The organism is Mesorhizobium sp. M0019, from assembly GCF_040323975.1.
In the GTDB taxonomy this organism is placed as follows: domain Bacteria; phylum Pseudomonadota; class Alphaproteobacteria; order Rhizobiales; family Rhizobiaceae; genus Mesorhizobium.
In genome coordinates this window covers 1-56,627 of the sequence record NZ_JAMYVK010000002.1, presented here as the reverse complement: position 1 = coordinate 56,627, position 56,627 = coordinate 1, and the positions used below count along the sequence as shown (strand labels likewise).

Here is a 56,627-nt window from a genome sequence, read left to right as displayed (position 1 = left end):
CGCCGAGATAGGCCAGCCAGCGCGCATTATGGACGACGGTGTCGAACTGGTCGCCATGGATGACAAGAAGGCGTTTGCCATCGGCCGTCTCGTGGATGGCGCGATCGGCGACGACAATGCCGCCGAAATGCACGCCCTGGAACTGGCGCGCGAACTCGTCGTGATTGCCGGCGATGTAGGTGATGCTGGCGCCCTTGCGCGCCTTGCGCAGCAATTTCTGGACGACGTCATTGTGGCTCTGCGGCCAATGCCAGCTTCGTCTCAAGCGCCAGCCGTCGACGATGTCGCCGACGAGATAGATGATATCGGCATCGTGATGGCGCAGGAAATCGATCAGGAACTCGGCCTTCGCCGCCTTCGATCCGAGATGGACGTCGGAGATGAACATGCTGCGGAAAGTGCGGGGCTCTGCGCCGGACATCATTTGTCACCGTTGCTTTCGCGTGAGGCTATGCCCCGATTCATGCAACAACCGTATGACGGTTGCGATTGGTCCAGCCATCCGGATAGGTTGCCGCGGCAATCGGAGGAGAAAATCACCATGGATCTCGGCATTCGCGGCAAGAAGGCCATCGTCTGCGCTTCCAGCAAAGGCTTGGGACGCGGCTGCGCCATGGCACTGGCAGAGGCAGGTTGCGATCTGGTGGTCAATGGCCGCAACGCCGACGTGCTGGCCAAAACTGCCGCTGAACTGCGCGAGAAATTCGGCGTCAAGGTGACCGAAATCGTCGGCGACGTATCCAAGCCCGATGTCCAGAAGGCGCTGCTTGCCGCCTGCCCCGATCCCGACATCCTCGTCAACAACAATGGCGGTCCGCCGTTTCGCGATTTCCGCGCGCTCGACCGCGAAAAGATCCTCGAAGGCGTCACCCAGAACATGGTGACCCCTGTCGAACTGGTTCAGGCCGTGATCGACGGCATGGCGGCGCGCGGCTTCGGCCGCATCGTCAACATCACCTCGCTGTCGGTCTACGTGCCTATCCCCGGCCTCGACCTGTCGTCCGGCGCCCGTGCCGGCCTCACTTCGTTCCTGGCCGGCGTCGCACGGACAGTGATCGACCGCAACGTGACTATCAATAACATGCTGCCGGGCAAACTCGACACCGATCGGCTGCGCGGCCCGCACGAGGCCGGCACGCCCGAAGATCCGGCCGCCGCCGCCGCGCGCAAGGCGCAAGCAGCGGCCAGTGTTCCGGCCAAGCGACTCGGCACGCCGGAGGAATTCGGCCAGATCTGCGCCTTCCTGTGCTCGGTCCATGCCGGCTACCTGACCGGGCAGAACATACCGGTGGACGGCGGCCTCTATGTCAGCGCGTTCTAGTGGCAGGATCCAACGTTTGGCACCCGCTGGGAACGGGGGAAACGACCCTAAGCGAAAGCTCGTTCGCCCTCAGTCGAATTCACGCCTATGACCCAAAGCGGACATCCCGCGCAGCCGCGCCGGACTTTGAAAGCTCGGCGACATCGGTCTATTGATGAGGTTTTCGCAAACCTTTGCAGCGCGGTGCGACTAGCCCGTCGCGGGAGTGGATCATGTTGAAAGCTACCGAAGAGGAAATCGAGGAAGTCCAGGAATACTTTGAATGGCGGGCCCCCGACCTCGAAGTGACTTTCATGCAGAAGGTCTACTCGGAGGCCGTTCTCAACACCCGCAACGCCGTGTGGGACATCCACACCAATAAGGATCGCTGGTGGGTCATCACGGGCGGCACAAACCTCTACTCTCAGGAGCAATTCCCTAATTTGGACCTTGCTCTTACCTTCCATATTGGCCTGATGCTCCGCATCCCGCGTACGGAAAAACAACGGGAAGGCGATCTGCGCGTCCTTCCGTTCGGTCCTGTCTTCGAGAAGATGGAGGAAGCTGGCACCGCCGTGACACAGGCGCAAAACCTCTCGGACTATCAGGCCGTCGGCGTTCGCTGCCGCGAAGCGCTACTCGAGCTGATCGGCGTCGCGCAGGACGCGGCAATGTGGACAAACACACCGCCACAGCGTGCGAACTTCCGCGCGTGGACGGAGATCATCTGCAACGATCTTCTGCCGGGCGACACCAACAAAGAGCGTCGCGGGGCCCTCAAGGGTGCGCTTGAGTCCGCATGGACGTTTTCAACTGGCTGACGCATTCAAAGTCGGCCACATGGATTGATGCCGAGATGGCGCAATCGTTGATCCAACACGCCATCGGCATGGCGACATCATTGATCATTCGCGAGTTGCGCGGGGTACCTCGCGAGTGCCCGGACTGCGGCTCGCCGCATCTCCAACCCGAACATAGCGAAAATACTGACGTACCCGGTGTACTCTGGGAACGACCGCGCTGCGCCGACTGCGGATGGGCCGGCAGGCCCGTTCCAATCCTCGACCTCGAGGATGGACAGTCCATCATCACACGCAAAGGCGAAGAAACCGACGAGTGCAGCATAATGACAGTACCGCTACGCACGATCCTGAAGCCGGGAAATCCCACGATCGAGCCGCTGGAGAACGCAGAAACCGGGCCCCCGGAGCACGTCGTCTATTTTGCCTATGGGTCCAATATGTCGACCGCCCGGCTGCGCGAACGCATGCCGAGCTGCAAACCACGCGGCATCGCTACCTTGCCGGGTCATGCGCTCCGTTTTCATAAGCGTAGCACGGACAAATCCGGGAAGTGCAACGCATTTGCCAGTGACAACGATAGTAGCGTGATCGGGGTCCTTTTCAGCTTCGATCCTGCCGAGCGTGCCAAGCTGGATAGGGCCGAAGGCGTCGGCAGCGGCTACGAGCACGCGACGGTCACGGTCATTAACAACAAAGGTCGCAGACGAAAGGTTCTTACCTATCTCGCCACTCCCGACTACATCGACGACGGCCTCAAACCCTATGGCTGGTACAAGGACTTTGTGCTTGCAGGTGGCAGGGAACACGGCCTGCCGCCGGAGTATATTGCCGAATACATTCAGTCGGTTGAGGCGATCGACGATCCCAACAGGACACGGGACAAGAAGCAGCGCTCCACGCTCGGAAGTCCCGGGCAATGAGGCCACGTTGTCGGTGCGAGTTGCCGGTCCAGGCTACGGACCCGATGTCCGCTGTCGGCGCCATTTTCTCGTTCCCAATCAACGGGACGAATGACAGCATTCCACAGGCTGCACCCGTTGCAGACATTCAAACTGGGCGGCCGTAACTCGCCACAGCACCTCGCCTGTCGTCCCAACATTTCAATGGAAGACCGCACTAGGCAGGGCGGCGATGCGAAGCCGTAAGCTCGCGCTTGCGACATATCAGCTCTCGAAAAGCCTCGGCTGCATGCTAAGAGACTCAAAACACCAAACGGACTGAACTGAGGAGGCGGCCGTCATGACAGGCGAAAGCAAGAAGGCGGCCCGATCCGACCTCGACGAAGCAGCGCTCTACTTCCACAAGCACCCCCGTCCCGGAAAACTTGAAATCCAGGCGACGAAGCCGCTCGGCAACCAGCGCGACCTGGCGCTTGCCTATTCGCCGGGTGTCGCCGCCCCCTGCCTTGAAATCCGCGACGATCCGGCAACCGCTGCCGACTATACAGCCCGCGCCAATCTTGTTGGCGTCGTCACTAACGGTTCGGCGGTGCTCGGCCTCGGCAATATCGGTCCGCTCGCCTCCAAGCCGGTGATGGAGGGCAAAGCGGTGCTGTTCAAGAAATTCGCCGGCATCGATGTCTTCGACATCGAGATCGATGCACCGGGCATCGAGCGCATGGTCGAGACGATCTCGGCGCTGGAACCAACCTTCGGCGGCATCAACCTGGAAGACATCAAGGCGCCCGAATGCTTCGAAGTCGAGGAACAGTTGAAAGCCCGCATGGGCATACCGGTCTTCCATGACGACCAGCACGGCACCGCCATCATCGTCGCCGCCGCTGTGCTCAATGGGCTGGAATTCGCCGGCAAGTCCATCGCCGACATCAAGATCGTCACGTCGGGCGCAGGTGCTGCGGCGCTTGCGTGCCTCAACCTTCTGGTCTCGCTCGGCGCGCGGGTCGAAAACATCTGGGTCACCGACCGGTTCGGGGTCGCCCATAAGGGCCGCGTCGAGGAGATGGACCGCTGGAAAGACCCCTATGTGAAGGACACCGAGGCGCGCACGCTGGCCGACGTTCTGCCCGGCGCCGACGTGTTTCTCGGCCTGTCTGCCGCCGGCGTGCTGAAGCCGGAATTGCTCCACCACATGGCGCCCAAGCCGCTGATCCTGGCGCTGGCCAATCCCAATCCCGAGATCATGCCGGAAGCGGCGCGGGCAGCGCGGCCCGACGCGATGATCTGCACGGGCCGCTCCGATTTCCCCAACCAAGTCAACAACGTACTCTGTTTTCCTTACATCTTCCGTGGCGCGCTGGATTGCGGCGCAAGCGCCATCAACGAAGAGATGAAAATGGCTGCCGTGCGAGCGATTGCAGCGCTTGCCCGCGAAGAGCCGTCCGACGTTGCCGCGCGTGCCTATTCCAGCGAGACGCCGATCTTTGGTCCGGAGTTCCTGATCCCCTCGCCTTTCGATCCGCGGCTGATCCTGCGCATTGCCCCTGCCGTCGCTAAGGCAGCCTGCGAGACCGGCGTCGCGACCCGGCCGATCACCGATTTCGCCGCCTATATCGACAAGCTGAACCGCTTCGTCTTCCGCTCCGGCCTGGTCATGAAGCCGGTATTCTCGATGGCCAAGACGTCGAGCTCCAAGCGCGTCATTTATGCCGACGGCGAGGACGAGCGCGTGCTTCGCGCCGCGCAGGTCGTGCTCGAGGAAGGCATTGCCGAACCGATCCTGATTGGCCGCCCGCATGTCATCGAGGTGCGGCTGAAGCGCTACGGGCTGCGCATCAAGCCGGGCGTCGATTTCGGCCTGATCAACCCGGAAGACGATCCGCGTTACCGCCACTATGTCGACCTTTTGATCGAGCTTGCCGGCCGGCGTGGGGTGACGACGGAAGCCGCGCGCACTATGGTGCGCACCGACAATACGGTGATCGCCGCCCTTGCCCTGAAGCGCGGCGACGCCGACGCCATGGTCTGCGGGCTCGAAGGCCGTTTCGAGCGCCATTTGCGCAACGTCACGCTGATCATCGGGCCACGCGCCGGCATTAGGGATCGCGACCTGTCGACGCTTTCCATGCTGATCTCGCAGCGCGGCATCATTTTCCTCACCGATACCCATGTCTCCGTCGACCCGACCGCCGAAGAAATTGCGGAAATGACCGTTTTGGCGGCCGAGGAAATTCAGCGTTTCGGCATCGAGCCCAAGGCAGCGCTACTGTCGCATTCTGATTTCGGCTCCCGCGATTCGCCAAGCGCCATGAAGATGCGGCAGGCAGCGGCAATCCTGGCGCGCATCGCGCCCGACCTGCAATGCGACGGCGAGATGCATGCCGACTCGGCACTATCGGAGCAGCTGCGCCAACGCGTCTATCCGCATTCGCGGCTGAAGGGCGAAGCCAATCTGCTGGTGTTTCCCAATCTCGATTCGGCGAACATCACGCTGACGGCACTGCGCACGATGATGGACGCGCTGCATGTCGGCCCGATCCTGCTCGGCACCGACAGCCCGGCGCACATATTGACGCCGTCGGTCACCTCGCGCGGCGTCGTCAACATGACGGCACTGGCAGTGGTCGAAGCCGCGCATAAGGCGCAAGCCATCGTCGATCTGGGGTAGCCGCGGGCTTTCTCAGATTGGCCTGAACCGGAAATGCCCTGTCTGCCTGAAGGCAAACAAAGTGTCCTCTTCCCTGGCGCCGCCGCCGATATTGTGAATGACCAGTCTTCTTGTCGGTACCAAAGTGGAGCGATTGGACGACACGATGGCAATATGCGACAGATTGCCGGGCAGCATCTGGGCGATGAGATCCCCTGGCCGATAGTCGGCCGGATCTTGGCTGACGGGCAAGGCAGCACCGCGCCGCTCGAAATAGACCGCAAGGTTGGGCACACGGCGGTGGTCGATGTTGCGGTCGGGCGCCTTCAAGCCCCAAGCCTTCGGATAGGCGGCAAAATTGGCCCGCATATCCTCATGCACCAATTCTTGCAGGTCGAGATCGAAGGCGCGGCGATAGGCACGGATCACGACATCCGTGCACACACCCCGCTCGGGCTCAACGTCCCCCCGGATAGGCCAGGCGTGTATAGGTCGGATCGTAGAGTATGGTGACGCCGATCTGCTCACGGGCAGCTTCGACCAATTTGGTACCCCAATCCGGCGTGATGGGCTTTTCCTGCGCCATGGCATCCGGCATCGCCAGGCACAAAAGACCAAACTGCACTGCGGCTCGACGGGTAATCGCGGTCATGCCAAGCCTCCGGGCATTCTGGATCCGGGCATTCTTCTGGGCGAATACGCCTTTTTCGTGCATCGCCAGGATGTCTCGGTCGTGGCTCTGTCCGAGTATGTCGTGCGGCGTGGTCGATATGACAGCGCTGGTCGTGGTCGAAGCCGCGCACCGGCGCAAGCCATCCGATTTGGGATGAAGCCGGAATCGGCGGTATGCTAAACAAACGGTTAACCGCAAGCGCGGTAGCTTTCTGAACGACAGGCAGGCGGAGTTTCGGAGGGATGACGGGCGCATGTTGGAAGCTGACGCGTGCCGCCGCGCTGCTCGGTGCCCTGCTACTGTGCGACATTGCCGTCACTCAGGCGCAGGCCGCTCCGCGCCTCTGCCGCCAGCTTGAAGCCGATCTTGCCGCCGCTTCTCGCGGTGGCGGCGGCAAACCGGCCTTGCTCAGGAAATATGACGACGCAATCGTCCGGCAGCGCCAGCAGATTTCAAAGGCCGTCAGCCAGGCCAGCAGCGCCGGCTGCGGCTTTTCGCTGTCTCGCCGCAACGCCAACGCATGCGCGGCACTCGACGCCACCATCGATCGCATGGCAGCCAATCTCGACGCCCTGCAGGCCAAGCGCGCCGACCTTGCCGGCGGTGGTTCGCGACGCGATCGCGCGCGCATATTGACGTTGCTTGACGCCAATGGCTGCCGCGATGATGCGGCAGCGCGGACGCCCGCGCCGGTCCGCGAAGCCAGCCGTGAAAACGGCAAGCGAAACCTGCTCGACCAGCTTTTGGGCAGTGACGCAACTGAACCCGGTGCGCCCGACCAGCCTGAAGGGCCCAGCCAGGCCGAAGAGCTAAGCCAGCCGGGCAACATCCGCACCATGCTCAACAACGCCGACATGGGCCAGCCCCAAGGCGAATTCCGCACCATGTGCGTGCGGACCTGCGACGGTTATTTCTTTCCGATGTCGAATGCCGCCTCACTGGGCGATTTCGAGCGCGACCAGAAGAATTGCGAATCGAGCTGCCCCGGCACAGAAATGCAGGTTTTCTACACGCGCGGCATGAATGGCGATTCGGCGTCCATGACGTCTTCGGTGACCGGCAGGCCTTATATCGAACTGCCGACGGCCTACCTCTACAAGCAGTCCGACATGCCGCGGCCGCCGACCTGCGGCTGCAATGCCGCGCAGAATTTCGAGATCATCGCCGGCAACCCGCCAACCCGGGCACAATCTGAGGCGAATGTAGAGAGTACCCCGTTCATTCCGCTGCCGGTTGCTAGGCCTGATCCGGGCGCCGACCCGGAGTCCTTGGCCAATGCGCAAGACGGTCTCGACCGTGAGGCGATCAGACGCCTTGCCGTCAAGCCCGTGCCTTCGCCGACGTCCCTGCCCCCGCCAGAACAGCGCAAGGTCAGGGTCGTCGGGCCAACGTTCCTTCCCGACCCAGCAGCGGCAACAGATCTGCAAGCTCCGGACCCGAAGGCTGTCCCGTAAGCGCCAGCCTGAGCGGCATGAACAGCGCCTTGCCCTTACGGCCGCTCGCCTCTCGGATCTTGCCGGTCCAGTCTTTCCAGACGGTGCCGTTCCAAGGCTCCTCCGGCAGCAGTTCGAACGCCTGGCGAAGAAAGTCGCGGTCATCGTCGGAAAACTCCGCCGGCTCCTCTGGACCGTCTCGAAGCGTACGCCACCAGATCGCCGCATCGGCCAGCCTGTCGAGATTGCCGCGCACGGCCAGCCAGAAAGGCTCGGCCTGTTCGCCGGAGATGCCGAGCACGATCAGCCGGTCGCGCGCCTCGGAAAACGGCATGTGATGCAGCAGCGTGCGGTTGAGCACGAAGAGCTCGTCCGGGTCGAATTTGGCGGCGGATTTCGATGTTGCAGCCGGATCGAAGCGCTCGGCTAGCTCGGCCATCGTTGGCACCGCCACGACGTTTTCCGACGTGCCGACGAGCACCGCCAGCGAAGCGATCGCCATCGGCTCGATGCCGCTCTCACGCAGGCTCTGGATGGACAGCGCGCCGGTGCGCTTCGAAAGTCCCTCGCCTGATGCCGTTGTCAGGAGATTGTGGTGGCCGAACACCGGCGGCTCCGCGCCAAGTGCTCGGAACAGGGCTATCTGGACGCCGGTATTGGTGACGTGGTCGTCGCCGCGGATGACATGGCTGACGCCCATGTCGATGTCGTCGACAACCGAAGGCAATGTATAGAGGTAGGTGCCGTCCTCACGCCGCAGAACCGGGTCTGAAAGCGAGGCGAGGTCGACGGTCTCTTCGCCGCGCACCAGGTCGTTCCAGTGGATTTCGGTGCGCTCCGGCTGCAGCGGATCGCTGCTGAAGTTGGGCAGCAGAAAGCGCCAGTGCGGCCGCCGGCCATCGGCCTCATATTCCGCCACCTGCTCGGGTGCCAGCGTCAGCGCCTCGCGGCCATAGACTGGCGGCAGGCCACGCGTGCGGCGCACCTTGCGCCTCAGGTCGAGCTCTTCAGGCGTCTCATAGCAGGCATAGACGAGGCGCGCCTCCTTCAGCTTCTGCAGTGCGGCATCATAGATTTCGACCCGCCGCGACTGATACTCCGTGGCGTCGGGGAAGATGCCTAGCCAATGCAGGTCATAAAGGATGGCGTCGGAAAATTCCTGCGTCGAACGGGCAACGTCGGTGTCGTCGAAGCGCTGGATGAAGCGGCCCTTGTTCTTGATGGCGAACAGCCAGTTGAACAGAGCGGTGCGCGCATTGCCGATATGGATGCGGCCGGTCGGTGACGGGGCGAAACGGACGGTAACTGTCATGAGCGGGGCGTACCGGATGGTTTTGCTGTTGACAAGACGCGCCCCCGCGCTCGGCGGCAGACATAGAACATGACGAAGGCGAAGAAAAGACTGCAGCGCCACGCGTCCATCAGGACGCGCGGCGCCGCAACCGTCAGATCACCATGCCTTTGGTCAGTTCAAGCGCCTGGCGTTCGAACAGCCGGCGGTAGATGCCGCCTTGCAGCCGGATCAGTTGGTCATGCGAGCCCTCTTCGACGATGCGGCCGCGATCGAACACCAAAAGCCTGTCCAGCGCCCGCACCGTCGACAGCCGGTGGGCAATGACCAGCGTCGTGCGGCCGACCATCAACCGCTCCATCGCCTGCTGGATCAGCACCTCCGATTCCGAATCGAGGCTCGACGTTGCCTCGTCCAGGATGAGAATGCGCGCATCGGCAAGAAAGGCGCGTGCGATTGCAACGCGCTGACGCTCACCACCCGATAGCTTTACGCCACGCTCGCCGACCAGCGTGCCATAGCCTTTCGGCAAATTGGCGATGAAGTCATGCGCGCTGGCCAATCGCGCCGCGTGCTCGATCTCGGCCCGCGTGGCGGCCGGCCGGGCATAGGCGATGTTTTCGGCCAGCGACCGGTGAAACAGGATCGGCTCCTGCTGGACAATCGCGATCTGTGCGCGCAGCGACGCCTGCGCGACACCGGCAATGTCCTGGCCGTCGATCAGGATATTTCCCGCGGTCACGTCATAGAGGCGCTGGATCAGCTTGACGAATGTCGTTTTGCCGGAGCCCGAATGGCCAACCAGCCCAACCCGTTCGCCCGGCGCGATGTCCACCGAAAAGTCGCGATAGAGCGGCAGGCGGTGGCTGCCATAATGGAACGTGACATTGTCGAAGGTGATACGGCCATCGGTGATCCGGATCGGTTTGGCGCCGGGCCGATCCTCGATGCCGAGTGGTTCGGACTGGAAGTCGACCAGTTCCTCCATGTCGTTGATCGAGCGCTGCAGATTGCGGATATGCGTGCCGATGTCGCGCAAATAGCCTTGCAGCACGAAGAATGAGGTCAGCACGAAGGCGACGTCGCCGGCGCTCGCCTGCCCCCACGACCACAACAGCAGGGAGAACCCGATGACCGCTGCCCTCAAAAGCAGCAGCATCGTCCCTTGCGTGGTGCCGTTGACAGTGCCGCGCATCCAGGTGCGGCGCGTGCGGCCGCGCCATTTGGCGACGACCTCGGCAAGCCGCGTCTCCTCGCGTTCCTCGGCGCCAAAACCCTTGACCACGGCGTTGCAGCTCACCGCGTCGGCCAGCGAGCCGCCGAGCCGTGTATCCCACGCATTGGCAAGCCTTGCCGCGGGCGCGACATAGCCAAGCGACAGCATCGTCGTCACCGCGATGAACAGAACCGAACCGGTGGCGACGACAGCACCCATCAGCGGCCAGAACCAGCCAAGCAGCAGCGTCGAGCCGACGAGCATGACGACCGATGGCAGCAGCGCGATCAGGATCGTGTCGTTGAGCAGGTCGAGCGCCCACATGCCGCGCGTTATCTTGCGCACCGTCGATCCGGCGAAGCTGTTGGCGTGCCAGTCGGTGGAGAAGCGCTGGACGCGGTGGAAGGCGTCGGCGGCGATATCCGCCATCATCTTCAACGTCAGCTCGACAATGGCCATGAAGGCGAGATTGCGCAGCACGACACCGGTGAGCGCCAGGGCCACCAGCATCGAAAAGGCCGCTGTCGCCGCGTTCCACGCAACATCGTCGGCCGCAGCACTGCTGGCGACGGCATCCACCAGCCGGCCGGAATAGAGCGGCGTCAGCACGTCGGCCAGGGTCGAGAGCAGGAACGTGCCCATAATGCCGGCAAGCCGCCACGGCTGACGCCGCCAATGGCTGAGCGTGAAGCCAAGAACGCTGCGAAAGGCGCCCGCGCGCAAATCTATTCGAAAACGAGTCATGATGTCATTCGGGCGCAAACGAGCCCGATCCCACGAAAGTAGAAATTGAAATACCGCGTCGGCGCCGTCAGGCGCCCGGAGATGCGGAGGTTTGGCGTATTTGGCGGCCCTGTAGAGGGGCGGCGACCGGCAGCGGCGAAATACCTGCCTCGGTTCAGCCTTGCCGCGAGGCTATCTCGCGGCGCACTGAAGACCTAGGCTTCGCGGCCTCGCATAACGATGTCAAATCCTGGCATTCGGTTCCTCCTGAAGGGGAATCGCGGAGAGGTGTTTATAGAGACGCCTCAACGCCGCGCCAAGTCACTAGATAGCCCAAAGCGCATCTGGTCCAAGCAGTGAGACGATTTTGCAACAATCGCGGGTTGTGCGCCCTCATCGGTCGAAGCGCATATAGCGGCCGTCGGTGGAAGGCCTGAAGCCGAGCTTCTCGTAAACCGCATGGGCGTCGTTGGTCGACAGGCTCCAATGCGTGACCGTCTTGACGTCCGGGTGGTCGATAAGCGCCTGGACAAGCCGGGTTCCTATGCCTTGTCCGCGATACCCCGGCCAGACAATTATGTCGGCGAGATAGGCAAATACCGTACGGTCGGTGATCGCCCGGCCGAAGCCGACCTGATTGCCGCCGACATAGGCGCCGACGCACAGTGAGTTGGCGAAGGCGCGGTGGTGCTGCTCGTCGCTGCGGCCACTGCCCCAATAGCTCTCCTTCAAAATGTCGGACGTCGCCCGGAAATCGATCCGCGACAGGTCGAAGCTGATTTCAAGGTTGGCCATGGCTAAACCGTTATGCAGCCAATCGCCTACCCGCCATCCCTGAACCGGTTGGTAATGGGATAGCGGCGGTCGCGGCCAAAGTTCTTCCTGGTGATCTTCACGCCGGGCGCCGCCTGCCGGCGCTTGTATTCGGCGACGTAAAGCAGGTGCTCGACGCGCGTCACCGTCGCCCGGTCATGGCCGCGCGCGACGATGTCGTCGACACCCATCTCGTTTTCGATCAGGCACTCCAATATGTCGTCGAGCACCGGATAGGGCGGCAGCGAATCCTGGTCCGTCTGGTTCTCTCGCAGTTCCGCCGAGGGCGCCTTGTCGATGATGTTGGTCGGGATCACCTCGCCGGACGGACCGAGCGCACCCGGCGGCACATGCGCGTTGCGCCAGCGCGACAGCGCATAGACCTGCATCTTGTAGAGGTCCTTGATCGGATTGAAGCCGCCATTCATGTCGCCATAGAGCGTCGCGTAGCCGACCGACATCTCGCTTTTGTTGCCGGTGGTGACCACCATCGAGCCGAACTTGTTGGAAATCGCCATCAGGATGGTGCCGCGGGCCCGGCTCTGCAGGTTTTCCTCGGTGATGCCTTCCTTCGTGCCCTCGAAAAGCTGTGTCAACGTGTGCAGGAAACCCTCGACCGGCTCGAAGATCGGCACGATGTCGTAGCGGCAGCCGAGCGCGCGGGCGCAGTCCTCGGCATCCTTGAGCGAGTCCTTCGAAGTGTAGCGGTAAGGCATCATCACGGCGCGCAGCCGTTCCTCGCCGAGCGCATCGACGGCAAGTGCCGCGCAGATCGCCGAATCGATGCCGCCGGAGAGGCCGAGCACGACATTCTTGAAGCCGTTCTTGTTGACGTAATCGCGCAGGCCCAACATGCAGGCGCGGTAGTCGGCCTCCTCCTTCTCCGGGATTTTCGACATCGGTCCGTCAGAGCAGACCCAGATGTCATTCTTTCGCTTCCAGGTGGTGACGTTGACCGTCTCCTCGAACTGGCTCATCTGGAAGGCCAGCGTCTTGTCAGAACCTATGGCAAACGATGCGCCATCGAAAACCAGCTCGTCCTGGCCGCCAAGCTGGTTGGCATAGATAATCGGCAGTCCGCATTCGATGACCTGGCGGATGACGATCTGGTGGCGGACGTCGACCTTGCCGCGGTAATAGGGCGAGCCGTTCGGGACCAGCAGGATTTCCGCGCCGCTTTCGGCCAGCGTCTCGCAGACGGCAACCTCGCCCCAGATATCTTCGCAGATCGGCACTCCCACGCGCACGCCGCGGAAATTGACCGGCCCCTGGATCTCGGGGCCGGCCTGGAAGACGCGCTTCTCGTCGAACTCACCGTAATTCGGCAGATCAAGCTTGTAGCGTTCGGCAAGGATCTTGCCGCCATCGGCAAAGATGATCGAATTGTGCGTGCCGGTCTTGCGCTTCAACGGCGTGCCGATGACGAAACCCGGGCCGCCGTCGGCGGTATCGCCGGCGAAATCCTCCGCCGCCCGCTCGCAGGCCTTCAGGAAGGCGGGCTTCAGCACCAGATCCTCAGGCGGATAGCCGGCAAGGAAAAGCTCGGTAAACAGCACGAGGTCGGCGCCTTGGCGGGCGGCATCCGCCCTCGCCTCGCGTGCCTTGGCAAGATTGCCGGCGACGTCGCCGACCGTCGGATTGAGCTGGGCGACGGCGATGCGCAATATGTCTGGAGCGGTCTTTTCTGTCATGCCCGTGGGTTTAGCGCGGCAAAATTCGTCGAGCAATGGCGTTCGTTTGGACCAAACAGGCGATCCTATTCGCCCATATATTCGCGCAAGGCTTCCGGCGGATGGTTCTCGCCGATCGACATTGCCAGAATGCGCGAAATGTGCCGGCGCGGCAGCCCGGTTTCCGCCGCCCAGGCGTTTATCTGCACTTGGATCTTGCCCAAATCCTTCTTCGATGTCGGGCTCTGCGCGAGGTCGAGCCCGGCGTCGCGCAGCGCTGCCGCCATGTCGGCCGAGACGATGAAGGCGTCCCACTCCAGCCAGCGCAGAAAATACTGGCCGGTATTGCCGCCGAGCCGGCTGCCATGCTTGCCGAGATAGGCCATCAATCCGACCTGGTCATCCGCCGGCCAATTGCCCAGGAACTTGCCGAAGCTGCCATGCTCCTTCGACACGCGCTCGACGAAGGCTGCGTTGTCACGTACGGATTTGATCTTCTGCGGATTGCGGACGATGCGCTTGTCGGCTGTGAGATCGTGCCAGAAATCGTCAGGCTGGAACAGCAGCCGCTTCGGCTCGAAGCCAAGAAATGCTTCCTCGAAACCCGGCCATTTCTGCTCGATGACGCGCCAGACAAAGCCGGCGGCAAAAACCCGCTCGGCCATGGTCGACAGGATCCGGTCGTCCGCAATCTTTGCCACCGCGGCATTGTCGGGCATAGGACCCAGCAGCGACGTCAGCGCTGCCTCACCGCCTTTGCGCTTCGCTGCACGGGCGCGAATTTTCTGAAAATCCACCATTGTTTCCTGACCCCATCGCGTCAATCTACCACTTCCCGTATGAACCGGCAGCTTCTACCTCATCGCTGACGACGGAGGCGACGATGAACAAAACGATCGAGGACCTGGCAAGCCGCTGGCTGAAGCGAAAGCCGGACGGCCTCAGCGCGCTCGAAAGCCGGGTACTGCAATCTACGCTCGAGCGCACCACGATCTCCAAGGACACCAACAAGGCCGTCGCCTTTCACCAGACGTTTGGAGATCGCCTGGCCGACACCATCGCCCGGATCGGCGGCTCGTGGTCCTTCATCCTGGCATTCATTGGCTTCCTGATCCTGTGGACGGCAGGCAATGTCTGGCTCTTGTCGCGCGCCGCCTTCGATCCCTATCCCTTCATCTTCCTCAATCTCGTGCTTTCCATGGTTGCCGCCCTGCAGGCGCCAGTGATCATGATGGCGCAGAACCGCCAGACGGAGCGCGATCGAATCGACGCCGCCCACGACTATGAGGTTAATCTCAAGGCCGAGATCGAGATCATGGCGTTACACGAAAAGCTCGACGAACTGCGCCACAGCCAGATCATCGGCATGCGAGACGAGATCGCCCGGCTGGCCGAGCAGGTGAAGCGCATCGACGACATTCTGTCGAAGCAGCGAACGTCTTCATGACGGAAGTCATCCATCGTCTCATTGAGCAATATGGATTGGTCGCGGTTTTTCTGGGCTGCGTCGCCGAGGGCGAAAGCGCCGCAATTCTTGGCGGTTTTTTTGCGCATCAGCATGTCTTCGTCCCGTGGCAGGCGTTTCTCGCAGCCGCGCTCGGCGCCTTCGGTGGCGACACGTTGTTCTTCATCTTGGGACGGAGCTTCGCCGACCATAAATTCGTGATCAGGCTCCGAGCCCGGCCGGGCTTCAGCCACGCCTACCGCCTTGTCACCTCTCATCCCAACATTTTCGTGCTGTCGAACCGTTACATCTATGGCCTGCGACTGGTCGGCGGAATCGCGGCCGGGCTGTCGGGCATCGCCGCGGCGCGCTTCATCATCCTCAACGCCATCTCGTCGGTAGTCTGGGCGGCACTGTTCTGCACTGTCGGTTATGTCTTCGGGCTGGGCGCGGAGCACATCGTCGGCCAGGCGCTGGCCCGCCACGAGCGGTTGCTGATCGCTCTGGCAATCGGCCTCGTTGTGGCTATCCTCGGCTGGCTGGCGTCGCACTTCCTCGCCAAGAAGGAGCTTCGCAAGGGAAGCTGATCGTCAATCTATGCCGAGCGCACGGTCACCCTTTTCCAGGATCAGCGGGATGATCAGGTCTTCCTCGTCGGCAAGATGCCTGGTCAGCATGGCGATCAGCCGGCTGTTCTCGTCGGCATAGGCATCGGCGGCGAAACGCTGTTTGTCTTCGCTCTCCTGAAGCGTGCGGATGAAGGCATTTGCCGCCTCGGCATTGCGCTCCAGTCCCTCATGGATTGTGTGGTGATCGGCATCGAGAATCTCGAAGCCGCGCTTCAGACGGGTCTCGGCCCTGGCGAAGACCGGGAAATAATGATGGTCCTCGACATTGTGATGGCCGTCGAGATTGCCGAGGAAATGGTTGAGGCGCGGCGCGAACCAGCGCGCGAATTCCGGCGCGTTCAGCCTACCTTCTCGATAATCGCCGATACCATTGGTGAGCATGCCGCCAAGCTCGCGGAACATATCGTGCCGCTGCAGCCACATATTGGCCACGCCGTGGATGTTGGCATGCGCCTGCCAGATCTCGCGCGGATATTTTTCGGCCAGCCAGCGCAGATCGTCCGGCAGGCCCTCACGTTCGAGCAGCAGAAATCCGGCGGTATCGGTCATGTCGGTTCCCTCAATTGACCGGCATGTAGTGTTTGAAACGTCAGATCGGTACCCCGAGGATCCGCTCGACGATGGCGACGCCCCAGACGCCTGCAGCGATTACCACCGAAATAAGCACCGCCAGCGAACCGCAATCCTTGGCCAGTTGGATATCGATGTTGAATTCGCGGCTGAACGCGTCGCATGCCGCCTCGATGCCGGTGTTCAACACCTCGATCATGATCATGAGCAGCACCGCGCCGATCAGCAACGCATAGCCGCGCCACGATTCCGAAAGGAACCAGCCGAGCGGCAAGGCAAGCACGAGCAGTGTCAGCTCCAGCTGGAAGGCCTCCTCGCTGGCCGCCAGTTTGCGAAACGCCCGCACCGAATTGTAAAAAGCGTCGATCAGCCGCTGCATGCCAAAACCCTTCGGAATCACCGGCAGGGGATTAGCGCAATGGCTGGACCAAGGGAATAAGGCGACCCCTTCAAAAATCAGTCGCCTGCCACCTTGATCGACGGTGTCGACTTCTCGAACTGCGGCAGCCCATCATCGATGGCGTAATAATCGCCCTTGTCGCCGACGAAGATATGGCATTCTCCTTGAAGCCCGGTTGGCGCGTCGAACAGCCCTGCCATGACCGAAACATAGCCGTCATCGCTCGGCTTCCAGAACAGCAGAGAGCCGCATGTCTTGCAGAAGCCGCGCCTGGCGAACGAAGAGGCCTCGTACCAGGTGATGCTCTCCGCGCCGGTGATTGTGATGTCGCGGTCGGCAACGTTGGCCGCCGCATAAAAATGCCCGCTCTGCTTCCGGCACTGCGAGCAATGGCAGTAGACGACACCGCGTAGCGGTCCTCGTGTCTGGAACCGCACTGCCCCGCACAAGCATGATCCGCTGTGACTATCAGCCATGTCGGCCTCCCGATGCAATTGCCATCGCCTGGCAGGATTCCAGTTTTGCGCGCGTTAGGCACGAGCAAACGCGACACCGGCGGGATTGAATAGAAAAAGCGCCGGTTTTCGCCCGGCGCTTCTTCAATGACATCACAGTTCAGATCGTATCAGCCATTGACGGCCTGCTTGTGCTGCACCGGATGGGTCTTCTTGAGCAGATCGGAGACCAGGAACGCCAACTCGATCGCCTGGTCGGCGTTGAGGCGCGGATCGCAATGGGTGTGGTAGCGATCCTGCAGCTCTTCGGCGGTGATGGCGCGGGCGCCACCGGTGCATTCCGTGACGTTCTTGCCGGTCATCTCGACATGGATGCCGCCCGGATGCGTGCCTTCGGCGCGATGCACCTCGAAGAAGGTCTGCACCTCCTTCAGGATGCGGTCGAACGGCCGTGTCTTGTAGCCGGCGGCCTCGATGGTGTTGCCATGCATCGGGTCGGACGACCACACCACGCTGCGGCCTTCCTTCTGCACCGCGCGCACCAGCTTCGGCAGGTGGTCAGCAACCTTGTCGGAACCGAAGCGCGCGATCAGCGTCAGCCGTCCCGGCTCGTTCTCCGGATTGAGCAGGTCGATGAGCTGCAAGAGGCCATCCGGCGTCAGCGACGGACCGCATTTCAGCCCCAGCGGGTTCTTGATGCCGCGGCAATATTCGACATGCGCATGGTCGGGTTGGCGCGTGCGATCACCGATCCAGATCATGTGGCCAGAGGTGGCGTACCAGTCGCCCGAAGTCGAATCGACGCGAGTCAGCGCCTCTTCATAACCGAGCAGCAGCGCCTCATGACTGGTATAGAAGTCGGTCTCGCGCAGCGCGTAATTAGTCTCCGAGGTGATGCCGACGGCCTTCATGAAGTCCATCGTCTCGGTGATGCGGTTGGCGAGCGACTCGTATTTCTCGCCCTGCGGGCTGTCGGAGACGAAGCCGAGCATCCATTGATGCACGTTCTCCAGGCTGGCGTAGCCGCCTTGGGCGAAGGCACGCAACAGGTTGAGCGTGGCCGCCGACTGGCGGTACGCCATCTCCTGCCGCGCAGGATCGGGAATGCGCGACTTGGCGTCGAACTCGATGCCGTTAATGATGTCGCCGCGATAGCTCGGCAGCGTCACGCCGCCCTTCGTCTCATTGTCGGACGAGCGCGGCTTGGCGAACTGGCCGGCGACACGGCCGACCTTCACCACCGGCTGGGCGCCGGCGAAGGTCAGCACCACCGACATCTGCAAGAAGACGCGGAAGAAGTCGCGGATATTGTCGGCGCCATGCTCGGCGAAGCTCTCGGCGCAATCGCCGCCCTGCAGAAGGAATGCGTCACCGGCAGCGACGGCTGCAAGCTGCTTCTTCAGCTTGCGTGCCTCACCTGCAAAAACCAGCGGCGGAAACGTGGCAAGCTGGGCTTCCGTGTTCCTCAGCGCGGCAAGATCCGGATAGGCAGGAACCTGCTGGATCGGCTTAGCTCTCCACGAATTCGGCGACCATTTCGTCATCGAAGCACCTAACGCTCTTTCACACGGACGCCATCGCCCGCCAATCCGCCCCATATGGGGTCGCGGCTCCATACACGAAGCCGATTTCCTATTCTAGACCGGAAGTGGTCGCGTGGCGAATGAGCACGGCACTGCGAAAGTGCCGGTGCGGTTGTGCCCAGAGCACCACCGACGCGCTGCTACGCCGCCTTCTCCACCAGCCGCGCCAGCTGCGTCATGACAACCGCTGAGCCAGCCAGCCGCTTCTCGGGCGTCGCCCAGTCACGGCTGAAGACGACGCTCTGGTCGGGTCGGATCTTGGCCAGCGAGCCTTGTTCGCCGATGAGCTTGACCAGCCCGACCGGATTGGGGAATTCCCGCTTGCGGAAATGGATGACGACGCCTTTCGGCCCGGCGTCGAGCTTCTCCACGTTGGCCTTGCGGCAAAGCGCCTTGATGAAGACGATCTTCAACAGATGCTTTACCTCTTCCGGCAGCGGCCCGAACCGGTCGATCAGCTCGGCGCCGAAAGCATCGATCTCTTCCGTATTTTCGAGATCGCCAAGACGGCGATAGAGCGCCAGCCTGAGCTGCAGATCCGGGACGTAGCTTTCCGGGATCATCACCGCCGTGCCGACGGCGATCTGCGGCGACCAGCCGCCGTCCTGCACCTCGCCGGAATCCTTCACTTCGGCCACCGCCTCCTCCAGCATCTGCTGGTAGAGCTCGAAACCGACCTCCTTGATGTGGCCCGACTGCTCTTCGCCAAGCAGATTGCCGGCGCCGCGGATGTCGAGGTCGTGGCTGGCCAGCTGGAAACCGGCGCCTAGCGTATCGAGCGACTGCAGCACTTTCAGCCGACGCTCGGCTGTATCGGTTAGCTTGCGGTTGGCGGGCAGCGTGAACAGCGCATAGGCGCGCACCTTCGAACGGCCGACGCGGCCACGCAACTGATAGAGCTGCGACAGGCCGAACATGTCGGCGCGATGCACGATCAGCGTGTTGGCGGTCGGTATATCGAGGCCGGATTCGACGATTGTGGTCGACAAAAGCACGTCGTACTGGCCGTCATAAAAGGCATTCATGATATCGTCGAGCTCGCGGGGCGGCATCTGGCCATGGGCCACCGCCACTTTCAGCTCAGGTACAGATTCGCGCAGAAAATCATGGATTTCCGCGAGATCGCTGATGCGCGGTACGACGTAGAAGGAATGGCCGCCGCGGTAGCGTTCTCTGAGCAGCGTCTCGCGGATGACCAGCGGATCGAAGGGCGAGATGAAGGTGCGCACCGCCAGGCGGTCGACCGGCGGCGTAGCGATCAGCGACAACTCGCGCACGCCGGTCAAGGCAAGCTGCAGCGTGCGTGGGATCGGCGTCGCCGACAAAGTCAGAACGTGGACGTCGGTCTTGAGATCCTTCAGCCGCTCCTTGTGCTTGACGCCGAAATGCTGCTCCTCATCGATGATCAGCAGACCAAGATTCTTGAACGAGATCGAGGAGCCGAGCAGTGCATGCGTGCCGACGACGATATCGATCTGGCCTTCGGCGATGCCCTTCTTGGTCTCCGCCAATTCCTTGGCGCCGACCAGCCGCGAGGCCTGGGCGACGCGGATCGGCAGGCCGGAGAAGCGCTGCGAGAAGGTCTTGAAATGCTGGCGCGACAACAATGTCGTCGGCACCACTATGGCCACCTGAAAGCCTTCCATCGCCCCAATGAAGGCGGCGCGAAGTGCAACTTCGGTCTTGCCGAAGCCGACATCGCCGCAGATCAGCCGGTCCATCGGCTTTCCGGCGCCTAGATCATCCATGACCGAATCGATCGCCGTCTGCTGGTCATCGGTCTCCTCATAGGGAAAACGCGCTGCAAACTCGCCATAGAGGCCTTCCGCCGGCACCAACGCCGGCGCGGCCCGCATCTGTCGCTCGGCCGCGATGCGGATCAGTTGCCCGGCCATGTCGAGCAGGCGCTTCTTCAGCCGCGCCTTGCGCGATTGCCAGGCGCCGCCGCCAAGCTTGTCGAGCGTCGCCTCGGCCGAATCCGAGCCATAGCGCGACAGCAGCTCGATGTTTTCCACCGGCAAGAATAGCCGATCGTCGCCGGCATAGTGGATTTCGAGGCAATCGTGCGGCGCACCGACCGCCTCGATGGTGCGCAGCCCGATGAAGCGGCCAATGCCATGGTCGGCATGGACGACGATATCGCCTGAAGACAATGCCGAAGCCTCGGCGATGAAGTCGGACGCGCGCTTCTTGCGCTTCGAGCGCCGGATCAGCCGGTCGCCGAGAATGTCCTGCTCGGCGACGACGACCAGTTTCTCAGTCTCGAAGCCGGATTCGAGCGGCAGCACGGCCAGTCCCGCCTGCCCTGGCTCAAGCCTTTCGGCTTCGGCAAGCGTCGCCACCGGCTTCAGATTGCCAAGGTGATGCTCGACCAGGATCTGGCCGAGCCGGTCGAGCGAACCTTCAGTCCAGCCGGCGACGACGACACGGCGGCGTCCAGCGCGCTCGTCGGAAATGTGTTTTACGACGACGTCGAAAACGTTGGCGTTAGGATCGGCGCGTTCCTCGACGAAGCTGCGGCCGTGGCGCGAGCCGGCATGGAACACCTTTTTCGCGCCGGCATCGGGCGCGTCGAAGGCCGTGAAATCTATCGCCTCGCGCGGGCCAAGCGAGGCAATCAGGTTCTCGGGCGACAGATAGAGCAGATCCGGCGGCACCGGCTTGTAGGGCACCGCGTCCTTCAAGGCGCCGTCGGCCTGCTTCTTGCGCGCTTCGTAGTGGTCGAGGATCAGAGTGTGGCGCTCGGCCAGTGCCTCATGCGCCAGATGGTCGAAAACCACAGGCGCATCGGGCAGGTAGTCGAAGACGGTTTCCAGCCGCTCATAGAAGAACGGCAGCCAGTGCTCCATGCCGGCAAACCGCCTGCCCTCGCTGACCGCCGCATAGAGCCCATCGTCGCGGGAGGGCGCGCCAAAGGCTTCGATGTAGGCGCGGCGGAAGCGGCTGATGGTTTCCGGCGTCAGCGCCACCTCGCTCATCGCCTGCAGCGCCATCGATTTGCGTTGGCCGATGGTGCGCTGGGTTGCGGTGTCGAAGACGCGGATCGATTCCAGCGTATCGCCGAAGAAATCGAGGCGCAGTGCCTCCGTCCAGCCGGGCGCGAAGAGATCGAGAATGCCGCCGCGCACCGCAAATTCGCCGATGCCGCGCACTGTCGGCACTCGCTCGAAGCCGGAATTCTCCAGCCGCGACACCAGCACGTTCATGTCTATCTGGTTGCCGGGTTTGGCGTGGAAGGTCTGCGCCTCGACGAGTTCAGCCGGCGGAATGCGTTGCAACAGCGCATTCGCAGTGGTGAGGACGACGGCGCGGTGCGGCTTCTTCGCCAGCGCAATCATTGCGGCCAGTGCATCGAGCCGCCTTGCGGCGGCATCGGCGCCGGGCGAGACGCGGTCGTAAGGCAGGCAGTCCCAGGCCGGCAGTTCCAGCACCGGCAGGCCCGGCGCCGCAAAGGCAAGCGCCTCGACGATCGCCGGCAGACGCTGGCCGTCGCGCGCCACGAACAGCACCGGCTTGTCGGGGGCGATCTCGTGCGCAGCCTGCACCAGCGCAAAGGCTTCGTAGCCGTCGGCGACGCCATCGACGATGAACTGGCCGGCGCGGCCTTTCGGCAGACCGATCGTAGGGATAAGGCTCATGGCTACACGTTGTTCAGAAGGTCATCTCCCGGCGCGAAGCCAGGATTTTTTGCAGGACGGCACAGTCGATATCCGCCGGAACCGGGCGTTCGCCAGTGACGAGAGGCAGGAATTCGGTGTCGGGAATGTCGAGGAGCCTCTCATATTGGTCGATCTCGTCGTCGGTCAAGGCGCCGATCTCGGCGTCGGCGAAGCTGCCGAGTATAAGGTCCATCTCGCGCATGCCGCGGTGCCACGAACGAAACAGAAGCTTGCGGCGGCGGGCATCGAGCCCCTCGCTTGATCGTTTCGTTCCGGTCATCTTGCAACATCCTTGCCCAGGCGGCGCATATAGCGTGGATAGAAGGCGGTGTCAGCCTTGCGCTACAGTCGCCGCAACATAAGCTGACATCATGCGTCCCTCCCTCCTCGATCCGCTGTTTGTCCCGATCACCTCGCTTGCCGGGGTCGGGCCAAAAGTTGGCGCCCTGATCGAAAAAGTCGTAGCAGCCGACCTCGGCGACCGGGCCGCGCGCGCCGGGGATCTCTTGTTCGTGCTGCCGCATACCGTCATCGATCGCCGCAACCGGCCTGGCATCGCCGGCTCGGCGGAAGGCGCCATCGTTACGCTCGACGTCCGCATCGACCGCCACCAGCCGCCGCCGCGCGGCAACAGGTCGGTACCCTACCGGGTCTACGCCCATGACGACACCGGCGAAATCGCGCTGACCTTCTTCCATGCCCATGCCGCCTATCTCGAAAAGGCGATGCCCGTAGGCGAGCATGTCGTCGTCTCCGGCCGCATGGAATGGTTCAACGGCCGCCCGACCATGGTTCACCCCGACCATATCGCACTTGCCGGCGACGCGGAAAACCTGCCGCTGGTCGAGCCGGTCTATCCGCTGACCGCCGGGCTCTCGGGCAAGGTGCTGCGCCGGGCCATCGGCCAGGCGCTGGCCCGCCTGCCGGTGCTGCCCGAATGGCAGGACGGTGAGTTCCGGCGCCGCCATGCCTTTCCTGCTTTCAGCGATGCGCTCAACCGCATCCACAATCCTGCCGACCCGATCGACGTCTCTGTCGACGGCGCAGCGTGGCGGCGCCTTGCCTATGACGAGTTCTTGGCCGGCCAGGTATCGCTGGCGCTGGTGCGGGCCAAGGTCCGCCGATTATCTGGCCGGCCACTTGTCGGCGACGGCCGCATAGTCGAACAACTGCGCGTGGCACTCCCCTATTCGCTGACCATGTCGCAGGAAATGGCGCTTGCCGAAATCAACGCCGATCTCGGTGACCCCGAACGCATGCTGCGCCTTTTGCAGGGCGATGTCGGCTCAGGCAAGACGGTGGTCGCGCTGCTTGCCATGGCGCGTGCCGTCGAGGCCGGCGGCCAGGCGGCATTGATGGCGCCGACCGAAATCCTGGCGCGCCAGCATCTGGCAACGATTGCGCCGTTGGCGGAACGGGCCGGCCTGCGTGTCGCCGTCCTCACAGGTCGCGAAAAGGGCCGCGAGCGTGCCGACACGCTGACCGGGCTGGCCAATGGTGACATCGACATTGTCGTCGGCACCCATGCGCTGTTCCAGGAAACGGTGACGTTCCGTGACCTCGTGTTCGCCGTCGTCGACGAGCAGCACCGTTTCGGTGTCCACCAGCGCCTTGCGATCACCGCCAAGGGCGACGCGCCCGACATGCTGGTGATGACGGCAACGCCGATACCGCGGACGCTGGTGCTGACTGCATTCGGCGACATGGATGTGTCGAAGCTGACGGAAAAGCCGGCCGGCCGCCAGCCGATCCGCACCGTCACCTTGCCGCTTGAACGGCTCGACGAACTGATCGGACGCATGCTCGACGCCGTCGCCGATGGCCAGAAAATCTACTGGATCTGTCCGCTGGTCGAGGAATCCGAGGAGATCAAGCTGATGTCGGCCGAGGACCGTTTTGCCTCGCTGAAGCCGCTGTTCGGCGACCGCGTCGGCCTGGTGCATGGTCGCATGAAAGGCGCCGACAAGGACGAGGCGATGCGCGCCTTTAAGCAGGGCGACACCCGTATCCTGATCGCCACCACCGTCATCGAGGTCGGCGTCGATGTGGCGGACGCGACAATCATGGTCATCGAGCATGCCGAGCGTTTTGGCCTCGCCCAACTGCACCAATTGCGCGGCCGGGTCGGGCGTGGCGACAAGCCTTCATCGTGCGTGCTGCTCTACAAGGATCCGCTCGGCGAGACGGCAAAACGCCGTTTGTCGGTAATGCGCGAGACCGAGGACGGCTTCCGTATCGCCGAAGAGGATCTGAAGCTGCGCGGCGAAGGCGAGTTGCTCGGCACCCGCCAGTCCGGCACGCCGGGCTTCCAGGTGGCGCGCATCGAGGCGCATGCCGACCTGCTCGAGGCCGCTCGCGACGATGCGCGGCTGATCCTGTCGCGCGATCCGGAATTGCAGTCCGAACGCGGCACGGCGCTGCGCCTGTTGCTCTATCTGTTCGGCCGCGACGAGGCCGTGCGGCTCCTGCGTGCCGGCTGAGGCATCGTGTCGAGCGGAGGATTGGCAAGCGCGCCGTGGATCTGCTCGCCGTTCACCGTCACCATTTTGACCGCCGGCGCCACCAAGCCGGCCGACACGATCAGCTTGGCTCCGTCCTCGATTGTCATGTCGAGCAGCACAATGTCGGATTTCGGCACATACATCAGAAAGCCCGTCGTCGGGTTGGGCGTACATGGCATGAATACGGCAATCAGCGGATCGCCTTCCCGGTCGAGCTTCTGGTTGATCTCGGTTTCCTTCTCGCTGGCGACGAAGACCAGCGACCAGACCCCTTTGCGCGGATATTCGACCAACCCGACCTGGCGGAACATGTCGCCCTTGTTCGACAGCACGGTCTCGAAAATCTGCTTCAGCGAACGGTAGATGCCGCGCACCAGCGGCATGCGGCCAAGCAGGCGCTCGCCGAAGTTGACGATGGCGCGGCCAACGATATTGGCGGTCATAAAGCCGATGAAGGTGATGAGGATCAAGGCAACGATCAGCCCAAAACCCGGCACTGGAAACGGGAGGTACGTGTCCGGATTGTAGCGTACCGGAATGTAGGGTTTCACCCAGGAATCGACCCAGCCGATCAGCGACCAGGCAATGTAGGCAGTAATCGCCAGCGGCGCGCAAACGACGAAGCCGGTCAGGAAATAGTTTCTCAGCCGGGTCATGCCTGAGGTCTTGAGAGCATCCGACATGGTTCACCGCAGCGTGTGTTTGCAGCGCGACACTACTGAACCCCAAGGCGCTTTGGAATGGCGAAGTTTTTAAAAGATCAACTATGCCGCGGCTTCCAGCGGTTCGATCTTCTCGAGCTCCGGTGCGAGTTTCTTCGCCTCGGTTTCAAGTTCATAAGCCTGCTGAAAATTCATCCAGAATTCCGGCGTGGTGTTGAAGAACCTGGCGAGGCGAAGCGCGGTATCAGGAGTCAGGCCGATCTCTTCCTTGGCAATGCGTTCGATACGGGTACGAGGAAGATTGAGCTTCTTCGCCAGCGCACCGGCACTCATACCGAGCGGGACGAGATATTCCTCGCGCAGGAACTCTCCGGGGTGAATTGGACGAACGAACTTGAGCATGGTTCAGAGACCTCAAGGGTTTAGGGCAAGTGCCCGCTCAATGGTAGTCGACGATCTCCACCTCTTCGGCGCCAGCGTTGGTCCATTTGAAGCAGATACGCCATTGGTCGTTGATACGAATTGAATGCTGCCCAGCTCTGCTCCCTTTCAGGGCTTCAAGGCGATTTCCGGGTGGCGATCGAAGGTCGTTCAATTGTGCGGCGTTTTCGTTCGCTCGAAGACGACGTTCGCCGCGGGCAACCAGATCCGGTGGAAAACCTTTCGGTGCCTTCCCCTCGGCAACCGCTTCCACCGCTTTGCCTTTGAACGAAACGATCAACTTCTGCCCTCGTCTTGTATCATACATTGATACAAGACAGGGTGCAAGAAATATGTATCAATAACTGATACTAAATTGTCGTTGGACCCTATCGGTAGCCGTTTGGAACCGATCATTCCACCGTTACCGATTTCGCCAGGTTGCGAGGCTGGTCGACATCCGTGCCCATGAACACGGCGGTGAAATAGGCGAGCATCTGGATCGGCAGCGCGTAGATGATCGGCGAGATGATTTCCGGCACGTCCGGCAAAACGATCGTCTCCATCGTCTTCACCGTAGCGTGTGCGGCGCCCTTGCTGTCGGTGATCAGGATGATCTTGCCGCCGCGTGCCGCGACCTCCTGCATGTTCGACACGGTCTTTTCGAAGATGCGGTCATGCGGCGCGATGACGATGACGGGCATGTTCTCGTCGATCAGCGCGATCGGGCCGTGTTTCAACTCGCCGGCAGCATAGCCTTCGGCATGGATGTAGGAGATCTCCTTGAGCTTCAGCGCACCTTCCATGGCCAGCGGAAAATTGGTGTCGCGGCCGAGATAAAGCACATTCTTGTAGTGCGAGAGGTCGCGCGCGACCTTTTCGATCTGCCCGTCGAGCTTTAGCACCTGGTTCGCATAACGCGGCGCTTCCGACAGCTCGCGTATCAGCGTTTTCTCCTGCTCCTGCGAAATCGTTCCGCGCGCCACGCCCGCCCGCACCGCCAGCGAGGCCAGCACGGAAAGTTGGCAGGTGAACGCCTTGGTCGAAGCGACGCCGATCTCCGGGCCGGCCAACGTCGGCAGGATGACGTCGGATTCGCGCGCCATGGTCGATTCGCGCACATTGACGACCGCGCCGATCTTCATGCCGGCCTTGCGGCAGTAGCGCAGCGACGCCAGCGTGTCGGCGGTCTCACCCGATTGCGAGATGAAGAAAGCGGCATCGTTCTTCGACAGCGGCATCTCGCGATAGCGGAACTCCGAAGCGACATCGATGTCGACCGGCAGCCGCGCATAGCGCTCGAACCAGTATTTGCTGATCAGCCCGGCGAGATAGGCGGTGCCGCAGGCCGAGATCGCCAGCCGGTCGATCTTGGCGAAATCGAACGGCAGGTCGAGCGGCTTCGAGACGCCGCTGACGAAATCAACATAATGCGCCAGCGTGTGCGAGATCACTTCCGGCTGCTCATGGATTTCCTTTTCCATGAAATGGCGGCGGTTGCCTTTGTCGACCATGAAGCTCGTGCTGAGCGACTGTTGGCGTTTGCGGTCGACCTTGTTGCCGCCCATGTCGAAGATATCGACCTCGTTGCGGCGCACCACCGCCCAGTCGCCGTCTTCCAGATAGGTGATCGAATTGGTGAAAGGGGCAAGCGCAATGGCGTCGGAGCCAAGGAACATCTGGCCATCGCCATGACCGACGGCGAGCGGCGGGCCGTTGCGGGCGCCGACGATCAGATCCTCGTCGCCCTTGAACATGATGGCGAGCGCAAAGGCGCCTTCCAGCCGCTTCAGCGCCTTGTGCGCCGCCTCAACCGGCTTCAGCCCCTTGGCCAGTTCGCGCGCCACCAAATGAGCGACGACTTCGGTATCGGTCTGCGAGGCGAAACTGTAGCCGTCGCGCATCAGCTCGTCGCGCAATTCGGCGAAATTCTCGATGATGCCGTTATGGACGATGGCGACGCCGTCGGAAAAATGCGGATGCGCATTGCTCTCGTTCGGAACGCCATGTGTGGCCCAGCGCGTGTGGCCGATGCCGATCATGCCGTCGAGCGGTTCGTCCTTCAGCCGGCGCTCGAGATTGACCAGCTTGCCCTCGGCGCGGCGGCGGTCAAGCCTGCCGTGCTCGATCGTGGCGACGCCGGCCGAGTCATAGCCGCGATATTCGAGCCTTTTCAGCGCATCGACGATAAGCGGCGCGACCGGCGAGTTACCGACAATTCCAACGATACCGCACATGGCGCTTGCCCCCGATTCCGACCTCAAACCCGGCGCTATTTAGAGACTGCCGGGCTGTCGCGAAAAATCACATTCCATTTCGTCCGGTATCAGCCGGACTATCCTGCACAGATGCACCATGACAGCGCGCACTTGCAATCCGGTTACTGCAATTGCTCAGTTTCTCCGCTTATGTATCCTATCTCGGCTCAACGGCTCCAGAAATCAGTCAAAGACATGATGCGGCTATGAACGAACGAATTGACACGGTGACGCTTTGGCGTCCGGTTGGGCCCCGCGAACTGGAGTTGATCCAGAGGGCAGGGATGCGCGCCTTTCCTCCTCGACTTGCCGATCAGCCGATCTTCTATCCGGTCACCAGCGAGGCCTATGCCACCCAGATCGCCCGAGACTGGAATGTGCCCGCGAGCGGATCAGGTTTCGTGACGCGTTTCGAGGTGCGTCGCAGCTTTCTGGACCGTTACAGCGTCCAGCATGCCGGCAGCCGGGCGCATCTGGAATACTGGATCCCGGCCGAAGACCTGTCGGCCTTCAACGATGCAATCGTTGGCGAAATCCAGCTTGTCGCCGAGTTCCGCTAGTCTACCCTTTTTTACGGGCCACCGCGGCCTGAGAAAAACGCTCTCGCAACTCCTTGCCCTTGCCGGCTAGAGTCCGCTGGCGGGCGCGGCCGAAGGCCAGCGCATCGTCGGGTACGCTTTCGGTGATGACGCTGCCCGAGGCGATGTAGCCGCCCTTGCCGATCGACACCGGCGCCACCAGCGAGGAGTTCGAGCCTATGAAGGCGCCCTCGCCGATATCGGTGAAGAATTTCGAATAGCCGTCATAATTGCAGGTGATGGTGCCGGCGCCGATATTGGCACCGGCGCCGATGCGGGCATCGCCGATATAGGTCAGATGGTTGACCTTCGCGCCCTCCTCGACGATCGCCTGCTTGACCTCGCAGAAATTGCCGACCTTGGCCTTGTTTCTCAGATCGGCCCCGGGCCGCAGCCGCGCGAACGGCCCGACATCGCAATTCGACGCGATGGTGGCGCCTTCGATATGGCTGAAGGCATGGATCTTGGCGCCCGTCGCGATTTTCACGCCCGGTCCGAACCAGACATTGGGCTCCACGATCGTGTCGGCACCGATCTCGGTATCGTGCGAGAAGAACACGGTTTCGGGCGCGATCAGCGTAACGCCGGAACGCATCGCCTCGCGCCGGCGGCGCGCCTGCCAGATACCTTCCGCCTGGGCAAGCTCGGCACGGTTGTTGATGCCGAGCGCGTTCTCGAAACTTGCTTCGGTGGCGACCACATCAAAACCCTGCGCAGCGGCGATCTCGACGATGTCGGTGAGATAATACTCGCCCTTGGCGTTCTTGCTGCCGACTTCATCGAGCAGCTTCAGCGCGTGCCTGCCGGCGACCGCCATCAGCCCGCCATTGCAGAAGGTGATTTTCTTCTCCTCGTCCGAGCAGTCCTTCTCCTCGCGGATGGCCACGAGCTTGCCGGCCTTTTCGATAAGCCGGCCGTAGCCCGAAGGATTTTCCGTACGGAAGCCGACCACGACGACGGCCGCACCTTCCGCCAGCTTCAGCCGCGCCGCCGCGAGCGCTTCCGGATCGATCAACGGCGTGTCGCCAAACATCACCAAGATGTCGTCATAACCTTTTGATATTGCTGCGCGTGCGGCAAGCACGGCGTGCGCGGTGCCGAGACGTTTTTCCTGAACGAAAGCCTCGGCCTTCGGCGCAAACTTGAGTGCGGCCTTGCGCATCTCATCGGCGCCATGGCCGATCACCAGCGCCAACTCGCCGCTGCCCGCGGCCTCGGCCGCCTTCACAACATGGGCAACCATCGGCAGGCCGGCGATTGTGTGCAGCACTTTCGGCACTGCACTCTTCATGCGCGTGCCTTCGCCGGCGGCGAGGATGATGGACAGGCAGGATCTCTGGCTCATGGGGACAGCAACCGTTGAAAGGGGTCTGGAATCGAAGCGTTAGTAGCACCGGCGCCATGCTGCACCAATGCGGTTAAATTCCGGTGAGACGGTGGAACCTCCAACCCGCGACACGCTCAAGCCGATCGGCTCAGGCGGCTTCCGCCTCGTTGCGTGATGCGAAACTGGAGGCTCGGCCACGGCCGTATTGCCGTGGCGAACAGTTCATGACCCGCTTGAAGGCTGTGCTGAAGGCGCTTTCGGATTCGTAGCCGAGCGAAAGCGCTATGACGGCGACGGGATCGCTGGAATTCGTCAGCCGGTCGCCGGCCAGCAGCATTCGCCACCGCGTCAAATAGTCCATCGGCGACGCGCCAACCGTCTCCTTGAATCTGAGCGCAAAGGTCGATCGCGACATGCCGGCCCGTTCCGCCAGTTCCTGTAACGTCCAGCCATGCGCCGGATCGTCATGCATGGCGCTGATCGCCGCGCCGATCTGTTTGTCCGCGAGGGCAAAGAGCCAGCCGATGCCGCCTTTCAATCCTTCCGAAAGATGCAGCCGCAGCGCCTGAACCAGCATCATGTGGGCGAGGTGCTGGATCACCAGAAAGCCGCCCGGCTGTGACTCGCGCAGCTCCTGCATCATCCGCTCCACCGACCAGCGCAGCGCCGACTGGTCCGACTCTTTGCGGATATGCACAATGGCTGGCAGCATCCGCAACAGGATGCCGGCATGATTGCCGCCAAGCGCGAAGCGGCTGCTGACCAGAAAGAAATCACCGCCGCCATTGTGGGTCACGACACCGCCGGCCCGCGCTGGCGGAAAAATCTTGACGGCTTCAACAGGCGACAAGCTCATGTCGCTTGCAAGGCGGAAAGGCCGTCCACTCGGCAGCAGGAAGCAGTCGCCCGTCTCAAGGCGCACTGCGTCGGCAACGCCCTCCACTAATAGCCAGCACCGGCCGGAGATCACCGCTCCGGTCTTGATGCTTTGCTGCTGGTCGGGGAACTGGATCGACCATTCACCACCAGCATCGAAACCGGCCGACATATAGTTTCGCGGCTTCAGCAGCGAGAGCACATCTGAAAGGGGATCCACAGGTCATTCCGGACGATTGCGAAGATAATACCGACTTTACCGCATAGATCGTATTTTCTCAAGCGCCTATCACGACACAACTGTGCCGCGAAAATGGTCGTGGTCAGAAACGAACAAGAGAAGTCGTGATGCGTGTTTTCGTTACCGGAGCGACCGGATTCGTCGGTTCTGCCGTCGTTCAAGAACTCATCGGCGCCGGCCATCAGGTGCTCGGCCTCGCCCGCTCGGCGGCGTCGGCCAAGTCGCTTGCAGCCACCGGAGCCGAGGTGCATCGAGGTGACCTCGAAGACCTCGAAAGCCTCAGCAGGGGCGCAGCGGCAGCTGATGGAGTGATCCATACCGGCTTCAACCACGACTTCTCGAAATTCGCGCAAAATTGCGAGATGGACCGGCGCGCCATCGAGGCCTTGGGCGGTGCACTCGAAGGCTCCGAGCGGCCCCTGCTCGTCACCTCCGGAACCGCGCTCCAGGCGCGGGGCCGTATCGCGACCGAGGAAGATGCGCCTGTCCCCTCTTCCGCTTCGTATCCCCGCGCCTCCGAAGCGACAGCCGCCGCGCTGGCGGCACGCGGCGTGCGCGCGTCGGTTGTGCGCCTTCCTCCGTCGGTCCATGGCCAAGGCGACCACGCCTTCGTTCCTATTCTCATCGACCTCGCTCGCAAGAAGGGCGTGTCGGCCTATATCGGCGAAGGGCTCAATCGCTGGCCTGCCGTGCATCGGTTCGATGCCGCCCGCGTTTACCGGCTTGCGCTCGAGCATGGAGCCGATGGCGGGCGATATCACGCGATCGCCGAAGAAGGCGTGCCGTTCAAGGACATCGCCGGCGTGATCGGCCGGCGCCTGAACGTGCCGGTCGTCGCCAAGTCCGCGGAAGAAGCCGCCGATCATTTTGGCTGGTTCGCGATGTTCGCGGCGATGGATGTCCCGACCTCGAGCGAGCGGACTCGCGCGCTGCTGGGGTGGGCGCCGAGCGGACCCGGGCTCATCGCCGATATCGACCAGCCGGGCTATTTCGAAGGTGAATGGACCGCGTAGCTGCGGTGCCCTGCGCCGCAGCTACGGCCTCGCGCTTCGGCCGGGCGGCAAACCTATCCCAATTGCCCCAGCACCGGAAAATTCTCGAGCAACCAATAGGACACCGCCTGCACGCCGCCGGTCAGGAAAAACACGCCGGCGACCACCAGCAACGCGCCGATGGCCTTTTCGACGCGGCCGAGATGGACGCGGAATTTCCCGAGAAAGCGCATGAAGGCGCCTGAAAACAGCGCCGCAACGAGGAAGGGAATACCGAGGCCGAGCGAATAGGCGGCAAGCAGCAGCGCGCCCTCGCCCACCGTCTCGCGGCCGCCGGCAAGCGTCAGGATCGGCCCCAGCACCGGGCCGATACAGGGCGTCCAGCCAAAGGCGAAGGCCAGGCCCATTACGTAAGCGGCGATCAGGCTGGCCGGCTTGCCTTGTGACTGGAAGCGCGCCTCGCGTGAAAGCAAAGGGATGCGCAGTACGCCGAGGAAATTCAGCCCCATCAGGATGATCAGCACGCCGGCCGCCATTGCCAGCGGCTCCTGCCAGACCCGCAGCAGATGGCCGATGGTCGAGGCACCGGCGCCGAGCGCGACGAAGACGGTCGAGAAGCCGAGCACGAAGGCGATGGAGGAATTAACCAGCGCGCCTCGCGCACCGGCCTTTGCCGTAATGCCGGCCTCGCCGCGAAAATCGTCGACCGACACGCCGGCCATATAGCACAGGTAAGGCGGCACCAGCGGCAGCACGCAGGGGGACAGGAAGGAAATCGCTCCCGCCCCGATCGCACTGACATAGCCGACGTCCAATGCCATTTCCGTCTCCCGATGACTGCGCAGCCATATAGCCGCGACGGCGGTCGTCCGCCAATCACCATCGCGTGGCCCCATCACATTGGGTAGCAAGTCGACGCCCGCCCGGGAAGAAAGGGCAGCCAGGCAGCGTTGATCAAACGAAGCTGCGTTGTTCCGCGCGCTTTTCGAATGATCCAGGGAGAAGTCCATGAAAACGATCCCAATTGGCATGGCCGCGCTTTTGCTCGGCACTGCCGCATCCTTCGCCGCCGAGGCGTGGAAGGAAGCGGAGGTCGGCGGCACCAAGATCTACACCGACGCCAGCGGCATGACGCTCTACACCTACGACAAGGACGAGGCGGGCAAGTCGAACTGCTACGACAAATGCGCCGCCAATTGGCCGCCGCTGAAGGCTGACGCCAACGCCAAGGCCGAGGGCGAGTGGACGATCGTCGACCGCACCGACGGCACCAGGATGTGGGCCTACGAAGGTAAGCCGCTCTACACGTTCATCAAGGACAAGAAGACCGGCGACGTGACCGGCGAGGGTGTCGGCGGCGTCTGGCACATCGCCAAGGCCGACTAGGCCTTGAGCTTCTGATCGGCTGTAACAGGCGGTAACACGGTTGGTCGCTGGGAACTCGACCCAACCGCCCTGGCGGCCAGCTTTTCAGCACGGTACTTCCTTGCGACTGTCCGAGCAAAATGCCGGGCTACCGATTGCGCGCTTCACAGCATCTGTTCAAGCAGGGCTGGCGCGTGCTCGATGTTTCTCTTATATCCGCGGGAGAGTTTGTCCCGTTCTCCAGGATCAATTGCCGGGCTTGTCCAGTGATAGGCTGGCCATTTCCCTTATCCAGGATTGCGGAAAATCGCATGGCGCCGTTAGGTTGCACATTCGGTACAGGGCCGCATTTTGACTGCTTGGCCTTGACCGGATGCAAAAGCGCGGCCATGTGAGCGACACATTGAACGAGATTTCGTCGCGCGCAGCGGAATTCTTCTGCCGCATCACAACTGATATGAGACCGTATGGACGTCGTCGTCGTCGAATCGCCGGCCAAGGCGAAGACAATCAACAAATATCTCGGCAAGAACTACAAGGTTCTGGCCTCGTTCGGCCATGTCCGCGATCTGCCGGCCAAGGATGGCTCGGTGCGTCCGGATGAGGACTTTGCCATGTCCTGGGCCGTCGACACCGCGTCTGGAAAGCGTCTCGCCGATATTGCCAAGGCGGTCAAGGACGCCGACGGGCTGATCCTCGCCACCGATCCGGACCGCGAGGGCGAAGCGATCTCCTGGCATGTCCTGGAAGTGCTGAAGCAAAAGCGCGCGTTGAAGGACAAGCCGGTCAGCCGCGTCGTCTTCAACGCCATCACCAAGGCGTCCGTGCTGGAGGCGATGGCCAATCCGCGCCAGATCGACGCGCCGCTGGTCGATGCCTATCTCGCCCGCCGCGCGCTCGACTATCTGGTCGGCTTCACGCTGTCGCCCGTGCTGTGGCGCAAGCTGCCCGGCGCCCGCTCCGCCGGCCGCGTCCAGTCGGTGGCGCTGCGTCTGGTCTGCGACCGCGAATCCGAGATCGAGCGCTTCATCCGCGAGGAATACTGGCAGGTCGCCGCCATTCTCGGTACGCCGCGCAAGGAAAATTTCGAGGCGCGGCTGACCGCCTTCGAGCGCAAGAAGCTGCAAAAGCTCGACATTTCCAACAAGGCGCAGGCCGACGACATCAAAGCGATGCTCGAAGGCGCCAGCTTCAAGGCGGCGTCTGTCGAAGCGAAGCCGACCAAGCGCAATCCCGGGCCGCCCTTCACCACCTCGACGCTGCAGCAGGCAGCCTCATCGGGTCTCGGCTTTTCGGCCAATCGCACCATGCAGGTGGCGCAGCGGCTCTATGAGGGCATGGAGATCGGCGGTGAGACCACCGGCCTGATCACCTATATGCGGACCGATGGCGTGCAGATGGCACCGGAGGCGATCTCTGCCGCACGCGATGCGATTGCCAAGGAATTCGGCCCTAAATACCTGCCTGAAAAGCCGCGCTACTATTCCGCCAAGGCCAAGAATGCCCAGGAGGCGCACGAAGCGATCCGTCCGACCGATTTCATGCGCACGCCGGCTTCCGTCAAGCAGTATCTCGACGCCGACCAGGCGCGGCTTTACGAGATGATCTGGAAACGCGCCATCGCCAGCCAGATGCAGCCGGCCGAGATAGAGCGCACCACGGTCGAGATAGAGGCAGTCAACGGCCCGCGCACCGCCGAGCTTCGCGCTGTAGGCTCGGTTGTTCGCTTCGACGGCTTCCTTGCCGCTTACATCGAGCAGAAGGAAGAAGATTCGGAAGACGAGGAAAGCCGCCGCCTGCCCGAGATCCGTGCCGGCGAGCAGCTCACACGCGAGGCGATCAACGCCACCCAGCACACCACCGAGCCGCCGCCGCGTTATTCGGAAGCTTCGCTGATCAAGAAGCTGGAAGAGTTGGGCATCGGCCGGCCGTCGACTTATACGGCGATCCTGAAGACGCTCGAGGATCGTGACTATGTCACCATCGACAAGCGCAAGCTGGTGCCGCAGGCAAAGGGCCGGCTATTGTCGGCCTTCCTCGAAAGCTTCTTCGAGCGTTATGTCGAGTACGACTTCACCGCTTCGCTGGAGGAAAAGCTCGACGAGATTTCCGACGGCAAGCTCGCATGGAAGGACGTGCTGCGCGATTTCTGGAAGGATTTTTCCGGCGCCGTCGCCGACATCAAGGAGTTGCGCGTCACCGACGTCCTCGATGCATTGAACGAGGAACTGGCGCCGCTGGTCTTTCCCGCGCGCGAAGACGGTTCGAACCCGCGTATCTGTCCGAAATGCGGCACCGGCAACCTGTCGCTGAAGCTCGGCAAGTTCGGCGCCTTCGTCGGCTGTTCGAACTATCCCGAATGCTCCTTCACCCGCCAGCTCGGCGACGCCGCCAATCCCAATGGCGAGAACGGCGGTGGTGAAGACGGCACCAAAGTGCTCGGCAAGGACCCCTATACCGCCGAGGAGATCACGCTGCGCAATGGCCGGTTCGGCCCCTATATCCAGCGCGGCGACGGCAAGGATGCCAAGCGTTCCAGTCTGCCCAAGGGCTGGACGGTCGATTCGATCGATCACGAAAAGGCGCTCGCCTTGTTGTCGCTGCCGCGCGACGTCGGCAAGCATCCGGAATCCGGCAAGATGATTTCGGCCGGGCTGGGGCGCTACGGGCCGTTCGTGCTGCATGACGGCACCTACGCCAATCTCGACAGCATCGAGGACGTGTTCTCGATCGGCCTCAATCGCGCCGTCTCGGTGATCGCCGAGAAGCAATTGAAGGGCAAAGGCGGCCGCAATGGCGGCACAGCCGCTGCGCTCAAGGAACTGGGCGAGCATCCTGCCGGCGGCGGCAAGATAGTCGTGCGCGACGGCAAATACGGGCCTTATGTGAATTTCGGCAAGGTCAATGCGACGCTGCCGAAGGGCAAGGATCCGCAATCGGTGACGATCGAGGATGCGGTGGCGCTCATTGCGGAAAAGGAAGCCAAGGGCGGCAACGGCGCCAGGAAGCCCTTCCGCAAAGCGGCCGCGCCTGCGAAGAAACCGGCTGCGGCCAAAAAACCGGCGGCCAGGAAAAAGGGATAGGACGGATTGGCGCGCAAAGTCTCCGGAAGAAGCCACGGCGATCTGCGCACCGCCGATACCCGTGCCAAGGTCAGGGACAATTACCGGCCTTCACGCGACGAGATACTGCGTTACATCGCCGAAAATCCGGACCGCGCCGGAAAACGCGACATCGCCAAGGCGTTTGCGCTACGCGGCGAAGACCGTATCTGGCTGAAGGACGTCTTGCGCGACCTGCAGGATGAAGGCCTGCTGACCAAGGAGCGCAAGCGGCTTGCCCGTGTCGGCGCCCTGCCCCACGTCGCGGTGCTCGACATCTTCGGCCGTGACGCCGACGGTGTGCTGCTGGCGCACCCGACCGAAGCGATCGGCAATGGCGAACCTCCGGTCATAGCGATCCGCGTGTCGCGCGGCGGCAATGGCCCGACGCCGGGCATCGGCGACCGCGTGCTGGCCAAGACCTTTCCGACCGACGATCCGGCAGGCCCGGCCTATACCGGCCGGGTGATGAAGATATTCGAGAAGCGCACCGATGCGGTTCTCGGCGTTTTCCGTGTGCTGAAGGACGGCACGTTCCGCATCGAGCCGGTGGAAAGGCGTCAGCCGGAGCTGGTCGTCGACAAGGAATTCCAGAACGGCGCCAAGAACGGCGACCTGGTCGAGGTCGAGCCGGCGCGGGCCTCGCGCTACGGGCTGCCGCGAGCCAAGGTTCTGGCGGTGTTGGGGTCGCTGACCAGCGAAAAGGCGGTCTCGATGATCGCCATCCACGCACACGACATTCCGCATATTTTCCCCGCCGACGTTATCGCCGAGGCGGAGGCGGTCAAGCCGGCGACGCTTGCCGGCCGCGAGGATTGGCGCGAGCTGCCGCTGCTCACCATCGATCCGGCCGACGCCAAGGATCATGACGACGCGGTGTTCGCTATGCCCGACACCGACGAGAAGAACGCCGGCGGCGTGGTTGTCACCGTCGCCATTGCGGATGTCGCTGCATACGTGCGCTATGCCACGGCGCTCGATCGCGAAGCGCTGAAGCGCGGCAATTCGGTCTATTTCCCCGACCGCGTCGTGCCGATGCTGCCGGAGCGCATCTCGAACGACCTCTGTTCACTGCGCGAAGGCCAGGATCGTCCGGCGATAGCGGTGCGGATGACTTTCTCGGCCGATGGCCACAAACTCAGACACTCCTTCCATCGCGTCATGATGAAATCGGCGGCGAAACTCGCCTATCAGCAGGCGCAAGCGGCGATCGACGGCGCACCGGATGACACGACTGGCCCGATCCTCGATACGGTGCTGAAGCCGCTATGGGACGCCTACGCGATCCTGAAGCGCGGCCGCGACACGCGCCAGCCGCTTGAGCTCGATCTGCCCGAGCGCAAGATCCTGCTCAAGCAGGACGGCACCGTCGACAAGGTCGTCGTGCCGGAGCGGCTCGACGCGCACAAGCTGATCGAAGAGTTCATGATCCAGGCCAATGTCGCCGCCGCCGAGACACTCGAGGCGAAGCGCCAGGCGCTGGTCTACCGCATCCACGATGCGCCCTCGCTCGCCAAGCAGGAATCGTTGCGTGAATTCCTGCAGACGCTCGGCATGTCGCTGGCGCGCGGCGCGCAAATGCGGCCGAACCAGTTCAACGGCATCCTCGCTCGCGTGCGCGGCGCCGACAATGAGGGGCTGGTCAACGAAGTGGTGCTGCGCTCGCAGAGCCAGGCCGAATATTCGCCCGCCAATATCGGCCATTTCGGCCTCAACCTGAAGCGCTACGCGCATTTCACCTCGCCGATCCGCAGATATGCCGACCTGATCGTGCATCGCGGGCTGATTGCCGCACTCGGCCTTGGTCCGGGGGGCCTGACGCAGGACGAGGCGGAGCGGCTGGAAGAGGTCTCGGCGCTGATTTCGGCGACCGAGCGGCGCGCGATGGCCGCCGAGCGCGACACGGTCGACCGGCTGATCGCCGCCTATCTCGCCGAGCGCATCGACGACCGTTTCGACGCCCGCATCTCGGGCGTCACCAAATCGGGCCTGTTTGTCCAATTGCCGCAGTATGGCGCGGATGGCTTCATTCCGGTTTCAACCCTGGGCGGCGACTACTATATATACGACGAAACTGCTCGATCGCTTTTCGGAGAACGCACCGGCAAGGGCTATCAGCTTGCTGATCGCGTCGAGGTTCGCCTGATCGAGGTGGCGCCGATGGCCGGCGCGATGCGTTTCGAGATGCTGACCGAGCCAAAGCCGCTGCCCGGCTCCAAACGGTCGTTCCACAAGGCCAAAGGCCGCGCCCGGGCGTCGCAATCGCGTCCAGGCTCGCGCGGCAGGAGACGGTAATGCCAACAGAACTGCAGGTGGAAGAACGGATTTTCGGCGGCGAACATCACTCGGGCCGGACCGCCCGGCCGCTATGGACGGCAATGAAGCGCGGCATGCTCGGCCGCTGCCCGCATTGCGGCGAGGGCAAGCTGTTTCGCGCCTTCGTCAAGACCGTCGACAAATGCGATCATTGCGGCGAGGAACTTCACCACCATCGCGCCGACGACCTGCCGGCCTATCTTGTGGTGGTCATTGTCGGCCACATCGTGCTCGGCGCCTTCATGGGTGTCGAAGCGACCTCGACGCTGTCGACCTGGCAGCACATCGCCATCTGGGTGCCATTGACCATCATTCTCGCCGTCGTCCTGCTGCAGCCAGTCAAGGGCGCTGTCATCGGCCTGCAATGGGCATTTTATATGCACGGCTTTGGCGGTGAAGAAGATCTGATCGAGTCGCATCCCGAGGCTTGAAACCGAGGCTGGCGCAATCGGCATGGCTGGACGCCACTTCCGCATCGGAGAAGATTCCGCTAGGTCGAGCGCATGGACGTTATGACCAAGGCGGAAATCGACAAGGTTGAGCGGATCGCGCTCGATGCCAAGCCTATACGCCCGCGCGACGCCGCGACGCTGATCCTGCTCGACCGCAAGGGCGACGAATTCCTGGTGCTGATGGGCCGGCGCCACGCCCGTCATGCCTTCATGCCGGGAAAATTCGTGTTTCCCGGCGGCCGCACAGATCCGGCCGACAGCCGCATCCCGATAGCCACCGCACTTCATCCCGAGGAAGAAGCGAGATTGACCGCTGGCATCGGCCGCACCAGCCCGGCTCGCGCCCGCGCCATTGCCTTGTCGGCAATCCGCGAAGCCTATGAGGAGGCCGGCCTGCTGATCGGTCAAAAAGGCGTGTTCGCAACCGCCAGGCGCGACTGGCAGGGCTTTGTCGAACACGGCGTCATCCCATCACTGCAAGCGCTGCGCTTCGTCGCACGCGCCATCACCCCGCCCAACCGGGTGCGCCGCTTCGATACGCGCTTTCTCGCCGCATGGCGCGACGATGTCGCCGTGCAACTGCCGGATGGCGGTCCGACCGACGAGTTGGAAGACGTCGTTTGGCTGCCGCTGGCCAAGGCCCGGCAAGCCGATATTCCAGACATCACGCGCACGGTCCTGGAGGAGCTGGAAACCCGGCTCGCCCGGGATCCGCTGCTGAGCCCCGGCGGTCCCGTGCCGTTCTACCGGCTTGTCCGCAATCGCTTCGTCCGCGAAATTCTCTAGAGCAGCCAGGCATTCCATGACAGTCGATATCCAGCCGCAGGGCAAGGAACGCGTACACTGGCTGCCGATGGTCGCGGCGATCTCGTCGATCAGCGTCGTCGGCATTGCCATCGGCCTTGGCATGCCGCTGCTCAGCGTGATCCTGGAAACGCGTGGCCATTCCGCGTCGATGATCGGTCTCAACACCGCGGTCGCCGGCCTCGCCTCTATCGCCGGCGCGCCGCTCGCCACTCCGCTTGCCATGCGGTTCGGGGTCGCCTGGACGATGCTTGCCATGATTGCGGCCGGAGCGCTGGCCTTTGTCGGTTTCCATTTCGCGCCAGCTTTCTGGATGTGGTTTCCGCTGCGCGTGCTGCTGCATATCGCGCTGACGGTGCTGTTCATCCTGTCGGAATTCTGGATCAGCACCTCGGCGCCGCCACACCGGCGCGGACTGGTCCTCGGCATCTATGCCACCGTGCTGTCTCTCGGCTTTGCCGCCGGGCCTTGGCTGTTCGCCCATCTCGGCAGCAGTGGCTTCCTGCCCTTCGGCGTTACCATCGCCTTGGTTACGCTCGCTGCCATACCGGTCCTGGCGGCACGCAACGAGAGCCCGACGATCGTCTCGGACGGCGAAACCAGCAATTTCCTGCGTTACATCTGGCTGGTGCCGACGGCAACCGCCGCCGTGCTGGTGTTCGGCGCGGTCGAGACCGGCGGCTTTGCACTGTTCCCGGTCTACGGTAGCCGCATCGGCTACTCAGAGGCGGACGCCGCCCTTTTGCTCACCATGATCGGGCTTGGCAATGTGCTGTTGCAGATCCCGATCGGCATGATCAGCGACCGCGTCAGCGACCGCCGCTATCTGCTGATGGCCTGTGCCACTGTCGGGCTTGCCGGCACGGTCTTCATGCCGTTCTTCGCGCATAACTGGCATTTGATGGCAGCGCTTCTGTTCATCTGGGGCGGTGTGGTCGCCGCTATGTATACAATCGGTCTTGCTCACCTCGGCTCCCAGCTTTCCGGCCACGAACTGGCCTCCGCCAACGCCGCCTTCGTTCTCTGCTACGGCGTCGGCATGGTGCTTGGCCCGCAGGCAATCGGCATCGGCATGGACGCTTTCGGGCCGTCGGGCTTCGGTTGGGCGCTCGGCCTGTTCTTCGCCTGCTATATCGTGCTGGTCGGCACCAGGCTGCTCCGCAAAATCCTCTGAGTCGGCCCAGCTGCCGACATCGCTCCCACTGCTGACCAACTCCTGACACAACCATGTCAGGAGGGCTCGAGTATATGCTCCCCCAAAATGCATAGCAGGGAGACCTCGGATGATCGATAGTGGCTTTGAAACGAAATCGCTGCGGATGGAATTGCTGCTGCTGGTGACCTTTCAGGCACCGGCAGCCGATGTCGACCGCATCATGGAGGCGGTGGTCGCGATCGTACCGCTCGGAATGGGCAAATATGACAGCAATGCTTTCCAGTCGGCGGACGGCATCGAACGCTACCGGCCGCTTGAAGGTGCCGCCGCCGGCGCCGAGACGGAATTGCGCAGGCGGCCAGGGACTGTCGAGGTGTCGTTCGAACTGCCTGACGACCAGAAGCTCGCCGCTCGCGTCGTCGAAGCGATTTACCAGGTTCACAGCTATCAGGAGCCGGTGATCCGCATTCAGCCACTGCTTGCCAGCCGCTCCAAGGGTCTCGACGACCGCGCCAACCCGAACCGCTGGTGGAACACGACGGGAGACTGGAAGAAGGCGTTGCAACGGGAAACCGTCGCGGCGGAGTGACCGGAACCTGGTCGTATCTCGGTTTGAATTTGGCTGTCAGGAAGCCTGCCGATGAATGATGAAGCAAACCGCAAACCGGCAAGCGATCCCCAGGACCTGGCGCGGCTATTGGTTTCTCGCGAGCAAGCGGGAGACGCGGAAGGAATGGCTGCTCTTTACGAACCCGGTGCCATCCTCGCTACCGGCAACGGACAGTTGGCCTGCGGCAGAGATGCCATCCGCCGATTTTACGCCAAGTTGGTGGCAGCGGGACGAAAGTTTGATCTCGGAGATCAGCGTCCGGCTATCATCAACAGGGATTTGGCGCTCACTTCCACGCGCCTTGCCGATGGCACCGTTACTGCGGAAATCGCTCGCCGGCAAGGTGACGGGAACTGGCTTTGGGTGATCGATCAGCCGTCCATCGCTCGATACTCATAGCTAGCATTCAAACTGAGACGCCACCCGGAGGACGGCCGGAGGCACACAGGAGCCTCCCGCGGCTGTCGGCACCCAATCAAATTGTCGGGTTTTGGTAGCACATCAATGTCCGCTTCGTCCCCAGCCTCCATCGGCTGGCAATAAACCCGGACAACTCATGTGCCACCTAATCCGGACAACTCATCTGCTTACGACACAGAACCTGGACAAGGGTTGACTTTCCGGGCGCGTTCTTTATGTGTCGCGGCAAGTTTCCCGCGTCCGGGTGTTTCCCGTGCTCCAGCGGCCAAAACTCCACGAACATTAACGGACGAACATCATGGCCAAAGCCGCAAACATCAAGATCAAGCTTCTGTCGACCGCCGACACCGGTTTCTTCTACGTGACCAGCAAGAACAGCCGCACCAAGACGGACAAGCTGTCGTTCCGCAAATACGACCCGGTCGCCAAGAAGCACGTCGAATTCAAGGAAACCAAGATCAAGTAATCGGGGTTTTCTCTCGCGGTACCGAAACGCCGCCTTCCGGGCGGCGTTTTTCATTTCGGGATGCAGGATTAGCCGATGCGATCGCCGCTTGCCGGATCGAACAGATGGAGCGATGCCGGATCAGCCGATAGGCGCACGGCCTCACCCGGCTTCACGCTGGCCCGGCCCATGGCAAACACGCAGACCTGCTGGCCGGCAAGCCCGGCATAGAACTGGGTGGACAGGCCGAGCGGCTCCACGACACCCACCTCGCCCTTCAGCGCGCCATTGTCGGCGAGCCGGATATGCTCGGGCCGCAAGCCGACGGTGATCGCATCGCCATCCCTGAGCGGCATGCCGTCCGGCAGCCTCAGCTTCTGGCCGTCGGCCAGGATGGCATCCGGCTTGGCGCCCTTTTCAACCACGGCAGGCAGAAAATTCATGCCGGGCGAGCCGATGAACCCGGCGACGAACATGTTGACCGGCCGGTCGTACAGATCGAGCGGCACACCGACCTGCTGGACGAGGCCGTCATGCATGACGACGATGCGGTCGGCCATTGTCATCGCTTCGGTCTGGTCGTGGGTGACATAGACCGAAGTGGTCTTCAATTGCTGGTGCAGCGCCTTGATCTCGGCACGCATGTGAACGCGCAGCTTGGCATCGAGGTTCGAAAGCGGCTCGTCGAAGAGAAAGACCTTCGGGTCGCGCACGATGGCACGGCCCATGGCGACGCGCTGACGCTGGCCGCCAGACAATTGCCGCGGCAGGCGCTGCAGAAACGCACCGAGCCCGAGCCGCTTGGCGGCACTGTCCACCCTTGCATCGATCGCCGGCTTGCCGGCCTTTCTCAGCATCAGGCTGAAACCCATGTTCTTCGACACGTCCATGTGCGGATAGAGCGCGTAGGACTGGAACACCATGGCAATGTCGCGGTCCTTTGGCGCAATGTCGTTGACCAGGCGCTCACCAATATGGATTTCGCCGTCGGAGACTTCCTCCAGCCCGGCGATCATACGCAGCAGTGTCGATTTCCCGCAGCCGGACGGGCCGACCAGAACGACGAACTCGCCGTCGGCGATTTCGAGATCGACCGCGTGCAGAACGCGCACGGCTCCATAGTCTTTGCGGACTTTGTCGAGTGTAACGGAGGCCATCGATCTATCCCTTGACGGCACCGGCGGTAAGGCCGGTGACGAGGTAGCGTTGCAGGAAGGCAAAGAAGACGCAGACCGGGATCAGCGCCAGGATGGAAGCAGCCATCATCTGTCCCCAGTCGACCGCGAATTTGCCGATATAGGTGAGCAGGCCGACCGCGAAGGTCTTCTGGTCGTCGCTGGAAATCAGCATCAGCGCAAACAGCAACTCGCTCCAGGCGGCGGTAAAGACGAAGCCGAGCGTCGCGCCCATGCCGGGTAGCGTCAGCGGCACGATCACCTTGCGCATCGCCTGCAGGCGCGTGCAGCCGTCGATCATGGCTGCCTCTTCCAGGTCTCGCGGGATGCCGTCGAAGAAAGATTGCATCAGGAAGGTCGCAAAGGCCGTATTGAACGCGGTGTAGATGATGACGAGGCCGGTCAGGCTGTTGACGAGGCCGATCTGTCCCATGATGCGGTAGATCGGCGGAATGACCATCACCAGCGGAAAAGTCTGGGTGAGCAAAAGCAGGATGGCCAGGGTCGCCTTGCCGCGGAAGGAAAATCGCGACATGGCGTAGCCGGCCAGCGTGGCAATGACCGTTACGAAGGCTGCCGTCGACACCGAAACGATAACGCTGTTCAGGAAATAGCGCGGAAAATCGGTGGCTTCGAGCACGGTGACGAAGTTCTGCAGCGTCGTTTGCGACGGCCAGAAAGTGATGCCTTCGGAATAGAGCAGCCGCTCCGGCGTGACCGAGATCTTCAACGTCCAGAAGATCGGGAACAGCGCGAAGGCCATATAGGCGGCGATGGCGCCGTAAAGGCCGATGCCGCCGAGAATGCGCGAGGAGACGGAGCGTCCGGCAATCATCAGACGTGCCTCACCAGCGAGCGGCGGATGCCTATCAGCGCAATCGCATAGACGATGAGCAGCACAAGCAGCAGCACCGCCACCGCCGAGGCATAGCCCTTATCCAGTGACTTGAACGCGCTGACATAGATATAGACCGGCACCGTGGCGGTCGAACCGGCAGGCCCGCCTTCGGTCATGACGAAGATCAGGTCGGCGAATGTGGCGATCCATATCGTGCGCAGCATGACGGTAATGACGATGGTCGGCGCCAGGAACGGCAGCGTCACCTTGGTGAAGCGCTGCCACGGCGAGGCGCCGTCGATCGCCGCCGCCTCATGCAGTTCTGACGGGATCGACTTCAACGCCGCCAAAAGCGTGACGGCAAAAAAGGGAATGCCGAACCAGACATTGGCGACGATCGGCCCCCACATGGCTGTCGAGGGATCGGAGAGCACGTTGGTTGGCTCGGCTTTCAGCCCCAAGGCGTAGAGCCAATGCGGCAGCGGCCCGATGATCGGGTTGAACAGCCAGGCCCAGGTCAGGCCCGAGAGGAAGGACGGTACCGCCCAAGGCAGGAACACCACGGCCTGCACGATCTTTCTGCCCCGGAACGGCGTATCGAGCAGCAGCGCCAGGCCAAGTCCAAGGAAAAATTGGAAGAACAGGCTGGCTGCCGTCCACCATAGCGTGTTGACGAGCGCCTGCCCGAGCACAGGATCCGACAGCATCGCCTGATACTGCCCAAGCCCGACATATTCGGATTTGAAAGCGGAGAATTTGCGGAACGAGTAGCCGACACCGATAACCAGCGGCACCAGGAGCACGACGACCAGCAGCGCGATCGCCGGGCTGAGATAGAGCCAAGGCTCGATCGCGGCATGGGATAGCCGCTTCTTTCGCGGCCTGCCGGCGGATCGGATTTCGGACACGGCATAGGTCATTGGTACTTGATCGTCTCCTGGGTAAGCACGGGCTGGCGACAGCGCCTTCCCCGTTTACGGGGAGATGCCGGTCCACCCTCCGCAGCTGCAGCGCAGCTGCTGCGGAGGACGGGCAGGCAGATGAGAAGCAGCGCGAGCCAAGTCGGGTTGGCGCCGCCCCTCATCCGTCACGTCGTGACACCCCCTCCCCGTGAACGGGGAGAAGGAACAAAAGCTATTTCTTGTTCTTGGCCAGCCAGTCCTGCTGTTCCTTGGTCAGGAACTTGGCCCATTCGTCGGCCACGTCCTTGGCCGCCTTCTGGCCAAGAAGCACTTCCTGAAAATTCTTGATCGCCACCTGGTCTACGAAATTGCCAAGGTTTTCCAGATGCGTCGGAGGCGTCACCATCTCGTATTTGTCGCCGTTGTTCAGTTCCTCGAACCAGCCTTTGAACTGCTCGGTCCTGAAGTGGGCGTCCTGGTCGGCGCCGTTGTGGATTGGAATGACACCGACTTCCTTTGCCCATTCCAGATTGTCCTTGGGCGACAACAGCGTTGCCATCAGCTTCCAGGCATCGTCCTTGTGCTGGGAATTGGCGAACATCGCCCAGCCGGCATAACCGAGCGTCGGATAGGATTTGCCGCTCGGCCCGACCGGCATCGGCGCCACGGCGAAATCGTCGGCGCTCATCTTGTCCGCGATGCCGAGCAGCGCGTCAGGATCCTGGTTCAGCATGGCGCAGGTGCCGCTGTAGAAGCCGGTGACGGTCTCGTTAAAACCCCAGCTCACCGCATCTTTCGGCGCCAGGCCGTTCTTGTACATGTCGGCGAGCATCTGCAGGCCCTTGACCGAGCCTTCCTCGTTGATGGTCGAGGTGCCGTCCTCGTTGAAATAGCCGCCCTTGCCGGCTGCGATGTTCATGAACATATGCATGCCGTTGAAGGCGCCCGGGCCGCCGCGCAGGCAGTAGCCGTATTTGCCCGGTATCGCCGAGATTTTTTTTGGAGTCCTCGACGAATTCATCGAGCGTCGCCGGCGGACCGTCCAGACCGGCCTCCTTGAACAGCTTCTTGTTCCAGAACAGCGCGTTCAGGTAATAGCCGTAAGGGATCATGTACTGCTTGTTATCGACCGTCGAGCCGAACTGCTTGGCACGCTCGCCCAGCGTTTTGGCATCGTCCCATTTGGCCAGGTATGGCCCGAGATCCTCGAGCTGGCCGTTGGTCGCATAGAGACCCATCCAGCGTTCCGGCATCTCGACGATGTCGGGCGTGTCGCCGGCCTGCACCATGGTGAGGAACTTCTCGAACGCCTGGCCCCAGGGCAGCGATACCAGCTCGACCTTGACACCCGGATTGGCCGCCTCGAATTCGGCGATCTGCTTCTTGAGGAATTCGGTACGCGGCGGGCTGGTGATGACCTCGACCATCTTGACCGTGGAATCGGCCAGCACGCTGCCGGCGGAAATCGCCAGACCCGCGACGGCACCAAGAAGGATGCTCAGTTTTTTCATGTTCAGCACTCCCATTTTGAACGGCTCCTTTATCTTTTTGCTCTGTCGAAGGCCCGGGCAACATCCGCCCACAGGTCTTCGACACTTTCCAATCCGACACTGAAGCGGATGGTTCGTGGGCTGACGCCGAAGCGCGCCATCGAATTCAGGCCCGGCGTCTGCTCGAGCGAGGCCTTTGCCGGAACGACCAGGCTCTCATGGCCGCCCCAGCTGACGCCGATGCGAAAGAGTTTCAGCGCATCGACGAAAGCCGGGATGTCGACGTCTTCCGTCACTTCGAACGAGAACAGCCCGGCATAGCCGGCAAGCGTCGCCTTGCCTGGATGGTTGGAATAGGCCGGGTGGTTGACCCGCTCGACATGGTCATGCGCTTTCAGCCGTTCGGCGATGGTCAGCCCGCTCTTCATGTGATGCGGCAACCGCAGCGGCAATGTGCGCAGGCCACGCAGCAACAGCCAGGCCTCGAAAGGCGAAAGTTTGCCGCCGAGATAGGAATAGGTCTGCTCGTTGATATGTCGGATATGGGGGGCCGAACCGGCCACCACACCGGCGACGGTGTCGCTGTGGCCGCCGAGATATTTCGAGGCCGAATGCAGCACCAGATCGACACCGTGCGAAATCGGCTTCTGGAACACCGGCGTAGCCCAGGAATTGTCGATCGAGGTGATGATGCCCTGCTCTTTGGCCAGCCGCGCCAGGTGGGTTATGTCCTGGAGCTCGAACATCATCGACGTCGGGCTTTCCAGGTAGAGCAGCTTGGCGCCGGGAAGTGCTGCCGCGACCGCATCCGGATCGGAACCGTCGACATAGTCGACCTTGATGTTGAGCCGTGGCAAAAGCCGTTCGAACAGCCGGTAGGCATCGCCGTAGCAATTGCGCACGACAACCATGCGCTCACCGGCACCGACGAAAGCAAGCACCGTGGCGCTGATCGCCGCCATGCCGCTGGAAAAGCCGCGCGCGGCCTCCGCGCCTTCGAGAGCGGCGACACGCGCCTCGAACTCCATGACCGTCGGGTTGTCGCCGCGCGAATAGATCGGCTGACGTCGCCTGCCGGCGAATGTGTCGGCCATCTCGGAATAGTTGGCGAAGGTGAAGAGCGAAGTCTGGTAGATCGGCGGGACCACCGCGCCGCCGGGGAAAGGCTCGTCATGGGCGAGAAGCGTCGCTGCCTCGGCGAGATAGTCGTTTTCGAAACCGGCGGGATGATCGCTCATTTCTGGCCTGAAAGTTCGAGTTTGGCCGCGCCGCGCTTCAGATCGTCCTCGACGGTGGCGATCAGCTTGAGCGCCTCGGCCCGGGCCCCCTCCGGATCGTGCGCGGCGATGCGTTCGTAGATGGTGCGGTGGTAAGGAAAGCTGGCGTGGCCGAAATCACGCACGCCGAGCGGATGCTCCCAGAAACGATGGAACAGTTCGTGCATGGCGGCGATGATCTGCTCGAACAGCGGATTGCCGGAACTGCGGTAGATCGACTGATGGAATTCCCAGTCCTCCTCCGCCGACATCCCGGCGCGGGTGTGGAAGGCCTGCTCCATAATGTCGAGCTTGCGCCCGATCTCGACGAGATCTGCCTGGCCCGCGCGGACGGCGCACAGGGCGGCGGCTTCCGCTTCCAGTGCCCGGCGGATTTCCAGCGTCTGCATCAGGCTGGTGAAATCATTGCCGCCGGCCAGCGTCAGCGGCATGTGCAGCATGTCCAGCGAGACCACTCCCTTGAGATAGGTGCCGCTGCCTTGCCGCCGTTCGACCAGGCCGAGCCCTTCCCAGCGCGTCAGCGCCTCGCGCACGGTGTTGCGGCTCACCTTGAGGCGCTCGGCAAGGATGCGTTCGGTCGGCAGTCTCTGGCCGGGCCCGAGAGCTTCCCGCATCACAAAGCCGGCCAGCGCCTTGAGCACCGCGTCGTCGCGAGCAGTTGCCTGTATGGGGGAAAGGCCGAATTCGGTCATGCCAACGGGTCACCAAATGGCTCAATGGTCCAACCAATTTCTGCATAGAAGACAGGCCCTGTCAACCGACTGCGGGCGCATAGGCTCTGCCCAGCCGGCTATTTCAAAGGGCGCTGTCGCTGCCGCAACAAAAACCAAGCGTTTTCCTGGTCTTGGCGTAGAATCCTGATGTGTTTTGAAAATTGGGGGCCGGCCGGCGTTTGGCAGCGGTACGAGGAGGCCACTATGTGCCAGCGCCGGCCGGCCGACCCCACGGACCCAGGAGATGCGGCGGACCTGAGCATCATGGGGTATTCTTCGGGTCGAACCGGCGATCTAGCCTCGTGCCGGTTACGTCTAAGGGCTGCACATTTGCGCAACAACTTATGGAAATCAACCGTTTCTTAACCAAGCCTCGCAAATCGCTTGGATTAAGGTAAATTCGTAACCTTGTCGCGTTGACCCGGCAATTGGTGTTCGGTGCTAAGCCGCCTTGGCGACGACGCGATTGCGGCCGCCGCTCTTGGCTTCGTAGAGCGCGAGGTCGGCGCGTTTCATCAGCGCCGAGACCGTGTCTACCCCCTTCAGCACCGACGACACGCCGACGCTGACGGTGACTTCGACGGCCTTGCCTTCGGTGCCGACGGCAAACGGCAGCTGGGCGATTTCGGCGCGAATGCGCTCGGCGACCTTTTCGGCTACCGCGCCGTCGGTGTCCGGCATCACCACGACGAACTCCTCACCGCCGAAGCGGCAGGCTAGATCGATGCCGCGCACATTCTTGCGCAGCCGCCGCGCGAATTCGCGCAGCACGTCGTCGCCGCCGTCATGGCCATGCGCGTCGTTGATGCTCTTGAAGCGGTCCAGATCGGTGATCATCACCGACAGCGGCCGGCGCCGTGCCACGGCGCGGTCGAACAGCGTCTGCAAATGGCTGTCGAGATAGCGGCGGTTGTGCAGGCCGGTCAGGGCATCGGTCACCGCCATCTCGATGGTCTGGGTGACGCTGGCGCGAAGCTGGTCGTTGTAGCGCTTGCGGCGCACCTGCGTACGCAGCCGCGCGGTCAGCTCCTGCTGGTCGATCGGCCGCATCAGATAATCGTTGATGCCGAGTTCGAGGCCGCGGATGATACGCCCCTCCTCGCCCTCGTCCGCCAGAAGGATGATCGGCAGGAAACGGGTGCGATCGAGCGAGCGCAATTGCGAGCAGAGCCTCAGAGGGTCGAAATCGGCGAAGGCCGTCGAGATCATCACGCATTCATACGGCTGCTCGGCGGCCTGGAAGAAGCCGGCATGCGGATCGTTGGCGACGTCGAGATCGGCACTGCCGCGCAGCATCTTCTGGATGCGCTCGAACGAGGATTTGCGCTCGTCGACCAGCAGCACCTTCGGCACCGCGTCGTCGGCAGCGAAGTTGCGGCTCAAAAGCTCCTCGATGCCGATATTGCGTGTCGTCGAGGCGCGCAGCCGCAGCTCGTCGGTCAGCGATTTCAGCCTGACCAGGCTCTTGACGCGCGTCATCAACTGCAGATCGTTGACCGGCTTGGTCAAAAAATCGTCGGCGCCGGCCTCGAGGCCGCGCACCCGGTCCGAAACCTGGTCGAGCGCGGTGATCATCACGACAGGGATGTGCGATGTCGCCGGGTCGCCCTTCAGCCGCCGGCAGACCTCGAACCCGTCCATGTCGGGCATCATCACGTCGAGCAGCACGACGTCGACCTTGCCGTTCTCGCAGATCTCGATCGCGTCCGGCCCGTTGGTGGCGGTCAGGACCTCGAAATATTCGGCGAGCAGCCGAACCTCCAGCAGCCTGACATTTGCTGGGATGTCGTCGACGACGAGGATCCGCGCGGTCATTTCACAAAGCTCCGGCTCGGCTGGAAAGATACATCAGGCATCGCCCAGGTAGGATTTGATGGTTTCGATGAAACGCGGCACCGAGATCGGCTTGGAGATATATGCCTCGCAGCCGCCCTGGCGAATGCGCTCCTCGTCCCCCTTCATCGCGAAGGCGGTGACGGCGATGACCGGGATGACGTGAAGATCATCGTCCTCCTTCAGCCATTTGGTGACCTCGAGGCCCGACACTTCCGGCAGCTGGATGTCCATCAGGATGAGGTCCGGCCTGTGCTGCCGCGCCAGATCCAGCGCTTCCAGGCCGTTGCGTGTGCGCACCGTCTCGTAGCCGCTCGCTTCGATGAGGTCGCGAAAGAGCTTCATGTTGAGCTCGTTGTCTTCGACGATCATAACCTTCTTTGGCATCGATTTCCCGTCCCGGCTGGCCTTCCACGCGAAGGGTGCCGTCATGCGCCCCTTGTCGGCACGCACCAAACCTGTTCCCACTATACGGCAATATGATTGACGAAACGGAAACCGGCCGCCCTAAAAGCGTTCGGATTCCAGGTCGGCGAGCTTGCTGCCGGCGACACTTGCCACTACTGCGAAAACAGAACGATTCCGCCCATGAAGGAAGGTAGCAATGGCAAACGCAGCGTCAATGCGCGAGGAAGCGGAAACGGTTGCCGTAAAGGCGTTGGGCTTCGTCGCCGCCGATCCGGAACTTCTGCCCCGCTTCCTGGCGATCACCGGCATCGAAGCCCATTCCATCCGCCGGGCGGCGGGCGAGCCGGGATTCCTGGCCGGCGTGCTGCAGTTCATCCTTGCCCACGAGCCGACGCTGATGCGTTTTTCCGAGGAGACCGGAACGCCGCCCGCCGCAGTCGGCAAGGCATTGCGGGCGCTGCCGCTCGGCGACGATAATCATGAGCATTCGATATAAGCGGCGATCCCGAGACAGATCGCCGCGCCGAAAATCGTGAGTGCACTCGGGCTTTGACGCCAGCCGCGTGTAGAGCAATTCCAGGAAAAGTGTGAAACGGTTTTCCGTCCGGAATTGCGCAAAAAACAAAGACATGGAGCGGTTCGGCGTTTCCGTGAAACGATGAACCGCTCCAAGCTCGGCACTTAGGGTTTCAACTTCGCCCCTGCCCCGCCATTGTCATTCTCGCCCGAGCCATGATCCGGAACAGTAGCCTCGCTTGGGTCCATGATGGGGTTGTCCTGAACGGCATCGGCCGGCTTCAGCATGGCGCCGTTGACCGTGACCGAACCGTCTGCCTTAGCGTTGACGACCCATTCCAGTCGACCATCCGGCAGTGCCTTGCCAAATCCTTTGACGGCGAGTGCGAACGGGAAATACTGCGCCGCTTCCGGCTCGGTCTTGGCCGCCGTTTGCAGAGCCTCCACAATCTTGTCATAGCCCGCGACATCGATGGTCATGCTCGCCTCGGGCTTCTTGCCGGGGAACGTCATTTCACCTTCCATCGCAATCTCGATGTTGCCGTTCTTGATCGTGCTGTGTCCGAGAATGGCCTTTGGCGTCTTGGCCAGGAAATCGGCGGAGATCTGGTTGCCGAAATCTGCCGGCAGCGGTGGATCCTTGCTGAAATCAAGGGTTTCGATGATTTTCTTCGCCATGCTGTCCAGATCGATGTTGGCGCCGCCGAAGTTGAGGTCGATATCCGTCGGCAGCAACGCAACGCTCCAGCTGGGCAGCACCTGCTGTGGTATTGTCAGGCCGGAAACCCTGAACGCGTAGTTGATCTTGCCGTCCTTGGCGATGCCGTCCATGCCGACGGCGGTATTCAGTTGCGTCGCACCGAACTTGCCCACCGGGCTCTCCACCACAAAGTCCTTGAAGCCGTAGGTGCCGTCGATCCGCTCCCACAATGGCAGTGCTGCCGTCAGAAGCGATTTGAACTCCGCCTCATCCGCCTTGAATTTGGCTGCATCATCAGTCGCCACGATGAAAGCAAGCAGGTCGAGCAGCGGCTTTGTCCGCAAACCCTTGCCGGTCGCATCCACCGCCGCGTGCGGCGATTTGACATTGTATGAGAATTTCAGACCGCTCTTGGGATCGTCCAGTCTGACGGTTTCGGCAAAGGCGGTCATTGTCTGTGAATACGCAAAATCTATGCCGCCATTCGCTGATTTCGTCGCGCTCATGCTGCCAGCGCCGCCATCCGCAGAGGCTTCCACATTCTGCAGCGGGCTTTTTACACTCATCGTGACGCCCGAAGTGGAACCCGAGGCGTTCACAAAGGCCGCCAGATCAGGGGCATAGATAGCGGTGAACTTGTTGTTTGAAATGGAAAAGTCGATGTGCTGCGGCCCCTCCGGACCGACGAAATCAACAGACCCCTTCGGGGACACGTCCGCCGAAACGTCCCACTGACCGTCTTTGCGTGGCTTGACCAAGATGAAGTAAGGCGTGACGTCGAACTTGAAGGCTTGCTGCTTTGCCATCAAATCCGTGACTGGCTTGAAGTCGAAAGCGAGCTTGTAGGCATCGCCGTCGACTGAAATTTTCACGAACCCGATATCGAACAGCTTCTTGCCGATGTAGTGCGCCAGATCGTCGGAAAGCTGCTTCGCGCCTTGCCTGTCGACCGCTTGGCCGAAGGCCGGTGCGCTGCAGGCAAGAAGCAAAACAAGTGGCAAAACGCGCTTCATGTCGATCCTCACTTAATCGCGGCCCTCAAGCCGTCATCACTGGTAGGCAAATACCATCGCAGCCGCAAGAGAAGGCCTATGTGTTGCGGCGGCTGTTACAGCACCAGCCGCACCAGCGGTCGGCCTGGCTTACGTTCGACCAACCGCTGGAACCCGGCCTTTTCGAAGACCCGCGACGAGCCGACGAACAGCCCGATCGAGCGCGAATCCTTCGATAGATCGATCGGGCAGGCTTCGATCAGCCGCGCGCCGTTCTGGCGGGCGAACTCGATGCCGCCCGCGACCAGACGGTGCGACACGCCCCTGCCCCGCGCCTTGGTCCGGATGAAGAAACAGGAGATCGCCCAGACACCCGGATCGCTGGCGTCGGCGGGGTCGATCGGCGCCGACCCCCTGCCCTGGTTGTTCCATTCGGGCACGTCGGCACGCGGGCCGATCTGCATCCAGCCGACCGCCTGGCCACCCTCGAAAGCCAACAGGCCGGGCGGCGGCCCGGCCTCGATCCGCGCCTTGATGTGGTCCTTGTTGCGTTCCCGGTTGCTCGCGCGGCGCGCTGCGGGCGACAGCCGGAAATGTGTGCACCAGCAGCCGTAGCAGGCGCCTTGCCTACCGAAAAGATCTTCGAAATCCGCCCAAAGCTCGGGCACTAGCGGCGCTATGGTCGTATTCATGAGCTCTCTCCCGGCCCACCGCCTTGTCGTGGCGTCCGTCCTGACGTACCATTGCATTTGTTCTCTTTATGTTCGCAGCGATGGCGGCCCCTGTCAACAATCCCGAACACGGTTTTTGCCGCGACTGCCTGAGTTTTCAGCGCAGCGAGGCACGCCGTTGCGAGCGCTGCGGCAGTCCACGGCTCGCCCGCCATCCGGAGCTCTACCGGCTGCGCCTTGCCCATATCGATTGCGACGCGTTCTACGCGGCGGTCGAAAAGCGCGACAACCCGGCGTTGAAGGACCGGCCATTGATCATCGGCGGCGGCAAGCGCGGCGTTGTCTCCACCGCATGCTACATTGCCCGCATCCACGGCGTGCGCTCGGCAATGCCGATGTTCAAGGCGCTCGAAGCCTGCCCGGAAGCGGTGGTCCTGCCGCCGGACATGGAAAAATACGTGCGCGTCGGCCGCGAGGTGCGCGCCATGATGCAGGCGCTGACGCCGCTGGTCGAGCCGCTCTCGATCGACGAGGCCTTTCTCGACCTCGCCGGCACCGAGCGCCTGCATGGCCTGCCGCCTGCGGTGGTGCTGGCGCGCTTCGCACTCGGCGTGGAAAAGGAGATCGGCATCACCGTTTCGGCCGGTCTTTCCTACTGCAAGTTCCTGGCCAAGGTGGCGTCGGACTTCCGCAAGCCGCGCGGCTTTTCGGTGATCGGCGAGGCCGAGTCTATCGGCTTCCTGGCCGAGCAGCCGGTGACGCTGATCTGGGGGGTCGGCAAGGCCTTTGCCGCCACGCTCGAGCGCGACGGCGTCCGCACCATCGGCCAGTTGCAGCGCATGGAACGTGGCGATCTGATGCGCCGCTACGGCGTCATGGGCGACCGGCTCTACCGGCTTTCGCGCGGCGAGGACGACCGTCGCGTCGTTCCCGACCAGGACGCGAAAAGCGTCTCGGCGGAAACCACTTTCGATACCGACATCGCCTCCGTCGACGAACTGGTTTCGGTGCTGAGGGCGCTGTCGGAAAAAGTCTCGGCCCGGCTGAAGAAATCCGGCATTGCCGGACGCACAGTCGTCCTCAAGCTGAAGACCCAGGATTTCAAGATCCGCACGCGCAATCGCCAACTCGGCGATCCGACCCGGCTGGCCGACCGCATCTTTCAGACCGGGCTCGAGCTGCTGCGCAAGGAAGCGGATGGCACGAAATACCGGCTGCTCGGCATTGGCGTCAGCGATCTCTCCGACGATGACCGGGCGGACCCGCCCGACCTGGTCGACGTCCAGTCACGCAAGCGCGCCATGGCCGAAGGCGCCATCGACACGCTGCGCGGCAAGTTCGGCCGCAGGGCGGTGGAAACCGGCTATACCTTCGGCAAGGGCCGCGATGCCCATCCGCCCGAACCGGTCGAGGACTAGTTCCTCTGCAAAGAGGTTTTGGTTCTTTGACAGAGCCTGAAAGGGCTGTGGATGGGAGCCTGCCGATCGGGCTGCCAATCTCCAAGGTTGCGATTAGCGATAAGCCACCACGTCTTCGTCATCCCAGGGCGGAGCAGGAGCGAAGCGACGTCGCGGAGACCCTGGGATCCATGCCGTGACGTCAGCCGAAGAATACAGCGGCTCAGAACGGCGCTTGTATCCGCAACTGTGCCAGCTACCCTTCAGCCATGACCGGCTATACCTACATGACCGCGAGCCAGAAGCGCGGCACGATCTACATCGGCGTCACCAACGATCTCGGCCGCCGCATGCCGGAGCACAAATCCGGCCAAGGTTCGCGCTTCACCGGCCGCTACGGCGTGCAGCGCCTGGTCTGGTACGAGGAACATTTCGACATTCGTGACGCCATTCAGCGCGAGAAGTCGCTGAAGCGCTGGCCGCGGCAGTGGAAGATCGAGCTGATCGAGAAGACCAATCCAGAGTGGTTCGAGCTTTTTCGCGGAACGGGGTGGTAGTTCGGTTCTGGTCCGCAGGCGCACTGCCGCGTGGTAACGGCATGGATCCCAGGGTCTGCGCCGCGTCGCTTTGCTCCTTGCTCCGCCCTGGGATGACGAATTGGAGGGATGTTTCAGCCAATCTCCGAAGTTAGCGGTTTGCCACTGAAATTGGCCGCTGACAGAACTATCGACGGTTGCTGCCGATCGGCTTAGCGATTAGCGCAAACGCCCATCGCTTCGTCATCCTGGGGCGGAGCAAGGAGCGAAGCGACGCGGCGCAGACCCCTGGATCCATGCCGCGACATCAGAGCGCTGCCGCGGTGCGGAATTGTGCTCCGCTGCACTCTTCGGCTAAGGTTACCGCATGGATCCCAGGGTCTCCGCGACGGCGCTTCGCTCCTGCTTCGCCCAAGGATGACGAAGTTGGGGAAGTTTCGGCCGATCCCG

At 62.4% G+C, this 56,627-nt stretch carries 52 protein-coding genes and 1 pseudogene (1 of these 53 running past the window's edge); 22 read left to right on the top strand and 31 right to left on the bottom strand.

The features are described 5' to 3' along the window. A protein-coding gene (locus tag NKK47_RS02385) for a UDP-2,3-diacylglucosamine diphosphatase (RefSeq protein ID WP_023720072.1) crosses the window boundary here: on the bottom strand, positions 1–421 show its 5' portion. Its footprint begins 401 nt before the window's first position; only the first 421 of its 822 coding nucleotides appear in the window; it begins with the start codon at positions 419–421; its stop codon lies beyond the left edge, outside the window. Between the two features lie 120 nt (positions 422–541). On the opposite strand from NKK47_RS02385, the gene NKK47_RS02380 reads away from it, so the two are divergent. The 4 genes from NKK47_RS02380 (at position 542) to NKK47_RS02365 (ending at position 5,667) form a co-directional block, all read left to right on the top strand. Beyond that, complete coding sequence (locus NKK47_RS02380) at positions 542–1,321, top strand: SDR family oxidoreductase (RefSeq protein ID WP_352574962.1); 780 nt, start codon at positions 542–544, stop codon at positions 1,319–1,321. Between the two features lie 212 nt (positions 1,322–1,533). Then, positions 1,534–2,121: a hypothetical protein gene (locus tag NKK47_RS02375; RefSeq protein WP_352574960.1), complete on the top strand. Its 588-nt coding sequence runs from the start codon at positions 1,534–1,536 to the stop codon at positions 2,119–2,121. Continuing rightward, complete coding sequence (locus tag NKK47_RS02370; RefSeq protein WP_352574958.1) at positions 2,100–3,023, top strand: gamma-glutamylcyclotransferase; 924 nt, start codon at positions 2,100–2,102, stop codon at positions 3,021–3,023. Before NKK47_RS02375 ends, NKK47_RS02370 begins: the two co-directional genes overlap by 22 nt. Positions 3,024–3,342: 319 nt before the next feature. Beyond that, entirely contained in the window at positions 3,343–5,667 is a 2,325-nt protein-coding gene (locus NKK47_RS02365; protein WP_352574956.1) for an NADP-dependent malic enzyme, read from the top strand. A 12-nt stretch (positions 5,668–5,679) separates the two neighbouring features. On the opposite strand, the gene NKK47_RS02360 is transcribed toward NKK47_RS02365, so the two are convergent. Together NKK47_RS02360 and NKK47_RS02355 are read right to left on the bottom strand one after the other, a co-directional pair. Then, positions 5,680–6,090 carry a DUF1287 domain-containing protein gene (locus NKK47_RS02360; protein ID WP_352455671.1) on the bottom strand — a complete coding sequence of 137 codons (411 nt, stop codon included), beginning with the start codon at positions 6,088–6,090 and terminating at the stop codon, positions 5,680–5,682. Between the two features lie 13 nt (positions 6,091–6,103). Next, positions 6,104–6,298: a hypothetical protein gene (locus NKK47_RS02355; RefSeq protein WP_352455670.1), complete on the bottom strand. Its 195-nt coding sequence runs from the start codon at positions 6,296–6,298 to the stop codon at positions 6,104–6,106. A 263-nt stretch (positions 6,299–6,561) separates the two neighbouring features. Between NKK47_RS02355 and NKK47_RS02350 the strand changes: the two genes are divergently transcribed. Further along, positions 6,562–7,773, top strand: a complete 1,212-nt coding sequence (locus tag NKK47_RS02350; protein WP_352455669.1) for a DUF2865 domain-containing protein — start codon at positions 6,562–6,564, stop codon at positions 7,771–7,773. Here the strand turns inward: NKK47_RS02350 and gltX are convergent. The 5 genes from gltX to NKK47_RS02325 form a co-directional block, all read right to left on the bottom strand. Beyond that, complete coding sequence (gltX, locus tag NKK47_RS02345) at positions 7,691–9,064, bottom strand: glutamate--tRNA ligase (RefSeq protein ID WP_352455668.1); 1,374 nt, start codon at positions 9,062–9,064, stop codon at positions 7,691–7,693. The genes NKK47_RS02350 and gltX overlap by 83 nt on opposite strands. Positions 9,065–9,197: 133 nt before the next feature. Further along, a complete protein-coding gene (locus NKK47_RS02340) occupies positions 9,198–11,003 on the bottom strand; it encodes an ABC transporter ATP-binding protein (RefSeq protein ID WP_352455667.1) in 1,806 nt (601 codons plus the stop codon). A 372-nt stretch (positions 11,004–11,375) separates the two neighbouring features. Further along, positions 11,376–11,777, bottom strand: a complete 402-nt coding sequence (locus tag NKK47_RS02335; protein WP_352455666.1) for a GNAT family N-acetyltransferase — start codon at positions 11,775–11,777, stop codon at positions 11,376–11,378. Positions 11,778–11,803: 26 nt separating this feature from the next. Next, positions 11,804–13,486 (bottom strand): NAD+ synthase, encoded by a 1,683-nt coding sequence (locus NKK47_RS02330; RefSeq protein WP_352455665.1) that lies wholly within the window; start codon positions 13,484–13,486, stop codon positions 11,804–11,806. 65 nt (positions 13,487–13,551) lie between these two features. After that, positions 13,552–14,265, bottom strand: coding sequence for a DNA-3-methyladenine glycosylase I (locus NKK47_RS02325; RefSeq protein WP_352455664.1), 714 nt, complete (start codon positions 14,263–14,265; stop codon positions 13,552–13,554). A gap of 83 nt (positions 14,266–14,348) precedes the next feature. Here NKK47_RS02325 and NKK47_RS02320 point away from each other — a divergent pair, with 83 nt between their 5' ends. Together NKK47_RS02320 and NKK47_RS02315 are read left to right on the top strand one after the other, a co-directional pair. Continuing rightward, positions 14,349–14,912 (top strand): DUF1003 domain-containing protein, encoded by a 564-nt coding sequence (locus NKK47_RS02320; protein ID WP_023680015.1) that lies wholly within the window; start codon positions 14,349–14,351, stop codon positions 14,910–14,912. After that, positions 14,909–15,496 (top strand): DedA family protein, encoded by a 588-nt coding sequence (locus NKK47_RS02315; RefSeq protein WP_352574954.1) that lies wholly within the window; start codon positions 14,909–14,911, stop codon positions 15,494–15,496. The genes NKK47_RS02320 and NKK47_RS02315 overlap by 4 nt, the downstream gene beginning before the upstream one ends. A gap of 3 nt (positions 15,497–15,499) precedes the next feature. Here the strand turns inward: NKK47_RS02315 and NKK47_RS02310 are convergent, their stop codons facing one another. The 6 genes from NKK47_RS02310 to NKK47_RS02285 all read right to left on the bottom strand — a co-directional run bounded on the left by NKK47_RS02310 (position 15,500) and on the right by NKK47_RS02285 (position 22,485). Further along, on the bottom strand, positions 15,500–16,087 hold the full coding sequence (locus NKK47_RS02310) for a hemerythrin domain-containing protein (RefSeq protein ID WP_352574952.1): 588 nt from the start codon (positions 16,085–16,087) through the stop codon (positions 15,500–15,502). A 40-nt stretch (positions 16,088–16,127) separates the two neighbouring features. Continuing rightward, positions 16,128–16,487, bottom strand: coding sequence for a diacylglycerol kinase (locus NKK47_RS02305; RefSeq protein WP_254820160.1), 360 nt, complete (start codon positions 16,485–16,487; stop codon positions 16,128–16,130). A 77-nt stretch (positions 16,488–16,564) separates the two neighbouring features. After that, positions 16,565–16,984, bottom strand: coding sequence for a GFA family protein (locus NKK47_RS02300; RefSeq protein ID WP_352574951.1), 420 nt, complete (start codon positions 16,982–16,984; stop codon positions 16,565–16,567). A 149-nt stretch (positions 16,985–17,133) separates the two neighbouring features. Continuing rightward, positions 17,134–18,507, bottom strand: coding sequence for a class II 3-deoxy-7-phosphoheptulonate synthase (locus NKK47_RS02295; protein WP_352448710.1), 1,374 nt, complete (start codon positions 18,505–18,507; stop codon positions 17,134–17,136). A 179-nt stretch (positions 18,508–18,686) separates the two neighbouring features. Further along, positions 18,687–22,184, bottom strand: coding sequence for a transcription-repair coupling factor (mfd, locus tag NKK47_RS02290; RefSeq protein WP_352455659.1), 3,498 nt, complete (start codon positions 22,182–22,184; stop codon positions 18,687–18,689). A gap of 13 nt (positions 22,185–22,197) precedes the next feature. Beyond that, positions 22,198–22,485, bottom strand: a complete 288-nt coding sequence (locus NKK47_RS02285) for an FAD assembly factor SdhE (RefSeq protein ID WP_352455658.1) — start codon at positions 22,483–22,485, stop codon at positions 22,198–22,200. Positions 22,486–22,576: 91 nt separating this feature from the next. On the opposite strand from NKK47_RS02285, the gene recG reads away from it, so the two are divergent. Beyond that, a complete protein-coding gene (recG, locus tag NKK47_RS02280; RefSeq protein WP_352455657.1) occupies positions 22,577–24,685 on the top strand; it encodes an ATP-dependent DNA helicase RecG in 2,109 nt (702 codons plus the stop codon). On the opposite strand, the gene NKK47_RS02275 is transcribed toward recG, so the two are convergent. The 4 genes from NKK47_RS02275 to glmS form a co-directional block, all read right to left on the bottom strand. Beyond that, positions 24,637–25,389: a DUF502 domain-containing protein gene (locus tag NKK47_RS02275; RefSeq protein ID WP_023680026.1), complete on the bottom strand. Its 753-nt coding sequence runs from the start codon at positions 25,387–25,389 to the stop codon at positions 24,637–24,639. The genes recG and NKK47_RS02275 overlap by 49 nt on opposite strands. Positions 25,390–25,470: 81 nt before the next feature. Beyond that, positions 25,471–25,770, bottom strand: a complete 300-nt coding sequence (locus NKK47_RS02270; protein WP_031212869.1) for a HigA family addiction module antitoxin — start codon at positions 25,768–25,770, stop codon at positions 25,471–25,473. A gap of 37 nt (positions 25,771–25,807) precedes the next feature. Then, positions 25,808–26,089, bottom strand: coding sequence for a type II toxin-antitoxin system RelE/ParE family toxin (locus NKK47_RS02265; RefSeq protein ID WP_023680028.1), 282 nt, complete (start codon positions 26,087–26,089; stop codon positions 25,808–25,810). Positions 26,090–26,201: 112 nt separating this feature from the next. Further along, positions 26,202–28,025: a glutamine--fructose-6-phosphate transaminase (isomerizing) gene (gene glmS, locus NKK47_RS02260; protein WP_352455656.1), complete on the bottom strand. Its 1,824-nt coding sequence runs from the start codon at positions 28,023–28,025 to the stop codon at positions 26,202–26,204. A 227-nt stretch (positions 28,026–28,252) separates the two neighbouring features. Here glmS and NKK47_RS02255 point away from each other — a divergent pair, with 227 nt between their 5' ends. Further along, positions 28,253–28,606 (top strand): hypothetical protein, encoded by a 354-nt coding sequence (locus NKK47_RS02255; RefSeq protein ID WP_023679968.1) that lies wholly within the window; start codon positions 28,253–28,255, stop codon positions 28,604–28,606. 1 nt (position 28,607) lies between these two features. On the opposite strand, the gene glmU is transcribed toward NKK47_RS02255, so the two are convergent. Both glmU and NKK47_RS02245 read right to left on the bottom strand, forming a co-directional pair. Then, positions 28,608–29,969 carry a bifunctional UDP-N-acetylglucosamine diphosphorylase/glucosamine-1-phosphate N-acetyltransferase GlmU gene (gene glmU / locus NKK47_RS02250; RefSeq protein WP_352574949.1) on the bottom strand — a complete coding sequence of 454 codons (1,362 nt, stop codon included), beginning with the start codon at positions 29,967–29,969 and terminating at the stop codon, positions 28,608–28,610. 130 nt (positions 29,970–30,099) lie between these two features. Beyond that, positions 30,100–31,047 (bottom strand): AraC family transcriptional regulator, encoded by a 948-nt coding sequence (locus NKK47_RS02245; RefSeq protein WP_352455653.1) that lies wholly within the window; start codon positions 31,045–31,047, stop codon positions 30,100–30,102. A gap of 128 nt (positions 31,048–31,175) precedes the next feature. Here NKK47_RS02245 and NKK47_RS02240 point away from each other — a divergent pair, with 128 nt between their 5' ends. Continuing rightward, on the top strand, positions 31,176–32,081 hold the full coding sequence (locus NKK47_RS02240) for an SDR family oxidoreductase (protein WP_023679971.1): 906 nt from the start codon (positions 31,176–31,178) through the stop codon (positions 32,079–32,081). Between the two features lie 53 nt (positions 32,082–32,134). Here NKK47_RS02240 and NKK47_RS02235 read toward each other — a convergent pair whose 3' ends face one another. Continuing rightward, the gene (locus tag NKK47_RS02235) at positions 32,135–32,881 is read right to left on the bottom strand and encodes a cytochrome c biogenesis CcdA family protein (protein ID WP_031212847.1); all 747 of its coding nucleotides are present in this window, start codon (positions 32,879–32,881) and stop codon (positions 32,135–32,137) included. Positions 32,882–33,068: 187 nt separating this feature from the next. Between NKK47_RS02235 and NKK47_RS02230 the strand changes: the two genes are divergently transcribed. The 9 genes from NKK47_RS02230 to rpmG all read left to right on the top strand — a co-directional run bounded on the left by NKK47_RS02230 (position 33,069) and on the right by rpmG (position 42,750). After that, positions 33,069–33,446, top strand: coding sequence for a COG4315 family predicted lipoprotein (locus NKK47_RS02230; protein ID WP_352455652.1), 378 nt, complete (start codon positions 33,069–33,071; stop codon positions 33,444–33,446). A 446-nt stretch (positions 33,447–33,892) separates the two neighbouring features. Beyond that, on the top strand, positions 33,893–36,508 hold the full coding sequence (gene topA, locus NKK47_RS02225; RefSeq protein ID WP_352455651.1) for a type I DNA topoisomerase: 2,616 nt from the start codon (positions 33,893–33,895) through the stop codon (positions 36,506–36,508). 6 nt (positions 36,509–36,514) lie between these two features. Continuing rightward, positions 36,515–38,821: a ribonuclease R gene (rnr, locus tag NKK47_RS02220; protein ID WP_502896617.1), complete on the top strand. Its 2,307-nt coding sequence runs from the start codon at positions 36,515–36,517 to the stop codon at positions 38,819–38,821. Then, complete coding sequence (locus NKK47_RS02215; RefSeq protein ID WP_023679976.1) at positions 38,821–39,273, top strand: DUF983 domain-containing protein; 453 nt, start codon at positions 38,821–38,823, stop codon at positions 39,271–39,273. The genes rnr and NKK47_RS02215 overlap by 1 nt, the downstream gene beginning before the upstream one ends. Positions 39,274–39,345: 72 nt before the next feature. After that, complete coding sequence (locus tag NKK47_RS02210; RefSeq protein ID WP_352455650.1) at positions 39,346–40,080, top strand: NUDIX hydrolase; 735 nt, start codon at positions 39,346–39,348, stop codon at positions 40,078–40,080. A gap of 16 nt (positions 40,081–40,096) precedes the next feature. Further along, entirely contained in the window at positions 40,097–41,272 is a 1,176-nt protein-coding gene (locus NKK47_RS02205) for an MFS transporter (RefSeq protein ID WP_023679978.1), read from the top strand. A 109-nt stretch (positions 41,273–41,381) separates the two neighbouring features. Beyond that, positions 41,382–41,843, top strand: a complete 462-nt coding sequence (locus NKK47_RS02200; protein ID WP_352455649.1) for a YqfO family protein — start codon at positions 41,382–41,384, stop codon at positions 41,841–41,843. 51 nt (positions 41,844–41,894) lie between these two features. After that, a complete protein-coding gene (locus NKK47_RS02195) occupies positions 41,895–42,263 on the top strand; it encodes a YybH family protein (RefSeq protein ID WP_352455648.1) in 369 nt (122 codons plus the stop codon). 319 nt (positions 42,264–42,582) lie between these two features. Next, positions 42,583–42,750 carry a 50S ribosomal protein L33 gene (gene rpmG, locus NKK47_RS02190; RefSeq protein WP_006201775.1) on the top strand — a complete coding sequence of 56 codons (168 nt, stop codon included), beginning with the start codon at positions 42,583–42,585 and terminating at the stop codon, positions 42,748–42,750. Positions 42,751–42,818: 68 nt separating this feature from the next. On the opposite strand, the gene NKK47_RS02185 is transcribed toward rpmG, so the two are convergent. From NKK47_RS02185 to NKK47_RS02150, 8 genes and pseudogenes are all read right to left on the bottom strand, one after another. Continuing rightward, positions 42,819–43,886, bottom strand: a complete 1,068-nt coding sequence (locus NKK47_RS02185) for an ABC transporter ATP-binding protein (RefSeq protein WP_352455647.1) — start codon at positions 43,884–43,886, stop codon at positions 42,819–42,821. A 4-nt stretch (positions 43,887–43,890) separates the two neighbouring features. Beyond that, positions 43,891–44,739, bottom strand: a complete 849-nt coding sequence (locus tag NKK47_RS02180; protein WP_352574947.1) for a carbohydrate ABC transporter permease — start codon at positions 44,737–44,739, stop codon at positions 43,891–43,893. Continuing rightward, the gene (locus NKK47_RS02175; protein ID WP_352455645.1) at positions 44,739–45,662 is read right to left on the bottom strand and encodes a carbohydrate ABC transporter permease; all 924 of its coding nucleotides are present in this window, start codon (positions 45,660–45,662) and stop codon (positions 44,739–44,741) included. Before NKK47_RS02175 ends, NKK47_RS02180 begins: the two co-directional genes overlap by 1 nt. A 214-nt stretch (positions 45,663–45,876) precedes the next feature. Next, positions 45,877–47,155 (bottom strand): annotated as a pseudogene (locus NKK47_RS02170) (ABC transporter substrate-binding protein). 29 nt (positions 47,156–47,184) lie between these two features. Then, entirely contained in the window at positions 47,185–48,372 is a 1,188-nt protein-coding gene (locus tag NKK47_RS02165; RefSeq protein WP_352455644.1) for a PLP-dependent transferase, read from the bottom strand. Next, a complete protein-coding gene (locus tag NKK47_RS02160) occupies positions 48,369–49,103 on the bottom strand; it encodes a FadR/GntR family transcriptional regulator (RefSeq protein ID WP_023679986.1) in 735 nt (244 codons plus the stop codon). Before NKK47_RS02160 ends, NKK47_RS02165 begins: the two co-directional genes overlap by 4 nt. Positions 49,104–49,565: 462 nt before the next feature. Further along, positions 49,566–50,939, bottom strand: coding sequence for a PleD family two-component system response regulator (locus tag NKK47_RS02155; protein ID WP_023679987.1), 1,374 nt, complete (start codon positions 50,937–50,939; stop codon positions 49,566–49,568). A gap of 33 nt (positions 50,940–50,972) precedes the next feature. Then, positions 50,973–51,344, bottom strand: coding sequence for a response regulator (locus NKK47_RS02150; RefSeq protein ID WP_006334976.1), 372 nt, complete (start codon positions 51,342–51,344; stop codon positions 50,973–50,975). Positions 51,345–51,561: 217 nt separating this feature from the next. On the opposite strand from NKK47_RS02150, the gene NKK47_RS02145 reads away from it, so the two are divergent. After that, entirely contained in the window at positions 51,562–51,861 is a 300-nt protein-coding gene (locus tag NKK47_RS02145) for a DUF3572 domain-containing protein (protein WP_352455643.1), read from the top strand. Positions 51,862–52,046: 185 nt separating this feature from the next. On the opposite strand, the gene NKK47_RS02140 is transcribed toward NKK47_RS02145, so the two are convergent. Then, positions 52,047–53,387, bottom strand: a complete 1,341-nt coding sequence (locus NKK47_RS02140) for a hypothetical protein (protein WP_352575047.1) — start codon at positions 53,385–53,387, stop codon at positions 52,047–52,049. A gap of 302 nt (positions 53,388–53,689) precedes the next feature. Continuing rightward, positions 53,690–54,265: a GNAT family N-acetyltransferase gene (locus NKK47_RS02135; protein WP_352455641.1), complete on the bottom strand. Its 576-nt coding sequence runs from the start codon at positions 54,263–54,265 to the stop codon at positions 53,690–53,692. 68 nt (positions 54,266–54,333) lie between these two features. On the opposite strand from NKK47_RS02135, the gene NKK47_RS02130 reads away from it, so the two are divergent. Together NKK47_RS02130 and NKK47_RS02125 are read left to right on the top strand one after the other, a co-directional pair. Then, a complete protein-coding gene (locus tag NKK47_RS02130) occupies positions 54,334–55,662 on the top strand; it encodes a DNA polymerase IV (protein WP_352574945.1) in 1,329 nt (442 codons plus the stop codon). A 248-nt stretch (positions 55,663–55,910) separates the two neighbouring features. Next, a complete protein-coding gene (locus tag NKK47_RS02125; RefSeq protein WP_352570211.1) occupies positions 55,911–56,198 on the top strand; it encodes a GIY-YIG nuclease family protein in 288 nt (95 codons plus the stop codon). Positions 56,199–56,627: the final 429 nt, after the last annotated feature.

Excerpts from the sequence above, each read along its gene's own strand:
- NKK47_RS02380 (WP_352574962.1), top strand. The coding sequence starts at position 542 with ATGGATCTCGGCATTCGCGGCAAGAAGGCCATCGTCTGCGCTTCCAGC.
- NKK47_RS02375 (WP_352574960.1), top strand. The coding sequence starts at position 1,534 with ATGTTGAAAGCTACCGAAGAGGAAATCGAGGAAGTCCAGGAATACTTT.
- NKK47_RS02370 (WP_352574958.1), top strand. The coding sequence starts at position 2,100 with ATGGACGTTTTCAACTGGCTGACGCATTCAAAGTCGGCCACATGGATT.
- NKK47_RS02365 (WP_352574956.1), top strand. The coding sequence starts at position 3,343 with ATGACAGGCGAAAGCAAGAAGGCGGCCCGATCCGACCTCGACGAAGCA.
- NKK47_RS02355 (WP_352455670.1), bottom strand. The coding sequence starts at position 6,298 with ATGACCGCGATTACCCGTCGAGCCGCAGTGCAGTTTGGTCTTTTGTGC.
- NKK47_RS02350 (WP_352455669.1), top strand. The coding sequence starts at position 6,562 with ATGACGGGCGCATGTTGGAAGCTGACGCGTGCCGCCGCGCTGCTCGGT.
- gltX (WP_352455668.1), bottom strand. The coding sequence starts at position 9,064 with ATGACAGTTACCGTCCGTTTCGCCCCGTCACCGACCGGCCGCATCCAT.
- NKK47_RS02340 (WP_352455667.1), bottom strand. The coding sequence starts at position 11,003 with ATGACTCGTTTTCGAATAGATTTGCGCGCGGGCGCCTTTCGCAGCGTT.
- NKK47_RS02335 (WP_352455666.1), bottom strand. The coding sequence starts at position 11,777 with ATGGCCAACCTTGAAATCAGCTTCGACCTGTCGCGGATCGATTTCCGG.
- NKK47_RS02330 (WP_352455665.1), bottom strand. The coding sequence starts at position 13,486 with ATGACAGAAAAGACCGCTCCAGACATATTGCGCATCGCCGTCGCCCAG.
- NKK47_RS02325 (WP_352455664.1), bottom strand. The coding sequence starts at position 14,265 with ATGGTGGATTTTCAGAAAATTCGCGCCCGTGCAGCGAAGCGCAAAGGC.
- NKK47_RS02320 (WP_023680015.1), top strand. The coding sequence starts at position 14,349 with ATGAACAAAACGATCGAGGACCTGGCAAGCCGCTGGCTGAAGCGAAAG.
- NKK47_RS02315 (WP_352574954.1), top strand. The coding sequence starts at position 14,909 with ATGACGGAAGTCATCCATCGTCTCATTGAGCAATATGGATTGGTCGCG.
- NKK47_RS02310 (WP_352574952.1), bottom strand. The coding sequence starts at position 16,087 with ATGACCGATACCGCCGGATTTCTGCTGCTCGAACGTGAGGGCCTGCCG.
- NKK47_RS02305 (WP_254820160.1), bottom strand. The coding sequence starts at position 16,487 with ATGCAGCGGCTGATCGACGCTTTTTACAATTCGGTGCGGGCGTTTCGC.
- NKK47_RS02300 (WP_352574951.1), bottom strand. The coding sequence starts at position 16,984 with ATGGCTGATAGTCACAGCGGATCATGCTTGTGCGGGGCAGTGCGGTTC.
- NKK47_RS02295 (WP_352448710.1), bottom strand. The coding sequence starts at position 18,507 with ATGACGAAATGGTCGCCGAATTCGTGGAGAGCTAAGCCGATCCAGCAG.
- mfd (WP_352455659.1), bottom strand. The coding sequence starts at position 22,184 with ATGAGCCTTATCCCTACGATCGGTCTGCCGAAAGGCCGCGCCGGCCAG.
- NKK47_RS02285 (WP_352455658.1), bottom strand. The coding sequence starts at position 22,485 with ATGACCGGAACGAAACGATCAAGCGAGGGGCTCGATGCCCGCCGCCGC.
- recG (WP_352455657.1), top strand. The coding sequence starts at position 22,577 with ATGCGTCCCTCCCTCCTCGATCCGCTGTTTGTCCCGATCACCTCGCTT.
- NKK47_RS02275 (WP_023680026.1), bottom strand. The coding sequence starts at position 25,389 with ATGTCGGATGCTCTCAAGACCTCAGGCATGACCCGGCTGAGAAACTAT.
- NKK47_RS02270 (WP_031212869.1), bottom strand. The coding sequence starts at position 25,770 with ATGCTCAAGTTCGTTCGTCCAATTCACCCCGGAGAGTTCCTGCGCGAG.
- glmS (WP_352455656.1), bottom strand. The coding sequence starts at position 28,025 with ATGTGCGGTATCGTTGGAATTGTCGGTAACTCGCCGGTCGCGCCGCTT.
- NKK47_RS02255 (WP_023679968.1), top strand. The coding sequence starts at position 28,253 with ATGAACGAACGAATTGACACGGTGACGCTTTGGCGTCCGGTTGGGCCC.
- glmU (WP_352574949.1), bottom strand. The coding sequence starts at position 29,969 with ATGAGCCAGAGATCCTGCCTGTCCATCATCCTCGCCGCCGGCGAAGGC.
- NKK47_RS02240 (WP_023679971.1), top strand. The coding sequence starts at position 31,176 with ATGCGTGTTTTCGTTACCGGAGCGACCGGATTCGTCGGTTCTGCCGTC.
- NKK47_RS02235 (WP_031212847.1), bottom strand. The coding sequence starts at position 32,881 with ATGGCATTGGACGTCGGCTATGTCAGTGCGATCGGGGCGGGAGCGATT.
- NKK47_RS02230 (WP_352455652.1), top strand. The coding sequence starts at position 33,069 with ATGAAAACGATCCCAATTGGCATGGCCGCGCTTTTGCTCGGCACTGCC.
- topA (WP_352455651.1), top strand. The coding sequence starts at position 33,893 with ATGGACGTCGTCGTCGTCGAATCGCCGGCCAAGGCGAAGACAATCAAC.
- NKK47_RS02215 (WP_023679976.1), top strand. The coding sequence starts at position 38,821 with ATGCCAACAGAACTGCAGGTGGAAGAACGGATTTTCGGCGGCGAACAT.
- NKK47_RS02210 (WP_352455650.1), top strand. The coding sequence starts at position 39,346 with ATGGACGTTATGACCAAGGCGGAAATCGACAAGGTTGAGCGGATCGCG.
- NKK47_RS02205 (WP_023679978.1), top strand. The coding sequence starts at position 40,097 with ATGACAGTCGATATCCAGCCGCAGGGCAAGGAACGCGTACACTGGCTG.
- NKK47_RS02200 (WP_352455649.1), top strand. The coding sequence starts at position 41,382 with ATGATCGATAGTGGCTTTGAAACGAAATCGCTGCGGATGGAATTGCTG.
- NKK47_RS02195 (WP_352455648.1), top strand. The coding sequence starts at position 41,895 with ATGAATGATGAAGCAAACCGCAAACCGGCAAGCGATCCCCAGGACCTG.
- rpmG (WP_006201775.1), top strand. The coding sequence starts at position 42,583 with ATGGCCAAAGCCGCAAACATCAAGATCAAGCTTCTGTCGACCGCCGAC.
- NKK47_RS02185 (WP_352455647.1), bottom strand. The coding sequence starts at position 43,886 with ATGGCCTCCGTTACACTCGACAAAGTCCGCAAAGACTATGGAGCCGTG.
- NKK47_RS02180 (WP_352574947.1), bottom strand. The coding sequence starts at position 44,739 with ATGATTGCCGGACGCTCCGTCTCCTCGCGCATTCTCGGCGGCATCGGC.
- NKK47_RS02175 (WP_352455645.1), bottom strand. The coding sequence starts at position 45,662 with ATGACCTATGCCGTGTCCGAAATCCGATCCGCCGGCAGGCCGCGAAAG.
- NKK47_RS02165 (WP_352455644.1), bottom strand. The coding sequence starts at position 48,372 with ATGAGCGATCATCCCGCCGGTTTCGAAAACGACTATCTCGCCGAGGCA.
- NKK47_RS02160 (WP_023679986.1), bottom strand. The coding sequence starts at position 49,103 with ATGACCGAATTCGGCCTTTCCCCCATACAGGCAACTGCTCGCGACGAC.
- NKK47_RS02155 (WP_023679987.1), bottom strand. The coding sequence starts at position 50,939 with ATGACCGCGCGGATCCTCGTCGTCGACGACATCCCAGCAAATGTCAGG.
- NKK47_RS02150 (WP_006334976.1), bottom strand. The coding sequence starts at position 51,344 with ATGCCAAAGAAGGTTATGATCGTCGAAGACAACGAGCTCAACATGAAG.
- NKK47_RS02145 (WP_352455643.1), top strand. The coding sequence starts at position 51,562 with ATGGCAAACGCAGCGTCAATGCGCGAGGAAGCGGAAACGGTTGCCGTA.
- NKK47_RS02140 (WP_352575047.1), bottom strand. The coding sequence starts at position 53,387 with ATGGCAAAGCAGCAAGCCTTCAAGTTCGACGTCACGCCTTACTTCATC.
- NKK47_RS02135 (WP_352455641.1), bottom strand. The coding sequence starts at position 54,265 with ATGAATACGACCATAGCGCCGCTAGTGCCCGAGCTTTGGGCGGATTTC.
- NKK47_RS02130 (WP_352574945.1), top strand. The coding sequence starts at position 54,334 with ATGTTCGCAGCGATGGCGGCCCCTGTCAACAATCCCGAACACGGTTTT.
- NKK47_RS02125 (WP_352570211.1), top strand. The coding sequence starts at position 55,911 with ATGACCGGCTATACCTACATGACCGCGAGCCAGAAGCGCGGCACGATC.